This window comes from Trinickia terrae (assembly GCF_005144415.1).
GTDB lineage: Bacteria > Pseudomonadota > Gammaproteobacteria > Burkholderiales > Burkholderiaceae > Trinickia_A > Trinickia_A terrae.
The window spans coordinates 170285-227705 of the sequence record NZ_SWJE01000007.1 but is presented as its reverse complement, the minus strand read 5'-3'; the positions used below and the strand labels follow the sequence as shown (position 1 = coordinate 227705).

Here is a 57421-nt window from a genome sequence, read left to right as displayed (position 1 = left end):
ATCAGGTTACGGCCAATTCCGCGGCCCTGCTGCTCGGGCGCCACAATCACCATTCCGATCGTCGCCCCGTCCGCTCCGAATTTCCAGCATAGTGCAGTGCCAATCAGACTGCCGCTCTCCTCGGCGACAAAACCCAGGCCGGCGTCGGCGGCGAACTGCCAGTCTTCCAGCCGGTGTGGCCAGCGTATCGACGTCGACAGTGCGTGAGCGGCACGAACGTCGGTGGATGTAAAGGGGCGGTAAGCAGGCTGCGTCGGAACGTTCTTCTGCTTCGTGGCGGGTAATTCGAACACTCGAGGCTCCTGTTGGCATATTCGCCGTTCAGTGTTGCACCCTCGTGGCCGTATGCACAGGACATCAACTCGGCAACGCCCTGGCATGCCTCTGATCGATCGCACGCGGTGCTTCTTGCCTGCGCGCAAACCATGCAACGCATCGTACGCAGGACCACGAGGACGAGAAAATCCGCCGTAGCGGCCTACGGCGGTTAGCTGCACCTCATCTCAGCGGCGCGCCGCGCGGCGGCGACGATCTGCGTGCGCTCGAGCATGGGCACATTGCCAATGGCAGATTGGTCCGCCGGATTATGCATGGTCACCGTGCTGGCGCTGTCGCTATGAATCCAGCGGCCGTTCACGTAGCAGCGCGACTCGAACACGACCGGATGTCCGGGCAACGTGTCGTCTGCTCCTCCTTGAACGATATGGAGCCCATTCTGCCCTGGCGGCGCGTGTGGATTTTTTGGTTTTGAGGCCGCGATCTTGAGGTTCTTTTTGAACTTGCGAGCATTGACGCGAACAATTCGCCCACCCATCAATGGGCGGCACGTTTTAGAGATTGAGATAGACGGCGAGTCCACGCAGCCCGGCTCACCCGAAGGTCTGCAATGGGTTCCGACGCTTCGTGACCGGCGATTCGCCACGGCAAAAAAACGTTAGGCCCGCCGCACCGAAACAGAAGAAACGCGCACCATAGGGCCTCAAAACCAAAAATTCCGTGTCGCATCGCCAAGTAAAGTGACCGCTATAGATGCTTAGAAAAAGGAGGAGATCGCAATGCTGCTCGGTCATCCCGTGCTATTCAAGTCGCACTGCTATATCGACGGCCGCTGGGTGCATAGCGATGACGCGTCGAGCGTCGCGGTCGTCAACCCCGCCGATCAAACGTTGCTCGGCCATGTGCCGATGCTCACGCAATCGCAAATCGAGCACGCCGTCGCGCAAGCCCACCGCGCGTTCGACGCGTGGCGCTGGACGCCCGTCAACCGGCGGGCAGCAACGCTCTCGCGTTGGCACGAACTCGTGCTGTGCCACCGTGACGATCTCGCCGCAATCCTCTCGCTCGAACAAGGCAAACCACTCAAGGAAGCGCGCGGCGAAATCGAGTATGCGGCAAGCTTCATTGAGTGGTTCGCTCACGAGGCGAAGAGGCTTGTCGGGCGGAACATCCCAACGCATATCGATGGCGCGCACCCCGGCACGGTAATCGAGCCCGTCGGCGTCGCGGCGTTGATCACGCCATGGAATTTCCCAGTGGCGATGATCACGCGAAAGGCCGCGGCGGCACTTGGCGCGGGCTGCACGGTTGTCGTGAAGCCCGCGCACGAAACACCGTTCTCTGCGCTTGCGCTGGCGCAACTCGCCGAGGAAGCGGGATTCCCGCGCGGCGTGTTCAACGTCGTGATCGGTGCTCCGCAAATGGCGATGGAAACCCTGGTCGGCGATCCACGCGTGCGCTCGGTCAGCTTCACTGGCTCTACGCGCGTCGGGGCGCTCGTCACGCGTGTTGCAGCTCACGCTGGCATAAAGAAGGTCGCGCTCGAGCTCGGCGGTAACGCACCGTTCATCGTCGCGGCGGACGCCGATCTCGATCAGGCCGTCCAGGTGGCCATTGCCGCGAAATTCCAGACCTCGGGCCAGGACTGCTGCGCGGCGAATCGCATCTTCGTCGCGCGGCCCTTATATGACGCGTTTGTCGCGCTCTACAGCGACGCGGTGCGCGAACTGAAAGTAGGCCCGCCTTTCGAGCCTGGCGTCGAAGTCGGGCCGCTCATGCACCAGGCCGCATTCGATGCGACTGCCGAGCGTGTGGCCGATGCGCGCGCAGCGGGAGCACGCATAACGGCTGGTGGCGTGCCACATGCGCTCGGGGGCTGGTTCTTCGAGCCGACCGTCATCGCCGATGCGGCACCCGGCATGCGAATCTATGACGAAGAAAACTTCGCACCGATTTCGGCCGTCTCCTCATTCGACACGATCGATGAGGTGGTGCGGAATGCGAACGACACCGAGTACGGGCTCGCGGCCTACGTCTGCGCGACGAACGTCAACACGATCTTCCAGCTGATCCGGCGCCTCGACTTCGCAATGGTGTCGGTCAACGGCGCGAAGTTCACGGGCGCGCCGATTCCGTTCGGCGGAATGAAGCAATCGGGGCTCGGCCGCGAAGGCGGCGCCGAGGGCTTCGAGCCGTTCGTCGAAACCAAATACTTCTGCCTCGGCCAGCTCGGCTTGCCGGAGACCGCCGCCTAGACGCAAGCGCAAGCCGCAGCGGCGGCGTGACTCAACTCAAGGAGCAACCCATGACTCAACTCGACAACCTCTTCAGCGCCGATCGCGCGCACTTCATGCACCCGTCGACCCACGCGCACGACCACGCGAGCGGCGCGCTGCCGGGCCGCATCGTGACGGGCGCGAAAGGCATCCGCATCGAAGACCACGAGGGTCGCACGTTCATCGATGCCTTCGCGGGCCTCTACTGCGTGAACATCGGCTATGGCCGCACAGAAGTGGCCGACGCGATCTACGAGCAAGCGAAGAAGCTCGCGTATTACCACACGTACGTGGGTCATTCGACCGATACGATCATCGAACTTTCGTCGCGCATCATCGACTGGGCGCCTGAGGGGATGAAGAAGGTCTACTACGGCCTGTCCGGCTCGGACGCGAACGAAACGCAGGTCAAGCTCGTCTGGTATTACAACAACGTGCTCGGGCGCAAGAACAAGAAGAAAATCATTTCGCGCGAGCGCGGCTATCACGGCTCGGGCCTCGTCACGGGCAGCCTCACGGGCCTGCCGAGCTTTCACCAGTACTTCGACTTGCCGGTCGAGCGCGTCAAGCATACGATCTGCCCGCATTGGTATCGCAATGCGCCGACGGGCATGAACGAAGCGCAGTTCGTCGCGTATTGCGTCGACGAACTCGAAAAGCTGATCGCACGCGAAGGCGCCGACACGATCGCGGCGTTCATCGGCGAGCCGGTGATGGGCACGGGCGGCATCCTGCCGCCGCCGGCGGGCTATTGGCCCGCGATCCAGCAGGTGCTCAAGAAGCACGACATCCTCTTGATCTGCGACGAAGTGGTGTGCGGCTTTGGCCGGCTCGGCTCGAAGATGGGCGCGCAGCACTACGGGATCGAGCCCGACCTCATCACGATCGCGAAGGGGCTGACGAGCGCGTATGCGCCGCTCTCCGGCGTGATCGTGAGCGAGCGCGTATGGGACGTGATCGACAAGGCATCGCAGGAGTTCGGCGCGATGGGCCACGGCTGGACCTACTCGGGCCACCCGATCTGCGCGGCGGCGGCACTCGCGAATCTCGACATCCTCGAGCGCGAGAAGATTCCGCAAAACGCGGCGGATACCGGCGCTTACTTGCTCGCGCAACTGCATGCGGCGTTCGACGAGCATCCGCTCGTCGGCGAGGTGCGCGGAGCGGGGATGCTCGCGGCGCTCGAGTTCATGGCCAACAAGGACGAGCGACGTCCGTTCGACGCGGCGCTCAAGGTCGGGCCGCGCGTCTCGGCGGCGGCGCTGCAGCGCGGGCTGATTGCGCGCGCGATGCCGCACGGCGACATCCTCGGCTTTGCGCCGCCGCTCGTCGCGACGCGCGCCGATGTCGACCAAATCGTCCGGCTGACGATCGAGGCAGTCAATGAAGTGGCGGCGCAGCTCGAAGGGGCGACGACGTCAGCCTAAAACCTCTGGCTGGGCATGCGCGTCGCGTCCAAACGCGAAGCGGCCCGCGTGCCCCAGGGGTAGACCGAATCTGGCACCCAAAGTGTAGGTGGCAGTCGGTAAATCGCGCAAAACACACTCGACCTACGGACTGGGAGTACACCCAAGAGCACGAGTTTGCCCACGTACGAACTCGCTAGGTTGCAACTTTATTGGTCAGCGAACATTTCCAGTTCGCAGCTTTACTGTCACGAACCACACGACGTTCGGTCATTGGCAGGGAAGTCGCCTCTGTCCCGTCACCCAAGCGAGGAAACGGTCCCTACACCGCTCCGCCCGACTTTGCCTCGCTGGTCGCCCGTGCGCCTGACGTGTCACGGTATTCGAAACTGGCCCGAGCGACCTCTGCCGTTTCGTCGTGAATCTCGCACCAACGGCGCACCTCGCGCCTCCACGATTACGTGCACTTTCCTTGCAGCCAAGGGCCTTGACGGACTACACAACCAGACACCCCTGTCTCGCCGCGACGGACACCGTTGCTTCCATCCCTGCCGTAAATCTCAGGTAGTCGGCCTCGATCCCGTCAGAAAAGATCACGCCGTTTTCGGGCATGCGCGAGCGAAGACGCAGCGGCTGCCCTGCGCTCACGTGGCCAAATACCAGTTCGGTCCTCGATACCCGGCTCGGAAACGGCTCCCGCACGGCGAAAGTGAGTTCGGGACTATCCCAGGGCTGCGGCTGATACTGGACGTTTCCAGCCCTTCCCCCCATTGCATGTGCGACGCCGAACGCTCCCGTCACGACGCTCTTGAGCCAGGCCGTCGAACCGAGCCCCGTGGAGACGATGATGCCAGATGACGACTGCGATTCGCGCCGCTTGCCCAACTCGATCTCGTAGAGTGCCGAAGCATGCGTGCGCGGGCCGATGAAAAGGTCATTGACGGCACGCAGCACCTGTCCGTCCGAGAGCCTCGCCTCCGCCATCGTGACCGCCTTCATCGGACGGCGGCCGTGAGCGACGTCAGTGAGTACCGCCCCAAGCTCCCGCGGCTCGAACGGAAGCAAGATGCCGTCCCACCTCGAAGGCTCGGGGTTCAGCCCGATCAGCGGCTGACCATCGAGGTACTTCATCGAGTTCGCGACCAACCCGTCCTGTCCCAGCGCCACGACGATATCGTCGGACGCGAAGATGAAATTCAGCAGGTAGTTCCGGTCAACCAACTGGTAACGCCCCCAGTCCTCGAGCGCGCGCACGGTAAGGTCCATGCTGCGCGCGTACGCTGCATTCTCGGCGAGGTAGTCCGAGAAATCGGCGCCAAGGTGCTCAATGTAGAACTTCGCCTGCGCCAGCGTGTGATGCCGCGCAATCAGGTCCTCGAGCCGCGTGCGGCGCGTCACCAGCACGACCTTGCGGGCCTCGGCGTTCATGACGCTGCCCTCGCCCCCGCGCCCATGAGTCCCTGAAGCAGCTCCGGCGACACGTTGAGCTGCCCGATGCGCTCTGCCCGTTCCGCGATCCCGCCAAAGGCCTGGGCGATCAACTGGCCCGGCTGCATGCCGGCCGCGGCGAGTGCGTTGACGACACGCGGATCGGCCTTCTCGAGCGCCTGCATCACCGCCGCCACCCTGTGCGCCTCGGCCTCCGCGAGGGTACGGCTGTTGTGTGCCTGTCCCGCCACGAATGCCTTGCCTTTTTCCTCGAGTTCGATGTCGGACGCCATCTGCTCACCACGCAACTCGTTTTCCTTGCGCATCAGCGTGGCCTTCGCTTCCATCTGCGTCTCGCGGATTTGCCGCTTCTTCTGCTCGACCGCGATGTCGGTATCCAGTTCGTTCTGCCGGATTGCGCGCTCGTTTTCCACGGCCGACATGCGCCGCAGATAGACGGCGTCGTCGGCCGCCTTGAGGTTGGACTCGCGTGCCTCCGCTTCCAGCGCCCGGGCAATGTCCGGGGTCGGCTTCACGGCCATCACCGAGACGCCCAGAATCTCCAGACCCAGCGCCTCGATTTCGGGCTGGTTGGCGAGTTCCATCTGCGCCGTGCGGGCAATCGACGCCGAGGCGCGCAGCGCCTCCTTCAATTCCAGCGCCTGCACGGCCTGCTGCACGATCACCTCGACCTGCATCGCGACACGTTCCCCGAGCCGCTTCGGATCTTCGGAGACATACGACCGGCCGTCCTTACCCAGCGAGAAATCCATCATCGCTGCGGTACGGTGCGGGTCGCTGATGCGGTAGGTCACTTGACCCTGCACGGTCACGCTCTGGAAATCCGCGGTGACCAGTTCGAGGATGAAAGGGCGATCCTGGCTTGCGACCGGAACGGACACCAGCGTCGTCGCCGGGGCGTAGTAGAAGAACGACAGCCCGGCGCCTTCGCGCACCACCCTTCCGGCTTGGAACTGCATCAGGTGAACGGTCGGCTGCGACTTGATGAATCGAATCCCGAACATGATGATGGCCTCTCTTTTGAGTTGTACAGTACAACTTGTTTGAGTTGCACAATACAACCTAGAATGAGGGTCGTCAAGTTTTCTGGTTCGCCATGACACAAAAGACTTCTGCCTCCCGACGACACGTCCGTCAGGGCTCCGAGTTTTCTCTGCCGTACACGACGGTCGACGTCGTGATCTTCACGGTGCTCGATAACGCACTGCAGGTTCTGCTCGTGCAGCGGCCAGTCGGTGCCGGCGAACCGTATCCGGGGTGCTGGGCGCTACCGGGCGGCTTTGTCGACGTAGCGGCCGACGCGACGCTCGAAGACTGCGCGCGCCGCAAACTGCTCGAGAAGACCGGCGTGAAGAGTCCGTATCTGGAGCAGCTCGGCAGTTGGGGCAGCGCGACGCGCGACCCGCGCGGATGGTCAGCCACACATGTCTCGTTCGCGCTGATTTCCGCTCAGAATGGGGTTCTCATCAGAGGCGCGAATGCCGCCGAAGTGGCGTGGTTCGAGGTCGATGCGGTGACTCAGAACCGCGGACTCGCGTTCGATCACGACGACATCCTTGAGGCAGCGGTTGAGCGGCTGCGCAGCAAGGTCGAATACACGTCCCTGCCGGCTTTCCTGCTGCCGGAGCCATTTACGCTGCCACAGTTGCAGCGGGCGTATGAGATCGTGCTTGGCCGACCGGTGGACAAAAGCGGTTTCCGCACGCGCATGCTTGCCGCGGGATTCCTCAAGGAAGCTGGCTACGTCGCTGGGGAATCGAATCGGCCGGCGCTGGGATATCGGCTCGTAGACCGGCATGCGCCCGTGGTGTTCCCGCGAACTTTCAGTCCACGCGGTGGCAACTGACGGATCGGGTTAGGTAGTCGCATTTGGGTACTTCTTATCTTTCATCCCCGCAGCGCTTTCGCTCTCACCGTGTCACTTCGCCTAGCGCCTAGGGCGGATCTCGAAGTCGAACTCTCATGCCCCCGCGGGAGCTCGCCGGCCGCAGTTCGGCCTTTATCGTCATTCAAGTACCGGCTTTGATCAGGCAGCTATATGTCGCTTTCCGGGCCCTCGCATGTCGGCGGTCAAGAGTGATCGGTCTCACCAAAACTGAACACGTACTTGCGACCGTTCTCGGTCATTCGGCATGCCGGTCGCCAGATGGCGGCTTTTCGGCATGTTGCTACAACCTTTCTCCTTAGTCGCGAGATGCCAACTGCAAAGACGATTCGCAATTTAGCTGTGAGCGCGACCGACTTCACAGGGCGCGAGCGGGTCAGTGTAAAGGGGGATGCTACCGGCTCGACTCCTGCACGGAAGTGCACTTTACGTCGTTTCTCACCCTGCGAGTTGCCGGGCCTCAGTTTTGAAACCGCCCAGCATGCCTGCGCCGCGCCGTGCAGGCTCCAATGGGGCTTGGCGCCTACGCCGCTGACTGCGCGGTATACCCACGGTGCATCAAACACCTACGATGCCTGTCCGCAGGTTGTCCACAGCTTTGCCAACAAAATGTGGGGACAAGTGATGGCGCCGAGAGCGACGGCGGACCATCACCGCGCCTGCTATTGCGCCCGCTCGGCTTTACGTTGTGCGGCTTGCTCTTCGGCGTGCTTCTTTGCCATGTGGTGTCCCACAATGCAGCCGCCGCCAGCATCTTGAATCGATGATTCTTCATGGAATGAAAGTCTTGGCGGGTACCGTCACGGACTTCGCTACATTCCGCCAAATCTCCACGCCCTGCCAATACCGCCTGCCACCCATTCCAGATTCCAGATTAAGGAAACCACGAGGCAAACTCAGCCGGAGTCCACATGGTGAAAAATCCGTGACGGACTTTATTCTCCCGGATCAAACCGATCTACCCCCAAATTCTCCCCGTCAAATTACTTGACACCTAAAATATCAATGACTAAATTAAGCTCAACACCACGCGAGGAGCAAACATGCGCATCGTCTGCATCGGAGGCGGCCCGGCCGGGTTGTACTTTGGCCTGTTGATGAAGCTGCAAAACCCAGCACACGAGGTCTCGGTCGTCGAACGCAACCGCCCCTACGACACGTTCGGCTGGGGCGTCGTGTTCTCGGACCAGACGCTCGGCAACCTGCGCGCCGCCGACGCCAAGAGCGCCGAGATGATTCTCGACGCGTTCAACCACTGGGACGACATCGAGATCCACTTCCGCGGCAGCAAGGTGCGCTCGTCGGGCCACGGCTTCTGCGGCATTGGCCGCAAGCGTCTTTTGAACATCCTGCAGGCGCGCTGCGAAGAAGTCGGCGTCAAGCTCGTCTTCGAAACCAACGTGACGGACGACGACGCCTACGGCGCCGATCTGATCGTCGCCTGCGACGGCGCCAATAGCGCGGTCCGCCAGAAATACGCGGCGACGTACCAGCCCGACATCGACATGCGCGACTGCCGCTTCGTCTGGCTCGGCACCAACAAGTTGTTCGACGCCTTCACGTTCGCCTTCGAAAAGACCGAATGGGGCTGGTTCCAGGCGCACGCCTACCGCTTCGACGACAACACCTCGACCTTCATCGTCGAAACGCCCGAGCGCGTGTGGCGCGCCGCCGGCCTCGACGAGATGAGCAAGGAAGAAAGCATCGCGTTCTGCGAGCGCCTGTTCGCGAAGTACCTCGACGGCCATCCGCTGATGTCGAACGCATCGCACCTGCGCGGCTCGTCGCAATGGATTCGCTTTCCGCGCGTCGTCAACCGGCAGTGGGTGCATCGCAAGCCGCGAGCAGACGGCGGCACGACGCCCGTCGTCCTGATGGGCGACGCCGCGCATACCGCGCATTTCTCGATCGGCTCCGGCACCAAGCTCGCACTCGAAGACGCGATCGAGCTCGCGACGAGCATCGCCGCGCATCCGCGCGATCTCGACGCCGCGCTCGATCACTACACGGACGTGCGCAGCGTCGACGTGCTGCGCATCCAGAACGCCGCGCGCAATTCGACGGAATGGTTCGAGCATGTCGATCGCTATGTGTCGTTCGAGCCGGAGCAATTCGCCTACTCGCTGCTGACGCGCTCGCAGCGCATCTCGCACGAGAACCTGCGCACGCGCGACGCGCGCTATCTGTCGTCGTTCGAAAACTGGCTGGCGTCGCGCGCCGATGGCCGGGCACGCGACACAAACCAACGCACAAAATCGATTCCGCCGATGTTCACGCCGTTCACGCTGCGCGGCGTGACGTTGAAGAACCGCGTCGTCGTCTCGCCGATGGCGCAGTATTCGGCGGTCGACGGCGTTGCCGGCGACTATCACCTGATGCATCTCGGCGCGCGCGCGATGGGCGGCGCCGCGCTCGTGATGACGGAGATGACCTGCGTGTCGCCCGAAGCGCGCATTACGCCGGGATGTCCGGGCATGTACACGCCGGAGCATCTGCGGGCGTGGCGCCGAATCGTCGATTTCGTGCACGCGAACTCGGACGCGAAGATCGGCATGCAGCTCGGCCACGCGGGCGCGAAAGCGTCGACGCGCGTGAGCTGGGAAGGCATCGACCAGCCGCTGCCCGATGGCAACTGGTCGCTCGTGTCGGCGTCCCCGCAGCAATATCTGAAGGGCGTCAGCCAATGGTCGCGCGAAGCGGGCCGCGAGGAACTGCGCGAAATCCAGCAGCAGTTCGTGCGCGCGGCGCAAATGGCTGAAGAAGCGGGCTTCGATTGGCTCGAATTGCACTGCGCGCACGGCTATTTCCTGTCGAGCTTCCTGTCGCCGCTCACGAACCATCGCACCGACGAATACGGCGGCTCGCTCGCGAATCGCCTGCGCTATCCGCTGGAAGTGTTTGCCGCGATCCGTGAAGTGTGGCCCGCGCACAAACCGATTTCCGTGCGTATTTCTGCGCATGATTGGGTCGAGGGCGGCAATACGCCAGACGATGCCGTCGAGATCGCGCGTGCGTTCAAGGCGGCAGGTGCGGACATGATCGACGTCTCTTCGGGCCAGGTCAGCAAGGAAGAAAAGCCCGTGTACGGCCGCATGTTCCAGACGCCGTTCTCGGACCGCATCCGCAACGAGGCCGGTATCTCGACGATCGCCGTCGGCGCGATTTCGGAGGCCGATCACGTCAACAGCATCATCGCCGCGGGCCGCGCCGACTTGTGCGCGATCGCGCGCCCGCATCTCGCGAACCCAGCATGGACACTCACCGAAGCCGCCAAGATCGGCTACCTCGATGTGACGTGGCCGAAGCAGTACACCGCGGCGAAGTCGCAGCTCGAGCGCAATCTCGAACGCGAGCGCGCGATGGCCGGGCAGAACGCGCGCGCTACGCCGGCCGAGCGTTTGCAGCGCGCGGAGGAGCTGGTATGAGCGCGCATTCGCTCGCCAACAAGCACGCGGTCGTCACGGGCGGCGGCAGCGGCATCGGTGCGGCGACGGCCGAAGCACTGTTGCGCGCGGGCGCCCGCGTCACGCTGATGGGCCGCGACGCCGCCCGGCTCGAATGGCAACGTACGCGTCTTGCCGAGCTCGGCGAAGTCGGCTGCGTGAGCGTCGATGTCACGCAAGCGGAGTCGGTGACGCAAGCCTTTGCCGCCGCGACGAAAGCCTTCGACGCCGTCGACGTGCTCGTCAACAACGCGGGCCAGGCTCAGGCCGCGCCGTTCGCGAAGACCGACATGGCGCTATGGCAGCGCATGCTCGACGTCAACCTGACCGGCGTCTTCCTCTGCACGCAGGCCGTGCTGCCCGCGATGATCGCGCGCCGTGACGGCCGCATCGTCAACGTTGCGAGCACGGCGGGGCAGATCGGCTATCCATACGTCGCCGCGTATTGCGCGGCCAAGCATGGCGTGATCGGCCTGACGCGCTCGCTCGCGCTCGAAGTCGCGACCAAAGGCGTGACCGTCAACGCGGTTTGTCCCGGCTACACGGAGACCGATTTGCTGCGCGAATCGCTTGATCAAATCATTGCAAAGACGGGCCGCAGCGAAGCCGAAGCACGGGCGTCCCTCGTGCAAGGCAATCCGCAGCAGCGCTTCGTCACGCCCGGCGAAGTCGCGCATGCGGTGCTCTGGCTCTGCCAGCCCGAAGCCGGCTCGATGACGGGCCAATCGATATCCGTTTCAGGCGGAGAAGTCACGTGACCACGAACAAATCCGCCGCCAGAAAGAAGGCAACTGCCATGCCGCCGAACGACACCCGCAAAGGCACGCCGAAGCCCGCCGAGAACGTCGTCGATCTCGAGATGAGCACAGGCGCCGACAGTCACATGGGCCTGCGCCTCTGGCTGCGCATGCTGACGACGACCAACCTCGTGCAAGCCGAGCTGCGCCGCCGCCTGCGCGCCGAATTCGATACGACGCTGCCCCGCTTCGACCTGATGGCGCAGCTCGAGCGCCATCCCGAAGGCCTGAAGATGAGCGAGATCTCGCGCCGCCTGATGGTGACGGGCGGCAACGTGACAGGCATCACCGATCAACTGGAGAAAGAAGGACTCGTCGCGCGCGATGCCGATCCGAACGACCGCCGCGCGTTCAGCGTGCGCTTGACGCCCGCGGGCCGCGAGCTGTTCGACCGGATGGCCGTGGCGCACGAGCAATGGGTCGTCGAATTGTTCGGCGGCCTGGGCCTCGACGAGAAATCGAGGATGCATCAGCGCCTCGGCAAGCTGAAGCAGCATCTGATCGACAACCTGAAGAGCTGATACCCATGACAACATCCACCGCAGACGGCCTGTTCGCGGGCAATCGCACGACGCTCGCGCAATACGAGGCGCGCCACTTCGGCTGGTCGGTGAGCGAGCACGTCGCGACGATCACGCTCAATCGCCCCGAGCGCAAGAATCCGCTGACCTTCGAATCGTATGCCGAGCTGCGCGACCTGTTTCGCCAGCTTCCCTACGCGACCGACATCAAGGCCGTCGTGATCCACGGCGCCGGCGAGAACTTCTGCTCGGGCGGCGACGTGCACGAAATCATCGGCCCGCTGATCGGCTTGGCCGTCCCCGAGCTGCTGATGTTCACACGCATGACGGGCGATCTCGTCAAGGCGATGCGGCATTGTCCGCAGCCGGTGATCGCGGCGGTGGACGGTGTCTGCGCGGGCGCGGGCGCGATCATCGCGATGGCGTCGGACATGCGCTATGGCACCGCGCGCAGCAAGCTCGCGTTCCTCTTCACGCGCGTCGGCCTCGCCGGCTGCGACATGGGCGCATGCTCGATCCTGCCGCGCATCATCGGCCAGGGGCGCGCCTCCGAATTGCTCTTCACGGGCCGCTCGGCGAGCGGCGAGGAAGGCTATGCGTGGGGGTTCTACAACCGCTTGTGCGAGCCTTCCGAATTGGTTGCGGACGCAACCAGGCTCGCGGCGGAGATCGCCGGCGGCCCGACCTTCGCACACGGCATCACGAAGAAGATGCTGCATCAGGAATGGAACATGGGCGTCGACGAAGCGATCGAGTCCGAAGCGCAAGCGCAGGCGATCTGCATGGCCACGCGCGATTTCGATCGTGCGTATCGCGCATTCGCGGCGAAAACCCGCCCTGTCTTCGAAGGAGATTGACCGTGGGCGTCTACGACCATGCTTCGAACGCGCTCGACTGGCCGTTCTTCGAGGACCACCACCGCGCGCTGGCCGCGGATCTCGACGCCTGGGCCGCGCAGCATCTCGCGCACGTATCGCACGATGCAGCTTCCGTCGACGACACCTGCCGCCGCCTCGTACGCGAGCTCGGCGCGGCCGGATGGCTGCGCTACGGCGTCGGCGGCACGGCCTACGGCGGGCATGGCGACACGATCGATACGCGCGCCGTCTGCCTCTTGCGCGAAACGCTCGCGAAGCACTCGGGCCTCGCCGACTTCGCGCTCGCGATGCAAGGGCTCGGCTCCGGCGCGATCTCGCTCGCGGGCACCGACGAGCAAAAGCGCCGCTATCTGCCGCGCGTCGCGAACGGCACCGCGCTTGCCGCCTTCGCGCTCTCCGAACCCGAAGCGGGCTCCGACGTCGCCGCGATGGCGCTCGCCGCACGCGAAGATGGCGACCACTACATCCTCGACGGCGAAAAGACCTGGATCTCGAACGGCGGCATCGCCGATTTCTACGTCGTCTTCGCGCGCACCGGCGAAGCGCCCGGCGCGCGCGGCATCACGGCATTCGTCGTCGATGCCGACACGCCCGGCCTCACGATCACCGAGCGCATCGACGTGATCGCGCCACATCCGCTCGCGCGCCTGAAGTTCGCGGGCGCGCGCGCGCCGAAGAGCCAGATGCTCGGCGCGCCCGCCGAAGGCTTCAAGATCGCGATGCGCACGCTCGACATCTTCCGCACGTCGGTGGCGGCAGCGTCGCTCGGCTTCGCGCGGCGCGCGATGCACGAAGCGCTCGCGCGCGCTTCGACGCGCCGCATGTTCGGCCAGACGCTCGGCGATTTTCAACTGACCCAGGCCAGGCTCGCGCAAATGGCGCTCACGATCGACAGCGCCGCGCTGCTCGTCTACCGCGCCGCCTGGCTGCGCGACCAGGGCAAGAACGTGACGCGCGAGGCCGCGATGGCGAAGTGGCACGCGAGCGAAGGCGCGCAGCAGGTGATCGACGCAGCTGTGCAGATCTGGGGCGGCAAAGGCGTGCAAAGCGGCGTGGCGGTCGAGCAGCTCTATCGCGAGATCCGCGCGCTGCGTATCTACGAAGGCGCGACCGAGGTGCAGCAGTTGATCGTCGGCCGCGATCTGCTCAAGGCCTATCGGGCCTCCGCTCAGGAGACCGCGCAATGAACGGCGCCGCGCGCGAAGCCACCTTCGAGTGGCCGGTCCGCATCCGCTTCGCGCATTGCGATCCGGCGGGCATCGTGTTCTTTCCGCAATACCTCGTGCTGACCAACTGCCTGGTCGAAGACTGGTTCACCGAAAGGCTCGGCATCGACTACGCGCACATGATCGGCGTACGCCGCGTCGGCCTGCCGATCGTCAAGCTCGAATGCGAGTTCTCGCGGCCGAGCCGGATGGGCGAGACGATCACGCTCGCACTGACCGTGACGACGCTCGGACGACGCTCGATCGGTCTCGACATCGTCGGCAGCCACGGCGACGAAATCCGCTTTCATGCAACGCAAGTGCTCGTGACGACGTCGCTCGAAACCGGCGCGTCGATCGACATCCCCGTCGATATCCGCGAAGCGCTCACGCATTTCGTGGCCCCCTCGATTCTCTCGGAGGAAAAATCCTCATGAAAAAAGCGCTCTTGCCGCAAGGCTGGATCAAGCCGCGCGGCTATGCCAACGGCGTCGCCGCGCGCGGCACGCAGGTGTTCATCGCGGGACAGATCGGCTGGGACGAAACCGAGCAGTTCCAGTCGGACGAGTTCGCCGCGCAGGCGCAGCAGGCGTTGAAGAACATCGTCGCCGTGCTCGCCGCCGCAGGTGGCCGCCCCGAGCACATCGTCCGCATGACCTGGTACGTGACCGACAAGCGCGAATACCTCGCGGCGCTCAAGGACATCGGCCGCGCGTTTCGCGAGCTGATCGGCGACTACGACATCGCGATGAGCGCGGTACAGGTCGTGGCGCTGATCGAGGACCGCGCGAAAGTCGAAATCGAAGCGACCGCGGTGATCCCGGACTAATGCGGAGGCTAGAGCCATGGAACCGTCTGCCCATGCCGATACGTTTGCCCGCGACCACCTGCCGTCGCAGGACCAATGGCCGGTGCTGCTGCTCGACAACCCCGACGTCGCTTACCCATCCCGCATAAATTGCGCAACCGAGCTGCTCGACCGCGCGATCGAAGCAGGCCACGGCGAGCGCGTCGCCATCTGGTCGGATGTCGACGGCGAACCGCATGCCACGACCTACGGTGAGCTGCTCGCGCTCGTCAACCGCACCGCTCACGTGCTCGTCGACGAGATGGGCCTGCAGCCCGGCAACCGCGTGCTGCTGCGCGGCCCGAACACCCTGCAGATGGCAGTGGCGTTTCTCGCAAGCCTGAAGGCGGGTCTCGTCGTAGTGCCGACGATGCCGCTATTGCGTGCGAAGGAGCTCAAGCAGATCGTCGACAAGGCCCGGATCAGCGCCGCCCTCTGCGACGCGCGCCTGATCGACGAATTGGCGAAATGCCAGGAATCCGGCAACGAATTCTTCTGCGCCGATCTCGCGCAAATCCGCCAATTCCACTGCGACACGCCCGATTCGCTCGATACGCTCGCCGCCGCCAAATCCGACGTTTTCCAGGCCTGCGATACCGCCGCCGACGATGTCTGCCTGATCGCCTTCACGAGCGGCACGACGGGCGCGCCGAAGGGCTGCATGCACTTTCATCGCGACGTGCTCGCGATGTGCGACCTGTTCCCGCGCCACGTGCTGAAGCCTGGCCCCGACGACGTGTTCTGCGGCACGCCGCCGCTCGCCTTCACGTTCGGGCTGGGCGGCCTGCTCTGCTTTCCGCTGCGCGTGGGCGCGGCGACCGTGCTGATCGAAAAGCTCACGCCGGAAACGCTGCTGCAGCTCGTCGAGCGCTTTCGCGCGACGATCATGTTCACTGCGCCGACGTTCTACCGGCAGATGGCGCCGCTCGCCGGGCGCTTCGATATCTCGAGTCTCGCGAAGACGGTGTCGGCCGGCGAGGCGCTACCCGACTCGACACGCCAGCTATGGCGCGACGCGACGGGCATCGACATGATCGACGGCATTGGCGGCACCGAGATGATCCACATCTTCATCTCGTCGGCAGGCGCGGACGTGCGCCGCGGCGCGATCGGCCGCGCTGTGCCCGGCTACACGATCCAGGCTGTCGACGACGCGATGCAGCCGGTGCCGCCGGGCACGGTCGGCAAGCTCGCGGTGCGCGGCCCGACCGGCTGCCGCTATCTCGCCGACGAGCGCCAGCTGAAGTTCGTGCGCGACGGCTGGAACCTGCCCGGCGATGCGGTCTATCTCGACGAAGACGGCTACGTCTTCTATCAGGCGCGCGCCGACGACATGATCGTCTCGGCGGGCTACAACATCTCCGGGCCGGAAGTCGAAAGCGTGCTGATGAAGCACGAAGCAGTGGCGGAATGCGGCGTGATCGGCGCGCCGGATGAGGAGCGCGGGCAGATCGTGAAGGCGTTTGTCGTGGTCAAGCCGGGCTATACGGCCGACGATGCGCTCGTGGCCGAGCTGCAAGCGTTCGTGAAGCAGACGGTCGCGCCGTACAAGTATCCGCGCGTGATTCACTTTCTCGACGCGCTGCCGCGTACGGAGACGGGAAAGCTGAAACGGTTTGCGCTGCGGTCGATGTGAAGCGCGGGCGGGCGACCCCGGCGCGCGCCGCCGGCCGGACCGCACCGTCTTTGTGCGCATAAAGTGTGCATACGCCCACCGCCGCGCAGCACGGCTTGACCGCGCTTCTCCGTCCGCTACATCTGCTTGAACAAGCCGACATACGCGCGGCTCACCGGCAGCACGTCCGTGTGATTGCGTAGATGGATACGCAGCCGCCCCAGCAGATCGCGCTCGACACGATCGATCGCCGCGTACGACACGATGACGCTGCGATGCACCTGCGCAAACTTCGCGGCATCCAGCCGCTGCATCAGCTCTTTCAACGGCGTGCGGATGATGTGCCGGCGCTCCGCCGTGACCACTTCGGTGTATTTGTCCGTCGCCTGGAAGTACAGCACGTCGTCGATCGAAACCAGATGCGTCGTGTCTTTCAGGCCGACCGTCAGCCATTGGATCGGTGCGGTGTCCTTCCCCGCCGCGGCATCCGCAGTCGATATGGGCTGCGCAACCGCCCCCCCACGTTGCAGCCTGGCGATACAGCGCAACAGCCGCTCGTCGTTCAGCGGCTTGAGCAGGTAATCGACCGCCGAGGTTTCGAAGGCTTGCACCGCGTATTCGTCGTACGCCGTCACGAACACCACGCGCACCGAAGGCGCCAGCCGCGCGATTTCGAGGCCGTCGACACCGGGCATGCGAATGTCGAGAAAAGCGAAATCGGGCTGCTTCGCATTCAATTCCGCGAGCGCTTCGACGCCGTTGCGCGGCATCGCGACGATTTCCAGCTCGGGCCAGAACTTCGCGAGCCGCGAGGCAAGCTCGGCGGCAAGGTTTGGTTCGTCGTCGGCGATCAGGGCGGTAGGCATGTCGGCGGATCGAAGTCAGCGGATCGGAATGCGCAAAGTCGCGGTGACGCCCCGCGCGGCGTTCGTTGCCATCATGCCGCCCGTGCCGGCAGATGCGGCGCCGCGACCGGCGGCCGTTGCGTCTGCGTCCGACGACGCCCCACCTGCATCGGGCGCCGCATCGAGCAACGCGCCGCCATGAGCGCCGGTATTACCCACGACCGTCAAACTGCCCGCCTCGCCGTACAAACTATTGAGCCGCGCACGCACGTTCGAGAGCCCCACCCCGCCATGCAGGCCCTTGCCATGGCCCAGCCCCATGCCGGTATCGATCACGCTCAGCTCGAGCATTTCACCATCGCGCCTGGCCCTCACCAGGATCTCGCCACCGTCGATCGCCGGCTCGATGCCGTGCAGCAGCGCATTTTCGACGAGCGGCTGCAGCAGCAACGGCGGCAAGGCAAGCTGGCGCAGCGCGCCGGGCACGGCAATTCTATAGCGCAGCCGGTCGCCGAGCCGCATCGACGCGATATGCAGCAGCGCATCGACGAGCTCCAGCTCCTCCCCCAGCAGCGACACCGGCTTGCGCGTACGCCCGAGGCTTGCGCGCAGATAGCGGTTCAGGCTGTCGAGCATCGCCGACGCGCGCGCCGGGTCGCGCTCGATCAGGCTTTGCACGTTCGCGAGCGTGTTGAACAGGAAATGCGGCTCGATTTGCGCCTGCAAGAGCGCGAGCCGCGCGGCCGTTTCCGATTGGCGCAGTTCGGCGGCCTCGCGGCGCTCGGTTTCCAGCGCCGCGCGCATCTGCGCGGACTGGACGAAAAGAGAAAACATCACGATGGCGACGCCCGCCACCAGAAAGGTCGGCGCGTAGTAGAGCCAGGTTGCGAGGCTCGCGTGCTGGAGCAGGCTTGGTACATGGCCGACGGTCCTCGCCGCCAGCTCGACGCCGATCACGACGGCAAGCGGCCCGACGATCAGCACCCGCAGCACGATCGGAATTCGTCTCCCGGCGATCCGGTTCGCCAGCCCACCGATCAGATATGCGCTGAATCCGATCCCATTGCCGAGGACGAAATACGGCAGGATCGGATCGTGAGGAGCACGCGTCCAGAAGCCGGTGGCGATCAGGCTATTGAACACCACGAGCCAAACGAGATGCATATACCTGCTCCGGCCCCCGGTTTTGCTGAACGGCGTCGACGCGAACTTGCTTTGCATGGTTTGAAAAGGGCCAGGCACACCCCGGCCGATCGGACGATGTCTGCACTGTAAATGCGGCGCGGCGCTTTCGGGAAGCCGCGCGACGAAGTGCACGCCGGGCCGATCAGCCGCGCGGAGGGGGGATGGCTGGAGTCCCCAGGTTTCCCGCCCCGCCCGTCAGGAAGCCTCTTTTGAGGGATGCCCCCCTTCGGCGAGTCTGGCGGGCAGTGACAAACCGGGGACGCTCGGCTCAATCGCCCTCGCGCTTCGTCGGCGAAACGGACCATTCATCCAGGCGCGACGCACCTCGTCGCAAACACCCGCCGCCCTCCCCACGCGCCGCTACAGTCACGCTCAAGCAAGGTCCCGCGCCATCCGGAGCGGGCACTAACTTACCGGCAAGAGGTGCTTCCATGCGGCACATCCCCTCGTACACGCTCGCCATCCTGGCCGCCGTGATCTATGTCGGCGTCCAGCGCTGCTACCCGCGCACGGTCCGCGCCGAGCGCATGATCGTCTTTCCGCTGCTGCTGGTCCTGTTCGGCGCAAACAGTCTGCACACGCTGTTTCCCTACAGCGCCCCGGAATACACCGCGGCTGCCGTGTTGGCCGGCGCGACCGGTACGCTGCTGGGCTGGATGCACGCAGCGCACTGGGAGGTGCAATTCGACACCGCGACGCGGCGCGTGCGCGTGCCCGGCGACCCAAGCCTGCTCGGGATTCTGCTCGTGACCTCGAGCTCACATTTCGTCATCCACTATGCGATCGAATCGCATCAGCCGTGGGCCACGAGCGGCGTGTTCGAGCTGTTATCGTTCGGTGCGTGGGGCCTGCTCGCGGGGATGCCACTGGGACGCTCGGCGAACGTGGTGTTTCGCGTCTTCCGGATGGAAAGCGAGCGCAGGTCGACGCCGACGCTGGGGTGAGCCGGTCGTCTTGTTCTCCAGGAAAAAGGGCAAAGCATAGTTGGAGACGAAACATCGACGGGATGCGCGCTGAGGCTTGGGTTTGCTCAGTCCGCAGGCGCTTGAGGGAACGGACGAGCCGCTCGGTCATGGTCAGGGAGAAAAATGACAGCAAGGACGCACCGAAAAAAGCCGTCTTAACCGTATCCGTCAACGGTCAATTTCTGGACACGTGCAAAATTTGCACGGTGGAGACGTGAAAGGTCGCCGGAGCTGTTAACATTTCAGTCGATTTTTCAATGCCGCGTAGCGAGTTGCCATACAGCAAACATGATCTTTCGGCTGGTGGACCGCTGCAGGATTTCCCATGTAAGGAACGGATACCGGCAACTTGGAAGAGCATGAGGAGCCGCTGATCCTGTATGACACTGCCTTGACCAGAATGGAGGCGCAATAAGTGGCAATTATTGAGGGCTTTCGGGTCCAAAATTTTCGTGCCTTGCGAGACGTGTCGCTAGGCAAGCTTTCCGGCCAGACTGCAGGCGACCCATTGACGCCGTTCACCGTGGTGATTGGTAAAAACGGAGTAGGTAAAAGCTCCCTATTCGATGCTTTTGGTTTCGTTGCGGATTGCCTCGGAACAGATGTCGAGACCGCATGCGACATGAAACAGCGAGGCGGTTTTGAGCGCCTGCGTTCAACAGGCATCCATGAGCCTATCCGCTTCGAGATTTACTATCGTGAAGCCCCCAATGAACGGCCGATTACCTACGAGTTGTCAATTAACCTAGATGGGTCTGGCCGGCCCTATGTCGAGTCCGAAGTGCTCAAGCAGCGACGCAAGGGACAGAAGCATGGTCGACCTTATCCGTTTCTGCGACTCGATCGCGGCAAAGGCTTGGTCTGGGCTGGAGAAGAAGCGGTCGAAATTGAAGGTGAGGAGGATCGCACGCAAGCGTCCGTTGAGTTAACTGATCCACGCCAGTTGGGCATCGCCACGCTAGGCACGCTCAAGGAACATCCACGGATCAAGCGGTTCCGTGATTTTTTGAAGGGCTGGTATCTCTCGTATTTTTATCCAGACGCTGCGCGCAGTCTGCCCACTGCTGGACCACAACGGCACTTGAACGTGCACGGTGACAACATCGGCAACGTTGTGCAATTCATGGAGCGCGAGCACAAGGACCGTTTCCAGAGCATCCTGACTCGGATTGCCAGCAAGATTCCTGGGATAGCCAAGATCGACACAGAGGTAACGGCCGACAAACGTGTATTGTTGCGCTTCAATGATGGTGCATTCGCTGATCCATTTTTTGCCCAGCAGATGTCGGATGGCACACTGAAGGTGTTCGCCTACTTGTTGCTTCTGGAGGATCCAGATCCACCACCCTTTATTTGTATCGAAGAGCCCGAGAACGGCCTTTACCACAAGCTGCTGGAGTCGTTGGCGCAAGAGTTCCGTACCCATGCCACGGGCAAAAGGAATGCCCCTCAGATTTTTGTGACGACGCACCAGCCATACTTCGTGGACGCATTGTCACCGGAAGAGGTATGGATTCTGGAAAAAGGGGAAGACGGATTCTCAACCATTCGACGGGTTTCCGAACTGGACGTCGTCAAGAACCTTGTGGATGAGGGGCTACCGCTCGGCGGGCTTTGGTACAGCGACTATCTCGATGCGAGGTGAGAATGCACATCGAGATATTGGTGGAAGACAGCTCCGGAGAGAAGCTGCTGATAGAGTTGCTGCCCAGAATTCTTGGTGAGCATGGCAACCCACATACCTGGCGAGTTCATGCTTACAAGGGCATCGGTCGGATTCCCAAACACCTCAATGCGGGCACCGACCCCGCGAAGCGAATTCTGCTGGACCAATTGCCACGACTGTTACAAGGCTACGGTAAAACACCGGGCATTGACGCAGTGGTAGTTATGCTCGATACCGATAAGCGCAATTGCGCGGAGTTCCTGAATGAACTCAAGGCGTTAGCGGCGAACTGCAATCCAGCGCCTCACACGATGTTCCGCTTGGCAATTGAGGAGGTGGAAGCTTGGTATCTAGGGGATCGACAAGCGCTAGAGACAGCCTATCCACGCGCCAAGGCCGATGTCTTGAATCGGTACGTTCAGGACAGCGCCTGCGACACCTGGGAGCTGTTGGCGGATGCGGTCTACCCCGGTGGATTCACCGCTATAAAGAAGGCTGGCTGGCCGTTGCCCGGGCAAATCAAACATGAGTGGGCCGAGAAAATCGGGCCGCTGCTCGATCCTGATCGCAATCAGTCCCCTAGCTTTGGCAAGTTGCGTGATGGCTTACGTCGTCTAGTGGCAGAGGCGGTTTGATGCCCGGTGTCTTCGAACAAGGCATCCAAGCGCCTAAATTACCGCTCTCATTTCGTCATCCTCTATGCGATCGAATCGCATCAGCCGTGGGCCACGAGCGGCGTGTTCGAGCTGTTGTCGTTCGGTGCGTGGGGCCTGCTCGCGGGCATGCCGCTGGGACGCTCGGCGAACGTAGTGTTTCGCGTCTTCCGGATGGAAAGCGAGCGCAGGTCGACGCCGACGCTGGGATGAGCCGGTCGATTCGTTTGCCTTTTTGCGCATCCTCGTCGAGTCGTCGGCTCGACTTTGCAAAAGTTCACAATTTGACAGGCCCAATTGCGTCGGCCAAACAGTTGAGCATTGCGTTAGATCCTTAATGCTGCGCGTTTTCGGAGTATCGATATGGGCTGGCCTTGCAGGGTGCGAAGCCAAGCGCGGCGCGTTTGCATCGGTTCGAAGTCGTTACCCTGTTGAAACCCCTAAAGGATCTGCAATGAAAACATCGTTTGTCTATTTGGCGGCTGCAGCTCTGTTTGCCACGACCGCTGCCTTTGCGCAGGTCCCGGCTAGCGCGCCGTCGGGCTCGACCGCTCTCTGCAAGGACGGCACGTTCTATGCGGGCGCGTCGAAACAGGGCGCGTGTGCCGGCCACAAGGGCATCAAGACCTGGTACGGCGCATCGAATGCAGCGGCGGGAGCTTCGAGCGCCTCCGTGACGGCGCCAGCGGCCGCGGCGGCGAGCGCCAGCAGTGTCAAGCAGGCAGCCGGAGGCGCCGCCCCCGGACAGGTTTGGGTCAATACGAGCACGAAGGTCTACCACTGCCCGTCCGACAAGTACTACGGCAAAACGAAGAACGGCGCCTACATGACGGAAGCGGACGCGAAAGCGAAAGGCTTCCATGCCGACCACGGGAAGGCTTGCCAATAAACGCATAAAAGAAAAAGCGCAGGTCCGGGCTTCACTCCCGGACCTGCGCAATGTTTTTTCGCAGAAGCAATCGCGCTGATATTTATTGGCGCTCAGGCCTGAGACTGATCGGTATCCGCAGCGTCGCCGCTGCTTGCTTCGTCCTCTTTCTTCTCGACGAGCTTCTCCAGTGCGCCGGCTCCTTCGAAACCGGCCACAGCAGCAATGCCTTTTGTCACGAGCGATGCATCCGGATCAAGCTTTTCCGCTCCTTCAACTGCGGCTACGGCCCCCGCGATTTCACCGACCACATTCAAGATTCCCATGGCATCACCTAACGTCTGAAAATTGGGCCGAGGAGAGCGAGTACCTCCGCCTCGGAGGAAAAGATATGCACGTCCGAACAGAGCAAGCGAAGGATCGGATCAGTGACGCGCATGATCGAAGTCAAGTGTAGCAACAACGAATTTGGAGATTTTTAAAAATTGTCAGGCCGGGACGATCGCATTGGTGGCTGCTTCGGTCATGGTCCAGCCGAGGAACGGGTCCATCTCCTACAACAAACTCGGCGTCCCCACCCACATCAACACCGCCTCGACGTCACCGGTGTTTTCCCAGCCATGCGGATCGGTCGAGTCGTGATGCGTTGCGTCCCCCGGACGAAACACAAACTTCTTGCCGTTGAGCGTCAACGTCGGATTCCCCGAGAGCACGTACCAGAACTGCTCCCCGGCGAGCGTCACGACCTCGGCAAATTCGCGCCCAGCCGGAATGCGCACGAGCAGCGCCTCCATCAGCCCATCGTCGACGACCCGCGTGAGCCGCGCAAACAGATTGCCCGTGTCGGCAAAGGCAAAGTACTTCATCTCCTTGCCGCGCAGAACGAAACGCGCATCGCGCGGCACGTCGAGGAAATACTGCAGCGAGACGCCGAGCGCCCGCGCGATGCCGAGCAGCGTCGCCACCGACGGCCGCGCCAGCCCTCGTTCGATCTGCGACAGGAACGGCTTCGAGATGCCCGCGAGCGCGGCGGTTTCGTCGAGCGTCAGCAACAAACGCTTTCTCAGCGCGCGGATCTTGCGGCCGATCGCGTCGAGCGTCGCCGCAGCGTCGCGACGCGCATCGCTGCGCTCGGAAGCCGCGCTCCCGCCGCCCGTATCGGGAACCGTCATGTCGCTCATGAAGGCTCCGTCTCGCGATCGCGCAACGCGCGCGAACCGCTCGCATCGCTAACGTCCGGCGGATTGCTGCCGCCTCCCTCGCCACCCGTGCCTGCCGCGCGGCCCGGCTTCGCGAAACGCCCGGTCGCCCGCATCACCAGGTAGAACGCGACCGGCGTAAACACCAGCCCGAGCACCGTCGCCGAGATCACGCCGCCGAACACGCCGGTGCCGATCGAGTGCCGGCTCTCGGCGCCGCCGCCGCTCGAAAACACGAGCGGCACCACGCCGAGCAGAAATGCCGCCGAGGTCATCACGATCGGCCGGAAGCGCATCGCGCACGCGGCCACGATCGCACGCGCGAGCGGCTCGCCGCGCGCATGGAGATCGCGCGCGAACTGCACGATCAGAATCGCGTTCTTGCCCGACAGCCCGATCACCGTGACCATGCCGATCTTGAAGTAGATGTCGTTCGGCAGCCCGCGCACGAGCATCGCGCCCACCGCGCCGATCATGCCGAGCGGCACCACCGTCAGCACGGAAAGCGGAATCGTCCAGCTCTCGTAGAGCGCGGCGAGCGCCATGAACACGGCGAGGAGCGACAGGCCGATCAGGAGCGGCGTCTGCCGCGCGGCCTCGGTTTCCGCCAGCGATTGATCGGTCCAGTCGTAGGCGACGCCGGCCGGCAGCTTCGCCGCGAGCCGCTCCATCTCGGCCATCGCCGCGCCCGAGCTGTAGCCGCGCGCTGCGCGGCCGCTCACGTCCAGCACCGGGTAGCCGTCGTAGCGCGAGAGGATGGTCGGGCCGCGCGTCCAATGCACGGTCGCGAACGCCGAGAACGGCACCATCGCGCCGAGCGAGTTGCGCACCGACAGCTTCAGCAGGTCGGCCTCGGTCATCCGCGTCGGCGCGTCGGCGGCCACCATCACGCGCTGCATGCGGCCGCCCGCCGGGAAGTCGCCGATATAGGACATGCCGAAGGTGTTGCCGAGCACGTCGTCGATATCGTCGAACGAAACGGCCATCGCATAGGCCTTCGCGCGATCGATGTCGAGCACGACGCGCGGCGCGTCGGGCAGCGTTTCCGAGTGGACGTCGGCGAGCACGGGGTCGTTCTTCGCCATCTCGAACAGCTGCTCGCGCGCCTTCTCCAATGCGTCCATGCCGATGCCGCCGCGGTCCTCGAGATGGAACATGAAGCCCTCCGAGCGTCCGAGCCCCGGCACGGCCGGCGGCAGTTGCGCGACGACGTCGCCGTCGTCGATCTTCGCGAACGCTTCGTTGAGCGTATCGCGCAGCGTCATCGCATCGGCGTCGCGCCTGGCCCAGTCCTTCAGCTCGACGAACGCCATGCCGACGTTCTGTCCGCTGCCGTCGAAGCTCCAGCCGATCACGCTCGTCACGTTCGCCACGGCCGGCTGCCGGTGCAGGATCGTCTCGACCTTCTTGATCGCGTCGAACGTGCGCTGCTGCGTTGCGCCCGGCGGCATCTGCACCATCACCTGCAGCTCGCCGCTGTCCTCGGTCGGCAGGAAGCCGCTCGGCAGCTGGATATAGAGCAGCGCGCACGCGCCGATCAGCGCGAGATGCACCGCGAGCACGGGACCTGAGCGCCGCAGCAGGCGCGCGACGAGATCGCGATAGCGTCCCGATGTGCGCTCGACATTCAAGGCGAACCATGCGCCGAGACGCCCGCCCTCCGCACCGTGCGCCGGCGCCTTCAGCAAGTTTGCGCACAGCGCGGGCGTCAGCGACAGCGCCATGAACGCCGACACCAGGATCGCCGCGATCATCGCAATCGAGAACTGCCGGTAGATGCCGCCGACGCTGCCGGTAAAGAACGCCATCGGCACGAACACCGCCGTGAGCACGGCCGTCACGCCGACGATCGCGCCGCCGATCTGCTTCATGGCCTTGCGCGTGGCGTCGCGCGGAGCTAAGCCCTCCTCATGCATGATGCGGTCGATGTTCTCGACGACGACGATCGCATCGTCGACGAGAATGCCGATCGCGAGCACGAGCCCGAACAGCGTGAAGACGTTGATCGACAAGCCGGCCGCGTACATCGCGAGAAACGCGCCCATCAGCGCGACCGGAATCACGACGGTGGGCACGAGCGTATAGCGCAAATCGCGCAGGAACAGCCAGATCACGCAGAACACGAGGACGACCGCTTCGAGCAGCGTGATGAACACTTCGCGAATGGCGATGCGCACGAAATGCGCGTTATCGAACGGAATCGAAACGGCGATGCCGGGCGGCAGCGTCTTTTGCAGCTCGGCGATCCGCGCGCGAATCGCATTCGACGTTTCCAGCGCATTGCCGTGCGGCGCGAGCTGGATGCCGACGGTCGCCGCCGATTTGCCGTTCAGGCGCGACCAGAACGAGTAGTTGTCGCTGCCGATCTCGACGCGCGCGACGTCGCGCAGCCTGACCGTGGAGCCGTCGGGCCGCGCCTTGAGCACGATCGCGCCGAACTCGGCCGGCGTATGCAATTGCCCGCGCACGTTGACGGTCGCATTGAGCCCCTGCCCCTGCACGAACGGCGCGTCGCCGAGCGAGCCCGCCGTGACCGGCGAGTTCTGCGACTTGATCGCCGCGGTGACGTCGGCGGGCGCGAGGCTGTACTCGCGCAGCTTCATCGGATCGAGCCAGACCCGCATCGCCTCGTCCGCGTCCCACAGCTCCGCGGCGCCGACGCCCGGCGCGCGCTTGAGCTCGCCGAGCAAATAGCGGTTCAGGTAGTCGGAAAGCTCGGTCGAGTTGCGCTTGCCGTCGGTCGACGTCAGCGCGACGAGCATCAGGAACGTGTTCGCCGCCTTGAACACGCTGATGCCCTGCTGCACGACCTGCTGCGGCAGGCGCGACTCGATCTGCTTCATGCGGTTCTGCACGTCGACCATCGCGATGTCCGGATTCGTGCTGGGCGCGAACGTGATGTCGATTTCGAGTTCGCCGAGGTTGTCGCTCGTGGTCTCGTAATACTGGAGGCCGTCGGCGCCGTCGAGGCTTTCCTCGATCAGGCTCGCGACGTTGTTGTCGACCTCCTCGACCGTCGCGCCCGGATACGTCGCGCTGATGATGACGCGCGGCGGCGCGAGCCGCGGATATTGCGCGACCGGCAATTGCGGCACGGCCAGCGCGCCCGCGATGACGATGGCGAGCGCAACGATCCAAGCGAAGACCGGACGGTCGATGAAGAATGACGGCACAAGTCAAATGGGTTCGATCATGCGAATTCCTCGCGCGCGTCGGGCGCCGGCGCCTGCATCGACGCGGCAAGCAGCGAGCGCGTATACGGATGCGCCGGCGCACGCAGGACTTCGAGCGTATCGCCCGCTTCGACGATGCGCCCCGACTTCATGACGATCACGCGATGAGCCATCGCGCGCATCACGGCAAGATCGTGGGTGATGAACAAATAGCTGAGCCCGTACTTCTTCTGCAAGCGCGTGAGCAGGTTAAGCACCTGCTGCTGGACAGAAACGTCCAGTGCGCTCGTCGGTTCGTCGAGCACGAGCAGCTCCGGCTCGACGGCGAGCGCGCGCGCGATCGCGATGCGCTGGCGCTGGCCGCCCGAGAACTCATGAGGATAGCGTACGAGCGCATCGGCCGGCAAACCGACCTCCTCGAGCAGCGCAGCCGCCCGCTCGCGCCGCGCTTTCGGCTCGACATCCGGACGATGCACGCGCATCCCTTCGCAGACGATCTGCTCCACCGTCATGCGCGGCGACAGCGAGCCGAACGGGTCCTGGAACACGACCTGCATTTGCGCACAGAGCTCGCGGCGCGCTTCAAAGGTGCGCAATGCCGACAACGGCGTGCCGTCGATCGCGATCTCGCCAACGGCTGCGTGCTGCAAACCGAGCACGGTCGACGCGAGCGTCGATTTCCCCGACCCCGATTCGCCGACGATGCCGAGCGTCTCGCCGCTCCGCAAGGTCAGGTCGACCTCCTGCAGCGCGCGGAACTTCGCGCTGCCGAACAGCGACTTCAAGCCCTTGGCGCTCGTCCGGTAGTCGACTGAAAGGTGCTTGATCTCGAGCACGTTGGCCGCATCGGCAGGCACGCCGTCGACGCAGCGGCGCGGCTCGCTATCGAGCAAACGCCGCGTATACGGATGCTGCGGATTCGCAAACAGCGCTTCCGTCGTATTGGTTTCGACGAGCACGCCCTTCTCCATCACGGCGACGCGCTGCGCGAAACGCTGCACGAGGTTCAGGTCGTGCGTGATGAGGAGCACCGCCATCCCGCGCTCCATCGCCTCCTGTTCCTGCAGGCCGATCAGCAAGTCGACGATCTGCTGGCGCACGGTCACGTCGAGCGCCGTGGTCGGCTCGTCGGCGAGCAGCAGACGCGGCCGGCATGCAAGCGCCATCGCGATCATCGCGCGCTGGCGCTGGCCGCCCGAGAGCTGGTGCGGAAAGCTGTCGATGCGGCGCTCCGGCTCGGGAATGCCGGTGCGCCGCAACAGCTCGATGCCGCGCTCGCGCGCCGCGTTCGGGCGCAGGCCCTCGTGCAGCCGCAGGCTTTCGGCGATCTGCTTGCCGACCGTGTAGAGCGGATTGAGCGCGGTCATCGGCTCCTGGAACACCATCGCGATGTCGGCGCCGCGGATGCCGCGCATCTGCTGCTCCGTCTTGCGCAACAGGTCTTCGCCGTCGAACAGCATCCGCCCGCTCAGCTTCGCGTGCTGCACGAGCCCGAGGATCGACAGCGCCGTGACGCTCTTGCCCGAGCCCGATTCGCCGACGAGCGCCACGCGCTCGCCGCGCGCAATCGCAAGGTTCAGGTCGCGCACACAAGGCCTGTCGCCGAATGCGACCGAAAAATTCTGAATATCCAAGAGCGGCTTGTTCATCACTTGCCCCCTCCGAATGCCGAGCCGCGCGTGCGCGTATCGAGCGCGTTGCGCAAGGCGTCGCCCATGAAGGTCAAGAGAAGCAGCGTGACGACGAGCGCCGCGAACGCCGAAATCGAAATCCACCACGCGTCGAGGTTGTTCTTGCCCTCCTGCAAAAGCTCACCGAGACTCGGCGTCGGCGGCGGCACGCCGAGGCCGAGGAAGTCGAGACTCGTCAGCGACAGGATCGCCGCGCTCATGCGAAACGGCAGGAACGTGATGACGGGCGTAAGGCTGTTGGGCAGCACGTGGCGCCAGATGATCTCCCAGTTCGAGAGGCCCATCGTGCGCGCGGCCTTCACGTAGTCGAGCGAGCGGTTGCGCAGGAACTCGGCGCGCACGTAGTCGGAGAGCACGAGCCAGCCGAACATCGAGAGCAGGATGAACAGCAGCCACAGCGTCGGTTCGAAGATCGACGCGAAGATGATCAGCAGATAGAGGTCCGGCATCGAGCTCCAGATCTCGATCAGGCGTTGGCCGATCAAGTCGGTGCGTCCGCCGTAGAAGCCTTGCAGCGCCCCCGTCAGCACGCCGAACACGACGCCCGAGAGCGTCAGCGCAACCGCCATCAGCACCGACACGCGAAAGCCGTACAAGAGGCGCGAGAGCACGTCGCGGCCGAACTGGTCGGTGCCGAGCCAGTTCTGCGGCGACGGCGGCGCCGGAAACGGCCGCGACGCGAAGTAGTCGATCGTGTCGTAGTAGTTGTGGTTCGGCGGATAGATCGCGAAGTTGCCGTTCGTCGTGATCCGCGAGCGGATGTACGGGTCGAGGTAGTTGGCCTTCGCCGGGAAGTCGCCGCCGAAAGTCGCCTCCGGGTACTCCTTCACGATCGGAAAGTAGTAGTGGCCTTCGTAGCGCACGACGAGCGGCTTGTCGTTGCAGATCGCTTCGCCGAGCAGGCTGACGACGAACAGCGTGACGAAGATCACCAGGCTCCAATAGCCAAGCCGCTGGCTCTTGAAGCGCAGCCACGTGCGCCGCCACGGCGAGATCGACGCCACCGGCGCGGCGGCGGCCACGTTAGCGGCCCATGCGGTCGAATTGGATGCGGGGGTCGACGAGGACATAGCAGACGTCAGCAATGAGTTTGGTTACGAGGCCGATCAGGGTGAACAGGAACAGCGAGCCGAGCACCACGGGGTAGTCGCGGCGGATCACCGAGTCGTACGAGAGCTGACCCATCCCGTCGAGCGAGAACAGCGTTTCGATCAGCAGGTTGCCGTTCAGGAATGCGCCGACGAACGCGGCGGGCAGCCCCGTCAGCAAAGGAATCGCGGCGTTGCGCAGCACGTGCTTCCAGAGCACGTCGCGCTCGGGGGCGCCTTTCGCGCGCGCGGTCAGCACGTATTGCCGGCCGATCTCTTCGAGGAAGGTGTTCTTCGTGAGGATCGTGACGATCGCGAAGTTGCCGACCACCGAGGCCGTCACCGGCAGGACCATGTGCCAGAGGTAGTCGAGCACCTTGCCGATTGCCGAGAGGTCGTCGAAGTTGTCGGACGTGAGCCCGCGCATCGGGAACACCTGCCAGAACGTGCCGCCGCCGAACAGCATCAGGAGCAGCACGCCGAGCACGAAGCCGGGAATCGCGTAGCCGACGAGCACGAGCACGCTCGTCGCGGTATCGAAGCGCGAGCCGTTGCGCACCGCTTTCGCGATGCCGAGCGGCACTGAGACCGCGTAGGTGAGGAACACGGTCCACAGCCCGAGCGAAATCGACACCGGCAGCTTCGACTTGATCACACCCCACACGCTTTCGTGCTGGAAGTACGACTGCCCGAGATCGAACATGACGTAGCTCTTGAGCATCAGCAAGTAGCGCGTGAGCGGCGGCTTGTCGAAGCCGAACTGCTTCTTGATCTGCTCGATCTGCTGCGGATCGACGCCCTGGCTGCCGTGATAGCCGCCGCCACCGCTGCCGCCGCCATCGCCGCCGCGGGCGCTGCCGTGACGCAGCTGCGTCACCATCTGCTCGACCGGGCCGCCCGGCACGAACTGCGTGACGACGAAAGTCAGCGTGACGACGCCGATCAGAGTCGGCACCATCAGCAGCAATCGTCTGAGTATGTAGGCCAGCATGGTGCTTCTCTCCTCACTATTCTGCTCATTGCGCCGTATTCGCCGGCGCGGCGGCCGAGACGTTCTGCACGCCCTGCTGCTTGCGGTACCAGTACTGGATGATCCAGTCTTCGTATAGGTACGATTCCGGGATCGTCTTCGGATAGCCGAGCGTCGTCTTGTAGCCGATGCGCGCGTTCGGCATGTAGTACTGCGGCACGACGTAGTTCTCGTTGATCAGCACCCGGTCGAGCGCGCGCGTGGCTGCTTCGAGATCGTCCAGCGTGGTCGCGGAGAGCGCCGCGTGCACGAGCGCGTCGACGGCCGGCGACTCGATGCCGGGATAGTTCTCCGAGCCCACCTCGCCCGCCGCCTTGCTGCCGAAGCGTCGCTGCAGCTCGACGCCGGGAATCGTCACCGGCGGGTAGATGTAGGTGGTCATGTCGAACTGGAAGCTGTCGAGCCGCTTCTGGTAGAGCGCGCTGTCGATCTCGCGCATGTGCGCGTCGATGCCGAGCGTCTGCAGCGCCTGCGTGTAGGGAATCAGCAGGCGGTCGAAGCCGGGCTCGTCGTCCATGATCTCGATCGTCATCGGCGTGCCGTTGGCGTCGCGCAGCGCACCGTCGCGGTAGTGCCAGCCGGCTTCGGCCAGCAACTCGCGCGCTTTGCGCAGATTGCCGCGCAACGAGTTCGGCGGCAGCGTATTGGGCTGCTGCGTCATCGGTCCGAATACCTCGGGCGGCAGCTCTTTCCTGAACGGCTCGAGCAGCGCCAGCTCCTTCTCGTTCGGCATGCCGGTCGCGCCGAACGGGCTGTCCTGGAAGAAGCTGTTCAGGCGCACATACTGGCCGTAGAACATCATCCGGTTCATCCAGTCGTAGTCGAACGCGAGCCCGAGTGCCTGGCGCACGCGCGGGTCCTTGAACTTGTCCTTGCGCGTGTTGACCATGAAGCCCTGCATCTGCGCGGGGCCGTCCGGGAACAGGCCCTTCGCGAGCAGCCCCGAATTGAAGTTCTTGCCGATGTACTTGCGTGCCCACTGCGTCGCGCTGTATTCGACGTCGACATCGTCGTTCGCGGCCTTGAAGGCTTCAAGCTTCGTGTACTGGTCGAGATAGAGGCGGAACGTGATGCGCTTGAAATTGAACGCACCCGCGCGCGAGGGCAGGTTCGCCGCCCAATAGCCGGAGCGGCGGCGGTAGGTGACCTGCTTGTCGTTCTTGCGCGGTTCGACGAGGTACGGGCCGCTCGCGATGGGCGGCACGGTGGCGAGCTGGTCGAACGGCACGTGCTTGCCGCCGGGCAGAAGGCCCCACTTGGGCGAGAACACCGGCAGGTCGCCCGCGATCAGCGGCGAGCCGCGGCCCGAGTCGTTGAAATCGAAGCGCACCGTCAGGCGGTCGATCACGGTCGCGCTCTTGATCACCGCGAACTGCGACGAAAGCATCGGCGACGCCTGCTGGCTCTTCAGCGTATCGAGCGAGTATTTGACGTCGGCGGCGGTGACGGGGTCGCCGTTCGAGAAGCGCGCAGCCGGATTGATGTGAAACATCGCCGAGCGGCCGTCCGGGGCCACGTCGACATCATCCGCGAGCAGCGGATATTCGGAGGCGAGCTCGTCCCAGCTGCGCTGCATCAGCGTGTCGAACATCAGGTTGCGGATGTCCGGCGCGGGCAGGCCGCGCACGATGAACGGGTTCAGCGAGTCGTAGCTTTGCGACTGGTCGTAGTTCTGGAAATTGAGCTCGCCGTTCTTCGGCGCGCTGGGGTCCGCGTAATCGAAGTGCGTGAATCCGGGCGGATATTTGGGTTCGCCGAATTGCGCGATCGCGGGTTTCGCGGCGGCCGGCAGAGCGTGGACGGCCCCCATCGCCGTCACCGCCGCTGCGCAGCACGCCGCGAAAACCGGCCGCAGCGAACCGTGCTGTCGCGCCATGCCGCGCAGCCGCCGAAACTTCACAAGTTTCATCATCTAGTTGAGCGAAAACGCGTGCCGGTTTGCAACCGGCGCGCTGTTCATCGAATCGACGCCAGGACAGCGGAATGCCATCGGCGGCGCAATGTGGCGGATGGAGAGCCCGTCCGCGCCAGCTTACTTCGATGCGGCCAGCACCCACAAGCGAGCGAGGTCCGCCGAGCCGTCGGTCCCCTTGACGGCGTGGAAGGCCTGCACCGCTTTCGCCTTCTGGCCCGCGACGTAGTACGCCACGCCGAGGTGCAGCTGCGCCTCGTCCGGATGATCGAGGCCGCCCTTGGCGATGGCGGCTCCCATCATCGCGAGGCCATCGGTAGCCTTGCCCGCGTAGACGAGGTTGAGGCCGGCGTCGATCGGCGCGACCGGGTTGGCCGGATCGGCCGGCGCCGCAGCGCGCTTCGCGGCGAGCGCCTGCAGGCGCTTCTCGCGATCCGCGCCCGCGTCATGGCCCAGCACGCCGCTCGCGAAGCCCTGGTCGATCACCTGCTTGGCCTCGGCGGTGCTGTTCGCGACGATCGCCAGCTGCGTCATTTCCATATAGTCGTCAGGCGAGCTCAGCGCGCCGGTGGCGCGGCGCAGGCGGTAGGCGTCGATGTCGAGGCGCGACGAATAGCCCGGCTTGCTGCGGATCGCCGCGAAGAGATCGTCCCAGTACGACTGCTTCGGGTGGAACGCCACGAGCTTTTCGAGCGCGCCGCGATAGGTGGCGCTGTCGCTCACGCGCTGCGAGCAGGTGCCGAGCAGTTGCAGCTGCGACTCGTCGGGCACGCGCCCGCCCTTCACCTGCGCATCGACGCCCGCCTTCAGCAGCGTAACCACGTTGGCGCAATCGTTCGACAAGTAGTACGACTGCACGAGCAGCGTGCGCATGTCGGGATCGCCGCCGCCGGCCTTCAGGTAGCGCTGCGCGACGGCAATGGCCTTCGCGTAGTTCTTTTCCTGGAAGTAGATGCCCGCGAGCGCGGCCGTCGTGCGCTGTTCGTCCTCGCCCTTCAACTGGCCGGAGTTCAGCAGCGTTTCGTAGGCCTGCGCCGCGGTGAGCGCGTCGCCCGCCGCCATCGCCGCCGCGCCGCGCATTTCCTCGACCATGTAGGTCTCGTACGGCGTCTTGTTCGGCACGGCCGCGGCCTGGGCGATCTTGCCGAGCGCGTCCTTGTACTTGTGCGCGCGGTACAGCGTCTGCGCGTCGTTCAGCGGCTTGGCGACGTCGGGCCGCAACGTGTCCGCGTACGAAGCCGACGGCAGCACTGCCGCCGCCATGAGCCCCCCGAAAGCGGCCGCCAGCGCGGCGCGCTTCATCCGATGCTGGATCTTTCGCATTGCGACTTCCTTATTGCATGTACTGCTCGTTGCCGATCAGGCCGATCTTCGTGGCGCCTTCGCGCTGCGCCGTGGCCATCACCAGGGCGACGTCCTTGTACGGCGCGAGCTTGTTCGGACGCAGATGGATCTCGGCCTGCACCGGCTCGGCCGCGACCTGCGCGAACTTCGCTTCGAGCGCGGCCTGGCCCGGAATCGGCGTGCCGTTCCAGGTCATCGCGCCGTCGAAGTCGATGTCGATCTGCACCACCTCCGGCTGCACCGGCGGCGGCGGCGGATTGCCGACCGGCAGGTTCATCTTCACCGCGTGCATCTGAATCGGGATCGTGATGATCAGCATGATGAGCAGCACCAGCATCACGTCGATCAGAGGCGTGGTGTTGATGTCGACCATCACTTCCGGTTCACCGCCGCTCTTGCCCGAAGAGACATTCATTCCCATATTTACCCCCCGCGCGCAGGCGGCTCAGTGATGAACGAAACCTTGGCGATGCCCGCGCGCTCGCACGCGGTGATCACGCGGCCGATGAATTCATAGCGCGTGCTCTGGTCGCCGCGCACGTGAACCTCCGGCTGCGGCGTCTGCACCGATACGGTTTTAAGCTTTGTCAGCAGCGTCTCTCCATCCACATGCGTTTCGTTCCAGAAGAAATCGCCATCGCGATTTACCGCGATCTCGATGCTCTTGGGCGTCGTCTGCAGCGGCTGAATGGTTTCCTTCGGCAGCTGCAGCGGCACCGTGTGGGTAACGACGGGAATCGTGATCAGGAAGATGATCAGCAACACCAGCATCACGTCGACGAGCGGCGTGGTGTTGATGTTGGACATGACTTCGTCTTCATCCCCGTCTTGTCCAACGCTCATTGCCATGGCCGATTACCCCGCGTGCGTTGCGAGAGGCTTGGCGACAGCCGCGCCGCCGTTGCGCGCCGGGCGCCTGTTGCCGGCGAGCAGGACCGTGTGCAGTTGCGCGCCGAACGCGCGCACACGCTCCATCACCGACTTGTTGCGGCGGACCAGGAAGTTGTAGCCGAGCACCGCCGGCACCGCGACCGCGAGACCGATGGCCGTCATGATCAGCGCTTCGCCGACGGGGCCGGCGACCTTGTCGATCGATGCCTGACCCGCGATGCCGATCGCCGTCAACGCGTGATAGATGCCCCAGACGGTGCCGAACAGGCCGACGAACGGCGCGGTCGAGCCCACGGTCCCGAGGAACGCGAGGCCGTCTTGCAGACGGTTCGACACGTTGGTGATCGCGCGCTCGACCGAGGCGTCGATCCAGGTGTTGCGGTCGACGGCTTCGAGCAGCGCTTCGTCGTGATGCTCGCCCGCTTCGATCGCGGTCTCGGCGATGAAGCGGAACGGCGACGCCTCGTCGAGCGTCTTCGCGCCTTCGGCGAGCGTCGGCGCGGTCCACAGCTGCGCGTCGGCAGCCGTCGCGCGGCGGTTGGCGCGGAACTGTTCGAGGAACTTGGTGATCATGATGTACCAGCTGCCCATCGACATGATGACCAAGAGGATCAGCACGAAGCGGGCGACGAAGTCGCCGTTCTTCCAGAGGGCGCCGAGACCGTACGGGTTGTCGACGGTTTCGGAGGCGGCCGGGGCGGGCGGCGGCACGGGCTGGTCGGCCGAAGGCGCCGCGGTTTGCGCAGCCGCCGTGGCCGGCGCCGAAGCGGCGGCCGTGGCGTCGCTCGCTTGCGCGCGCGCCACTTGCGGCACGACCAGGGAACCCACCGACGAGACGCCGATCACCATGCTTGCCGCGAGAGCGGCGAGAGTACGCTTATTCATGTCTGCTCCAGTTCATCCGTGAACTTTTAAAACAACAACAATCGATCAAAAAAGCAGTGCGTTCAGTTCAAGTTGAAAGAGAACGGAACCTGTACGCGGACAGCTTGCCCCTGGGAAATGCAATTGAACTGCTTGACCGCGTTGAACGCCGCACGATCGAGATCGGGATCGGCGGACTGCGCGACGCGCTCATTCGTAACGTGGCCTTGCGGGTCGACTACGAATTCGATCAGGACATCACCGGTGATGTTGTTCTCCTGAGCTTCCTTCGGATACCTCACTTGCGAGCGCACCTGGTCCGAGTTCGGACACACGACACCGACCGCGGTGCTCACCGGCTTGGGCGGAGCCGGCGGCGCTTGCACCGGAGGCGCCTGCACCGGCGCAGACTGAACCGGCGCGGCCTGGTGCGTGATGGTCGGCTGCGGCGGAGCCTGCACCTGGACCTCCGGCGGCGGCACGAACGGCGGAGGTGGCGGCGCGAACTTCGGCGGCGGCAGCTGCACGGTCGGCAGCGGCGGCGGAGGCGGCGGCTTCACCGGATCGATGATCTTGGTTTCGATGGGGTGTTGAATGACCTGCACCACCTTGGTGGCGAGACCGTTGAGCAGCGCGTAGACCAGCACTACGTGCAGCAAGATGACGATGGCGATGCCACCGAAGCGGCGTACCGGGTTCTGCTGCTTCTTCCCGAACTCGCGCGGGCGTCCCAATGACGCGACTCGCGCATTTGCCACCGGAAAATGTCCTTCCACTTTCGTACCCAACTTTGACTCCTCCCGGGCCCGTCCAGAACACGGGCCGCCGCTCCCGCTGACGCTCCGGCCAAGGAGAGGAAGCGGCGGACCCACCTGCTAACCACATAACGACAAACTGCTCACTGCTCGATGCATCAGAACTTGTACGTCGCGCCGATCTGGGCAAAACGGCCCACATACGTGTAGAGCGATTGGTCGTAGCCGTTCTGATCCAACGTGTTGGCGGCGAAGACCGGGTCGTACGGAGGCGTGCGGTTGAAGATGTTGTCGATGCCGCCGTAGATCGTCCAGTTCTTGAAGCCCGTGTACGTCACCATCAGGTTGAACTGGCTGTATGAGCCAACCTTGGCCGGCGCGGGCGCCGGCAGCAGGTTCTGCGCGTACGGACCCGTGAACTCCCAGGTCAGCGCCGTGCTGAACTTGTGGTATGCCCAGCTCAGCGTGGTGTTGCCCTTCCAGCGCGGGAAGCTGCCGCCGAACGGCTGCGAGAGCGTGAAGTTGTTGCCCGCGCCGTCGACCGGACCGCTCGGCAGGCCGAGCTTGAAGTTCTTCACGTAGGCCCAGTCACCCGACAGCGCGAACACGCCGTAGAAGCGCGTCGGCAGCGCCTGGCGGAAGTTGGCCTCGAAGCCGTTCGTGTCCAGGTAGCCGAGGTTCTGGTACGGGATCACCTTGTACAGCAGGTTGCCGTTCGCATCGGTCACGACTTGCGACGGCGTCGTGGCCTGACCGATCACGTTGTCGATGCGGATCTTGTACCAGTCGAGGCCGAAGTCCGTGGTGCGGGTCGGCGATGCCTGGAAGCCAATGTTGAAGTTGCGCGTGCGCTCGGGCGCCAGGTTCGGGTTGCCCGCGGTGATCGACGTGTAGGTCGCGCCGGTGGCCGGATCGACCTGGATGCCCAGCGTGCGCGAGGTGCTGTTCTCGACGAACGTCGGAGCGCGGAAGCCGCGGTTGTACGAGGTGTACATCGTCAACTGCTGGATTGGCTGATAGCGCAGCGCGAAGCGCGGCGAGAACACGCCGCCGACATCGCTGTAGTGGTCGTAACGGCCCGACTGGCTGAACGTCAGGTTGTGGATGATCGGAATGTCGGCCTGGTAGTACACAGCGGCGATGTTGCGCTGGCCCTGCACCGTCTCCAGATCCGGGTTGACGACCGTGCCCGTCAAATATTCGGCGCCCGGTGTCAGCGATTCGCTTTGGTGCAGGAACTGCGCGCCGAAGCCGAGGCCCACGTCACCCGCTGGCAGATGGAACAGCGTCGGCGTCGAAATCGTCGCGTCGACCGTCTCGAGCTTCGAGATGCCCAGGTTGTTCGCGTCCTGGTAGAGGCCGTTGAACGCGTTCGGCGTCGCTGCGGGATTCGCGAAGTTGAGCGTGCCGTTCTGGAAGATGTTGTTCAGCACGTTCGCGTTCAGCTGGTTCGTGAACGTGTTGGACACCGTGCTTTGCGAGTGGCTGGCCGAAGTCGCCCAGTCCCATTCGCCGTTCGGCAGGTTGAACGCCCCCTTCACGCCGGTCGATACGCGGTAGTAGTTCGCGTAGGTCTTTTCCGCCACGGCGTTCGGGAACGCGTAAGTGAGCGGCGTCGCGACGCCGAAGGGGTTGTACTGGTTGCTCGCCGGCACCGTGTTGTTGAACGGGCTCAGCAGGCCCGTCGACGGATTGAGCACGAGCGCCGGCGTCTGCGGATTGCCGATGATGTTGTTCCACAGGCCGTTGTTCGTCGTCGTCGTGTTGTAGCTTTCGAGGACGTCCGCAAACGCGGTGGTGGTGTCGTTGATCTTGAAGTCAGCGTGGATCTTCGCGTTCAGACGCTCCGTCATCGGCGTGATCGACGTGCTCTCGGCCGTGTTGTAGCTGCAGACCGTGCCGCCTAGACCCGCGGCGGCGCCGAGGAAGTTCGAGCTGGCGGGATGCACCGAGCCGCCGAACGGGCAGCCGGCCAGCGCCTGCGCCGCGCCGTTCGTCGTCCAGTACGAAGGCGCGAGCATCGACAGGCCGCCCGGCTGGTTCGTGAAGTCCTGGTTCTTGGTCGAATCGCGGTCGGCCAGCGTGGAGCCGTTGTCCTTGTAGAAGCTGGCCGTGGCCGTCACGTTGAAGCGGTCGGCATTGAGGTCGCCGAAGCCGGCCAGGATGCCGAATTTCGCCGTGCCGTTGCCGCCGCCCTCGGCGATCGTGCTGCCGTAGCTGCCGTCGAGCTGCAGGCCCTGGTAGTCGTGCTTCGTGATGATGTTGACGACGCCCGCGATGGCGTCCGAGCCGTATTGCGACACGGCGCCGGTCTTCACGATTTCGATGCGGTCGATCGAGTTGAGCGGCAGCGTGTTCAGGTCGAAGAACGAATCGACGGCGTTCGAGAAGAACGCGAATGGCGCCACGCGCTGGCCGTCCACCAGCACCAGCGTGTACTTTTCGCTGAGGCCGCGCAGCGCGATGCCTGCCGCGCCTGCCGCGAAGTTGCCGGACTGGCCTTCGCTCCAGCTGTTGGCCGAGTTGGCCGCGGTGTCGCGCAGGAAGTTGGCGACGGTCGTCGCGCCGCTATCCTGGATTTCCTTTGCCGTGACCGTCTGAACCTGGTTGAAGCCGACCTTGTCGGCGCTGCGGATCAGCGAACCGGTCACCTCGAAGCGCTTGAGCTGGGCGACGCCGTTGTTCACCGTGCCGGACGGGGAGGACGCGGACCCGTTCTGCGTTGTCGTGGAAGCCGCCGGTGCGGCGCCCGTCTCCGCCGGGCTCGCCGCGGCGGCCTGCGCCGCGGCCGCTGGGGTCGTTGCAGCGGGCGTTGAATCGTTTGCGGGAGCGGGCTGGCTCTGCGCAAATGCGGAAGTGCCGAGCGCCGCCGACAACGCTAGTTCAGCCCAAAGTATCTTTCTTATGGCTGATGCCAAAGTCCTCTGTTTCATCGTACCCCTTCTCTCTTGTCAAAAGGCCAACCCGTTGCGCGACAAGACGTGTTGCGCCCGCGCGCTTCTTCGTGCGACGTCAGGCGCCGCGCTTTTTTCAATTGCGCCGCATGGGTAATGCGGCGCAATTGAAGCAACAACGACTCGTATGCAAATCGCCTATACGAAGCTATCTCGAACTTAAAATAGGAATACTAAAAAATTACAAATCTTTTAATTTGGCTCTAAAACCAGTTTCTAAGTGTTTTCCCTTAAAGCAGCCGGCAGAAGGCAGCAAAAGTCCCTGCGATCGACTATCCGCATTTCGAACACCGCTGATTCGGAATCCTTACAACAAGATACGGACGCGTCCCGCAGGAACGCGCCGGCTACAGCTACATCATGAAGCTCAAAACAACCGCGGCGTGCCGACCCAAACCACCAGGCTCTCTTCGTTCGCGGCATTCACCCAACCATGCGGGACGGTGGACTCGTAATGCGCACTGTCACCGGCATGCAACACAAACGTCGTACCTTCTAACGTCAGGGAGATCTGGCCATGAAGCACATACAAGAACTCTTCTCCTGCATGCGTCGTCATTTCCGACGGCGCCTGTCCGGCCGGCATCCTGACCAGGATCGCCTCCAGTTGCCTGTCGCCCGAGACATTGGTCAAGCGGGCAAACAGATTCGCTGAATCGGCGAACCCGAAAAATTTCAACTCGTCGCTTCGGCAAACCGACTTTGCTTCGGTTGGCGTATCGACGAAGTACTGCACCGTCACCCCCAGCGCTCTAGCAATGCCCGCCAGCGATGTGATGGAGGGCGTTGCACGACCGCGTTCAACTTGCGACAGGAACGGCTTTGAAATACCAGCGGCCGTTGCCGTCTCATCGAGCGTGCGCTGAAGCCTCTTGCGCAGCGCCCGGATTTTCCCGCCTAACACCAGCGAGGCAGTCGCCTTGTCTTCAGGTTGCGGAACCATATCAGGACAGAATCCGACAGTCAAAATTTGTTTGATATAAGTAAATTATGTTTTCTATAGCCGATTCTTGAGCGTACCGGACGGGTGTCGACCGTGAGCTGTCCTCTGTTTTGAAGGTGCGGTGAGCGCTTAATAAATTGGTGCAAAGCGCACCAAAACGAAACGCCATTTGCGCCGCAACAATTTCAATAAGATTCATTTCTGCCGCCAGAATATTGGCTTGCAGCGAACGCCTCATGCCGGAGCACGGGCTTTCTCGCCGCACCGCATCAGTGCGGCAGTCTATGCTCGATGCATGCAGCGAGCCTATGCAACCGGTGCCGCAAGCCTCGGCGACGCGAAGATAGCAGGTCAAAAATCGGCATCAAACTTTGTTTGATTGATTTTAGTGGTTTGGAGGAGACTGCCTAATTAGAGCGATTATTCGAATTACAGATTAATCGCATCGCCTTTCAATATTCATACGCAGCTTTTAATCGCCTCCGCAATACGCCTCGAGCCGATAGCCGTCGGGGTCGATGACGAATGCGGCGTAGTAGCTCGCGTGGTACTCCGGACGCAATCCCGGCTTGCCGTTGTCGCGTCCTCCCGTGCGCAACGCCCCCTTATGGAAGTCATCGACATTCTTGCGGCTCGCAGCGGAAAAGCAGAAATGCAGGCCCGAGCGCATGTCGGCCGGAACCGGGTGCTCGCTCGGCGAGATCCAGAGCCCGACTTCGTCGAGCCCGTAGCCCAGCATGCCGGGCGCATCGTGCAGGCAGCGGTAGCCGAGCGGAGCCAGCGCCGCATCGTAGAACGCCTTGGATTTCGCGAGGTCTCGAACACCGATGGAAATGTGGTCGAACATGTTCACTCCCTCCTTGCCTTGAAGAAGGCGGATGATCCGAAAAACGGCGATTCGATTGTGGGCCGCATGCGGCATCGATGCTTGGGGAAAATTGCTCCGGCAACGCTATACTTTCGCCCCCTCCATCGCCTCGCTCGTCATGAAGAAGTTTTTCGCCAGCCTGCTCATCGCATTCGCCGCACACGCAACAGCCGCGCCGTCTTGTACGCAGTTCGTGCCCAACGGCCAGTTTCCAGTCCTGACCAATGCCAAGCTCGCGCCGAAGACGCGCATGCTCTGCTATTCGGATTTCGCACTGTTTCACTCGGGCGTTTCGCACGGACCGCTATGGTCGGCCGAGTATTTGACGCGCGCCAATCTCGACGCGGCGAAAGAGCAGGTTCGCACCGACAAGTTCTACGAAGAGCCGGCCTTGCCGCCCGGCGAAGGCGCGACGCTCGCCGACTATCGCAGGAGCGGCTTCGACCGCGGCCATATGAGCCCCGCCGGCGACCGCTGGAACGACAAGGCAATGGCCGAGTCCTTTACGCTCGCCAACGTCGTGCCTCAGAATCGCGTCAACAACCAGCGCCTGTGGTCGCGCATCGAAACCGCGGTACGCAAGATCGCGCTGAAGTACGGCGAAGCATATGTCGTGACCGGACCGCTCTACACGGGTGGCCAATTGCAGACCATCGGCGCCACGCGCATCTTCGTGCCAACGCAATTGTTCAAGGTGGTCTACGTGCCGTCGAAGAACATGGCGTTCGCCGTGGTGACCGAGAACGTCGATACCAGCCGCTACGACACGAAGACCGTCCACGAACTCGAGGCGATGAGCGGCATTCGCTTCCCCGGAATTCCCGAATCACTGAAGGACCAACGCATCGGAGGGCTGAAAGGTGTTTGACGCATACGCAAACGACGACGACGTGCTGAGCATCGAAGGCGACGCGCTGACGATCTCGAACGGCACGGCGCGCATCACGATCTCCGGCACGCTCGACATCGCCAAGGACAAGCGCGGCCTCAAGGCGGCGCTCGCCTTGCAGCAAGCGATCGGCAGCGTGGTGGCCGCGCTGCAGGCGGCGGAGCTGCCGGAGAAGGTGAAGGACGAGCCGCCCGAGCCGACGGGGAAGACGGACAATCCTTTTGTCTGAGCTTGCCTGAGCGCCTGCCGCCAAGGTGCGCATAGTGATAGTGTGACGAGGCCTTGCAAGCATCGGTTTGCAAGGCCTTTGTCACAAGGAGGCAGGAATGAAACTGTATTACGCCACCGGCGCGTGCTCGCTGTCGCCGCGCATCGTGCTGCAGGAAGCAGAAATTCCGTTCACGGCCGTCAAGGTCGATGTCTCGACTCACACGCTGCAAGACGGCGCCGACTACTACACCGTCAATCCCAAAGGCTACGTGCCGGTGCTCGAATTCGACAACGGCGAGCGCCTCACCGAAGGCCCGGCGATCGTCCAATACATCGCCGACCAAGTCCCCGAGAAGAAGCTCGCGCCGGCCAACGGCACGATGGCACGCTATCGCCTGCAGGAAGCGCTGAACTTCGTGACCTCGGAGATTCACAAGTCGTACTCGCCGCTCTTCCGGCCGGAGATCGACGAGACCACCAAGGCCTTCTACCGCACTCGCCTGCGCACACGCTACGAGCTGCTCGACCGCCAGCTCGCGGGCAAGACGTACTGGTTCGGCGATACGTTCAGCGTCGCCGATGCGTACCTCTTCACGGTGACGAGCTGGGCGCCGCACGTGAAGGTGGACTTGAGCGGACTTGCAGCGCTCGATGCCTACATGCAGCGCGTTCGCGCGAGGCCTGCGGTGCAGGCTGCATTGAAGGCCGAGGGCCTCACGGCCTGACGCTCGAGTTTCGCCACAGCGTTCGTGTTACGCGCGATTCCGGCCCTCGCGGCCGGGATCGTCAATTCTCATCGATCTTCGGTATTGCCGGGGTTCGACGGCCCAGGCCTGCTCGATGACGGATCACTCGACACCGACGCAGCATGTGCCGGAGCTGGGCGAGGCGTCTGCGTCGCTTCGCCCTCGATGTCTTCACGAAGCCTATTGAGCCTCATTGCTTCGTCCACGTGCGTGCTGGGCCGAAATAGCTTCTGTGCATAACCGCTGAAGCCGCTTCGCTGGGTGCCCGTGCTAGCCGCTCGCGCTTCCGCTTGTTTTTTTTCGTTGTGCTCGCGCCACTTGCCGTCATCGCGCAATTGCGTCCGGAGGCCCGCTGGGCGCTTTTCGGTGTGAGCCAACGCGGCCGCATTGATTTGCCGCGTATTGCCGATAATTGCTGCGAAAGCGTCGAGCAACGGACGCCCTTCTCCGCAAAACCATTCGGCGCGCTCATCCACCGTCTTCAACGTTTGCAGGTGATCCCGTGCTTCGTTGATCTTCGACCTGCCTATCAATCCACTGAGATCGATCTCCTCGTTGAGCGCGGGCGCCGTCTGGAACGGCGTGGCGCCTTTTGCCGTCGAGCCGGGCCCATGGCTTTCGACGCGCTTCGCAACCTCGCCGATCCGGGAGAACGTCGGAGATGCGTAGTAACGGTGGAATTCGCCGGCTTCCGGTACTGGCGTCCGCGCCAGATTATTGCCTGCAGTCCCTTTCGCGTCCAGGAATGCCTGATAGCGCTCTACCGTATCGACGATCGTGCTCTGGGAGCCGAAATAGCCGTTACGCACGTGCGGGTTTGTGTCTAAGAGTTGCTTGAGCTTGGCCCCATCCGTCTTGGCTTCGGTCAGCAGCGCATCCAGCTTCGGGTGCTGCAGCATCAGATAGCTGAGATCGGAACCCATGATTTCGCTTTGGAAGCTCTGGGTGCTGTCGGTGAACGACACGCTCGGCTTGAATGTGCCGACATGGGTAGGCACCACGCCGGACAAGTTCGTGCCGCTATTCCGGCTATTCAGTACGCGAACGTACTGCAAGTTCAGTTTCCCCGTGTCGAGACCCATTTTGTGCGCGGCGCTGGTCGGCAGTCCCTCGGTCTGAGGCGCCTGGCGGAACTTGACCACGACAGTGCCGGCGTCGGTGTTGTCCAGCACCACCCCCTGGAGTTGCCGAGTCAATGCCGCAAGGTCGAGCTTTTCGAAATCGGAGGAATGGCCGTCGTTCACTCGCTTGGCCGCCTCGATAACGGCTGCTGCAAGCGAAGCGCCGACGAGCGGCGCGCCGCCCTGGACATTGAACGTGAACTGCCAGAACTTGGCCTGCCGGCTCGGATTGATCTGATCGGTCGCGTTCTGGAACTTGGCTTGGGCATTGAGCACCACCGTGCCGGCCTGATTCGCTATCGAGATCGGGCCGAGCGACTTGTCCTTGCTGGCCAATATGCTGCCGAGCGCGTTGGTGGACGCGCCGCCGGAAATCTGCGCCGTCACCTCGGCATCCCAGCGCGCCCAGAGCGCGGTTTCCTTGAGCGGTCCGTTCTTTTGCACATCGTATTTCTTGAGCGGCAGATAAATACGATCGAGCATCGTACGCGTCTCATCATATTTGGCATCGGCGTTGAGGATCGCGTCCTCGTGTGCGGGAGTGGCCTGCAAGCGAGCGGCCTGTGCGGGATTGGCCCGCTCGGCCAGCTCGTGCTTGGCGAGGCCGATATGCGTGCCGACGCAACCCAGCGCGAGGCTGATGCTCGCGTGACTGCCCGCAATGAACTCCGCGGGGTTCTTGAGCGCGCGCTTCTCGTCATACGCTCCGTTCCAGACCTGCTTGTTGATTTCCTGGAATGCCTTGAGGCGCTCGCCATCCAACTGGCGGCGCTGTTCGGCGGGCATGTTCCCGTCGCCTTTTGCGAGCAGCGGCGCCGCATGCTTGATGAGGGCGCGGTAATGGTCCCCGAGCTCCTTCGCCAGATCCGCCGCCTCGTCGAGGTGCTCCGGCTTGGGGTCGGCGATCACATGATGAAACTGCTCGGGCACGTCCGCCACGTCGCCATAGTGGTGGCTCTGTGTGTTCGAGAACTGGGCGCTCGGCGTGTTTCCGTTGTGGCCGTCCAGCTTTCCCCGTACCTGGTTATAGAGATGCAGCCCTGGCGCAGGGGAATCCGGATCGCACAGCCTGTCGATCTCTTTGTGGATACCGAGGGTTGCCTTGAGGTCCTTGTGATGCGCAGGGTCCAGCAGCTGGTGCGGCGCGCTGGCACTCTCGACGAAGAATTGAACCAGGTTGGTCTTGAAGTTGACGTCGAAATTGATCGACCCTTCGGCATTGGGGTTGTCGCTGCTCGACTTGCCGATGTTCGCGTCGGCGCCGGCGGTGTATTGGCGGAATGCGGCAAGGCGGTCCGCATAGGCGACCGAATCCGGCACGTCGCGGCGCGTCGCGATGGGGAAATCGGGCGCTGCCCCGTTTGCGGACGGCTGCGTACTCCGGTCCTCCAGCACCTGGTCGATCGACGGGTACGCCGCCTTGACCAAGCTTTGGAAGTCCCCGCCCTTCTCGTCGTCGAGAGCCTTCGCCAGCAACGCCATCTTGAACTGGTTGAGACCCTTCGCGATTTTCTTGTCGTTGAGGTAATACGGGCGCCCGGCCTCCGGGGTGTAATTGCGCCCGCCGGCAAGCTTCGCCGTTGCGTTGTAGATGCGCTCCCCGCCATGCACGAGCTTGCGCATCTTCGGCCCGGCCGAGTTGTTCCATGAACGGTTCGCGTCCATGTTCGAAACCAGCTTGACGAGTTGCTGCAGATCGTCATGTTCGAAGTAGACGCTGCCGCCGCTCACGCCTGCCTGTCCCGACACCTGCGCGGCCCACTTGTGGATCTTGCCGCCGAAGCCCCCCTTGGCCAGGATGCCGAACGACTCCCAGAAGTCGATATCGCGATCGTCGTCCGCGGAGATCGTTCTGCCGCCGCTCACGCCGACCTGAACGTTCGCCACGGCAGGATGAAGCGGCGACCAGCCGAGGCTCGCGCCCATGCTCGTGGAAGCGTTCGGGCCCGAGATGCCGTGGCTGATGCCGGCCGCCGCGCGTTCGAGGTTTTTGACTTCCCGCTTGGCGTATTCGTCGCCGATGTCGTTGGCGGCCGCGCTCAAATGGGTTCGCTTCATCTCCGTCATCAGGCCGGATACGAGGTACCAGGTCGCGGCTTCCTTGCGCGGCCCGTCGCCGCTCACTCGCGGCCGGTCGAGATACTTCGCGAGCGTTCGCGCGGTTTTCGAAGCGCGCGCGAAGTTGTCGCGCAAGGCGAGGCCGAGCTCGTCGGGACTCAGCTTGCTGTCGTCCGCGGCAAGCTTGGACACGTTGTTCAATTCCGCGACCAGCTGGTTGCGGAGCGCCTGGCTCCTGGGATGCGCGGCGACAACGCCGCTCGGCAACTTGGGCAGTGCGTCGATCAGGGCGCTGGCGGTCTCGCGCATGCGCGGCTTGTCGAGCTCGCCGGAATAGGGATTGATGACCGGTCCGCTGGGCGGATGAGCGGCCGTGGTGGAGCCGGATGGCCCGACGACCGGGCGCGGGGGAGTCTCGAGCGTCGTCAGATCATTCGCCCCAGCGCGTTGCAACCCGTTAGCCGACGTTTCGCCGATGGCATGAGACGTTCCCTGAGCGTTGGCCGAGTGCTCAGAAGCCGCAGCGTAAAGCTCTTGGTCAGGATCCTCTTCGATCGTGGTGAGAGCCCGCTTTGCGCTCCTGAAGCTCGTTTCGCCCTTTGTCGATATGACGTCGGCCGCATGCGACCCGCCACGCCCAAGCGCCCCGAGCGAGGTGGACTGGCCGGTCTTCGTCGCCTGTTGCGGCTGCCACTTCGCTGTTTGGCGCAACTCTTCAGGGCTGCGCCGCACCTCGACGATCGCATCGGGATTTTCGCGAAGGTACGCATCGATGGCTGGGTCCCCTTCCGTAAAGATAGGGCGGCCCAGTACATCGTGCGATGCGGGCTGGCCGGTCTTTGCCGCCTGTTGCGGCTTCGGCTGCTCACTTTGGCGCTTGTCGATGGAAGTGCCCGCCCGTTTATTCTCGGCGTCGGATGTCTTTCCGCCCTCCCCCGACACGACAGCGGCCGCATGCGACCCGAGCGATGTGGACGGAGCGGTCTTCGGCGCCTGTTGCGGCTGCCGCTCCGCTCTTCTGGCCAACTCGTTCTGAACGGCAAGCCTCCCCGATCCGCTCAAATGCGGCATCTTCGAAGCGAGCTCCAGCTCGCCCTTGCTCATGCCTCTTACGGCCCTGACTTGATTCGGTTTCGGTTGCGACTTCGAGTTCGTCGAGAAGCCACCCGTCAAGTTCTGCAGCACGCCCCCGACCGCAGGTGCCTGGCGTGTGCGAACAGCCTGTTTCGGCTGCTGCCCGACGTTACCGTCCTCGGTGCGCGTCGAGCTGCTGCTCGAAGGTCCGGTAATTTTTGAAAAGAAGGATGGCATCGCGAGCACCCGCGGTCTGAAAGTCACGAAAATTTAATGAACGGTTCAATCCTAGGCCTCGATCCGTCTGATCAATTTCGCGCCGCGAACAATCATCACCAAATGCGAAGATGCCTTTTGGCTACACCCCGCCTTTTCGGCTACACCCCGTCACGGACGCCGCAGCGGGGCTCGTCAATCCCGGGCCGCCAGTTCCGCGCACTGCCCTGCCTCCCAGCCGCCGCCCAGCGCGCGATAGAGCGCGACCGCCGCGAGCGCGTGCTCGCGCTTGGCCTGGTTCAGCGACTCCGAATCGCGCAGATAGGCCTCCTGCGCCGTCAGCACATCCAGAAAGTTTGCTGCACCGCCGCGATACAGCTCGTCCGAAAGATGCAAGGCCTGATTCGACGCATCCAGCGCGCCGCCCAGACGCACGACTTGATCCGAACTGCTCACGATGTCGCTGCGCGTATCCTCGACTTCCTTGAGCGCCTGCAGCATCGTCTGCCGCAACGCCAACTGCGACTCGCGCATCCTGCTTTCGCTTTCGCCGATATTCGCGGTGATCCGCCCTGCGTTGAAGATCGGGCTCGTCGCGTTCAGCGCCGCGCTGAACAGGTTGTCGGTCAGCGTCGGCAAGCCGAGATAGGACGACGCCAGCAAGCCGTCCGCGAGATTCAGCCGGAACTGCGGATAACGCTGCGCCCTCGATACGCCGACTTCGTCGGCACGCTGCTCGACCAGCGCGTACGCCTCGCGCACATCGGGGCGGCGCAGCAACGCGTCGGAAGGCAGCACTTGCGGCACGCTTTGCGCAGGCACCGGGATAGGCTGCGCCGCGCCGGGCAGCAGACCGTTGACGCTTTCCGGCGTGCGGCCCGAATAGACCGCGATCAGGCTCAACTGATGCTCGACGTCGGACCGCACGCGAGGAATCTGCGCTTGCAGATCGCTCAACTGATTCTGCGCGCGAGCGACATCGAGCTGCGTCGACAAGCCGAAATGCAGCCGCTCCTGTGTCAGCTTGAGCGCCCTCGCCCGAATCTGCTCGTTCTCGTCGAGGATCTGCAATTCGGCCTGCGCCCAGCGCAGATCGATGTAGGCCGCTGCTGTGTTGGCCGCCAGCGCGAGACGCAACGCATTGAGCGCTTCCTGGCGTCCGCCCGTTTGCGCCTCGGCCGCAAGCACCGTCAGGCGCTGGCCGCCGAATACGTCAGGCGTCCAGCTCGCCGCGACGCCGAAGCCGGCCTGCCGCACGTAACCGAGCGGCGGCGGCGTGTTGATGCGCTCGTCCGAAGCGGTGGCGGTGGCGTCGAGCTCGGGCAGCAGCGCCGCGCGGCGCTGCACCGTGATCGACTGCGCCTGCTTCACGCGCTCGACAGCCGCTTGCACGTCGAGATTGTCCTGCAGCACCGACTCCACGAGCTGATGCATGACCGGATCGCCGAATTGCCGCCACCAGGCATCGGCATTCGCGGTGTCTTGCGGCGCGGCGACATCCCACGTTTGCGGCGCAACGGTGCTGACCGTTTGCGAAAGCGTGTCATGCGCAGCGGGGGGCACGGCGCAGGCCGCGAGACTCAACGCCGCGACTACGCCGGCAATCGCATTGGCAGGGTTCGAATTCATGTCATGGACCTCGATGGACATCAGTGCGCGTCAGGCGGTGGAGCCGTGTTGATGCCGAACGGTCGCGACAGCAGCACGCTCCCGAGCGCCACCACGAAACACAGCGCCAAGGCAAAGAAGGTGTCGGAAAACGTCAGCACGAGCGCTTCGCGCAACAGCAGTGCATGCAGCGTGCCGAGCCCCGCGCCGGCGGCGTTGAGCACGTCGCCGCCCACTGCGGCGAGATGCGCCGTCTGCGCTTGGAGAATCGATTCGACGACGGGCCGTCCCGCATTCAGGTGCTCGTCGAGCCGCTCGTAATGCAAGTTCAGCCGATCGTTGAGCATCGTGCTTGCCACCGCGATGCCGATCGCGCCGCCGAGATTGCGCATGAGGTTGAACAAGCCGCTCGCCGACTTCAGCCGCGACGGCGGCAGCGAACCCAGCGCCATCGTGACGATGGGCGGAATGCAGAACTGCTGGCCGAAGCCGCGCAGCGCCTGCGGAATCAGCAATTGCTGCCAGCCCCATTGATTCGTGAGCGGCACGTAGAGATAGCAGCCGAGGCCGAACATCACGAGGCCGATCACGAGCAGCCAGCGCATGTTGAGCACGCGCGTGAGCAGCGAGTAGAAGACGAGCCCGAGCAACTGGAAACAGCCGACCGACAGCAGGGCCAGGCCGATCTGCAACGAATCGAAGCCGCGCACGCGCGCGAGGAACAGCGGCGTGAGGAACACCGCGCAGAAGATGCCGATGCCGGTGATGAACGACAGCAGGCTGCCGACGCCGAAGTTGCGAATCATGAGCGCCCTCAGGTCGACGATCGGCTCCTTGGCGGTCAGCGCATGGACGATGAACAGGAATCCGCAAATCGCGGAGATCCAGGCGCAGGCGACGATCACGTCGTCGCTGAACCAGTTCTTGCGCGGGCCCTCTTCGAGCACGTACTCGAGGCAGCCGAGAAAGCCGCAGCTCAGCGCGATGCCGAGATAGTCGCCCTTCTTCAGCAGCGAATGATCGGCTCTGTCGAAATCGACATAGCGCGGCACCAGAACCGTCACCGCGATGCCCGGCACGAGGTTCAGATAGAACAGCCAGTGCCATGACCATTGCGACGTGATCCAGCCGCCGATCACGGGGCCGAGCGTCGGCGCGAGCGTCGCGAGCGCGCTGATCGTCGTCGAGGCGATCAGGCGCTGCTTCGGCGGGAACAGCACGAACGCGGTGGTGAATACCGTCGGGATCATCGCGGCGCCGAGCGCGCCTTGCAGGCCGCGGAACAGGATCATCGAATTGATGTCCCATGCGAGGCCGCAGAGCATGCTCGTGATCGTGAAGCCCAATGCGGAGGCCGCGAAAACCCAGCGCGTCGAAAACACGCGCGTGAGCCATCCGGTCATCGGGATCACGAGGATCTCGGCGATCAGGTAGGACGTCTGCACCCACGACAGCTCGTCCTGGCTCGCGGACAAGCCACCGCCGATGTCGCGAAGGGACGACGCCACGATCTGGATGTCGAGCGTCGCCATGAAGAACCCGAGGCACATCAACGAGAACGCGAAGACTTTGGTGCGCGTCGGCAGATCGGCGGGGTTCATGACGGCGGGTTTTGCCGTGCTCATGATCGAAGTCGCGGACGAGGCCATTTACGCGTTGCCTTGCGCGCTGCCGGAATCGACGTGCACCTTGACCGTCGCCGACAGGCCCGGGCGCAGCACGCCTTGCATGTTCTTCGGCACGTCGAGCCGGATGCGCACCGGCACGCGCTGCACGATCTTCGTGAAGTTGCCGGTGGCGTTTTCCGCAGGCAGGACGCTGAACGTCGCGCCCGTCGCGGGCGCGAGGCTTTCGACCACGCCGTGAATCGCGCCGCTCGACGCGTCGAGCTCGACCTCCGCCGAGTCGCCCACGCGCATCTTCTTCAACTGGTCCTCCTTGAAGTTCGCATCGATCCAGAGCCCGTTCGACGGCACGATTGTCAGCAGCGCAGCGCCGGTATTCGCCAGCAGCCCGACGCGCGCGGTGCGATTGCCGACATAGCCGTCGACCGGCGAGCGGATCGTCGTGTATTCGACGTTCAGCTCGGCGACGCGCTCGGCCGCTCGAGCCGTGGCGACGCGCGCCTGGGCATCGTTGATCTGCGCGTCGAGCACCGCGAGCTGGCGCTGGGCGGCGGCCAATGCGGCACTGCTGCCGTCGACGGCGGCCCGGGCCTTCGAGAGATCCGCATCCGCGCGCTCGACGACCTGATTCGACACGGCTTGGTCCTTCACGAGCTCGCGATAGCGCTGCTCGTCGGACGCGCTGCGTGTGAGCTCCGCCTTCGACGAGCGCACGTCGGCCGATTGCACGTCGATCGTCGCTAGCTGCAGCGCCCGTTTCGCCTGCAATTCGACGACCGACGCCTTCGCGCCGGCCACATCCGCTTGCGCCTGCGCAAGGCGCGCATCGTAGTCGCGCGCATCGAGCCGGATCAGCACTTGATTGGCGCTGACATGCTGGTTGTCCTTCACGAGAACGTCCGCTACGAACCCGCTCACTCTCGGCGCCATGACAGTCACGTCGCCACCTACGTACGCGTCATCGGTCGATTCGACGAAGCGGCCGACGAAGAACCAATACGACGCCGCTGCCGCCAGCACGGCGAGCACGGAAAACACGGCGAGCAGCATCCAGGGGATGCGGCGCGCCTCCTGGCGGGGTTGGGCGGCGCCTGCCGGCGCAACGGTGGACGGGGTTGTGGACATGATTTATGTGCGTACGCACTCCATGTGATTGAAATAAAGCGCGACTCGGCGCGCTTATCCAAACTGCGATGCTTTGAAACGATCCGGCTACTCGCTCGTCAACGCGAACAGCTCCTGCCGCAGCAATGCCGCGCGTTGCGCGCCGAAGCGCTCCTCGAACTCTTCCTGCGCCGCGTGCCAGGGAATTTTTGCGCTGGCGAGCTTTTGCACGCCGAGCTCGGTGAGCCGGATCGATAGCGCTCGGCGGTCCCGCTCGGAAGGCGCGCTCGACAGCAGGCCGTCGCGTTGCAGAGGCTGAATCGCCCTCACCAGCGTCGTGCGATCCATCACCATCGAGTCGGCCAGTTGCGACGCCGTTTGCGGCGACGTGCGCCGAAGCCGCAGCAGGATCGAGAATTGCGTGATCGTCAAACCGACCTGAGCCAAATGCCTGTCGTAGATATGGGAAACGTATCTCGCAGCTTGGCGAATCGCGAAACAATCGTCTTCGATGGGGATCTGCATTTTCTGCTGCGAAGATCAGTGGTGCATATACACATAATCAAGAAAAAATATGCGGCCCTGAACAAGCATCGAGGACCGCATTGGTCTGTACAAACTTACTACGCCGTCATGCTGAAGAGCTCCGCGCGCAACGACTTCGCGCGCGAGCGGCCGAATTTCTTCTCGAACTCGTCTTGTGCCGCGCGCCACGCAACGACCGCCTCGTCGAAGACCTTTTCGCCTTCAGGCGACAAGCTGAGCAAGAACGTACGGCTATCCTGCTCCGAGGGCTGCGCCACGACGTAGCCGTCGCGCTGCATCGGCTTCAGTGCGCGAACGAGCGTAGTGCGATCCATCACCATGCCGTCGGCCAACTCCAGCATGGTGGACTCCGGCTTGCGGGCGAGCTTGGCCATGATCGTGAACTGAGCCGCCGTCATGCCGACTTGCCCCAGATGCCGTTCGTAGATTTGCGTGACGAAACGCGCCGCCTGACGCAGCGCGAAGCAATTGCATTCGTCGTAGGAGAGTGGTCTGTTCATGAAAGGCAGTCTATATGTGCGTACACACATAGTCAAGGACGAGATAGCCGCCAGCGACCTTCAACGGCGCGGACGCCCGGCGCAATCCGGTGCCGCGAGCGCCCCGAGCATCGCCACATCGACGATCTCGATCTCCGCGTAGCGCAGCCTCAGCGCACCCTGGATTTCGAATTGCTTGAGGATCTGATTGATCGTCTGGCGCGACAGCGCGAGCATCATCGCGAGATCTTCCTGCGGCACCTTGAGCACGCATCGCACCGCGCCGGCATCGCCATATCCGCCCGCCATCAGCAGGAGCCGCCGCGCCACGCGTTGCGGCGCGGGCAGCAGCGCCGTTTCCTCGATCAAGTCGAACGTGAGACGCAATTTCTGGGTGAGCAGCAAACCGAACGCATGCCAATACGCAGGCTTGCGCTCGAGCAACGCGGCGAGCGCGGCGCGCGGCACTCGGAACAGCACGGAATCGCGCTCTGCATACGCATCGTGCGTGCGCGGCCGTCCGTCGAACAGCGCGATCTCGCCGAACCAGTTCACGGGCTCGATGAGCGCGAGCAGCGCCTCCTTGCCCGCGAAGCTCGCCGCGCCGATCCGGATCGCCCCTTCCAACACGCAATAGAGGCCGTCGTCGGCATCGCCGCGGCTGAACAGCCGCGCGCCGGCAGGCAGCCGCTCGACGCGCCCATGCTCGACGAGCGCCGTGCGCAAGTCCTCGGGGCTCGCGCGAAACCACGCGCTCGCCGCCAGCGCGGCGGCAAGCGCCGCACGATCACGGTCGGCAGGCAGGTTGGCGGACGGCGATGTCATACGATAGGGAGGAGGATTGTCGGCTACCCGAATGTGTCGGTAAGCGATTGAGCGCGATTATGAGGGCTTTCGAGGAGAGGGAGACATCCATGAGAACACTGACAGACCAGCTCACCCAATATGCGGCCTACCATCGCGACCGGCGCAACATCGCCACGCATTTCGCCGGCATTCCGATGATCGTCGCCGCGCTCGCCGTGCTGCTCAGCCGGCCGGCTTCGGACTTCGGCGTGCTGCCGTTCGCGGTGTCGCCGGCCTGGCTTCTGTTCGTTGCCACGACCGTCTACTACCTCGTGCTCGACGTGCCGCTCGGCCTGATGATGGCGGCCGTCTCCGCGCTATGCCTGTGGTTCGGACATCGGCTGGCGCAAGCGCCGCTCGGCGCGTGGCTCGGCGCGGGCGTCGGGCTCTTCGTCGTCGGGTGGATCTTCCAGTTCGTCGGACATGCGGCGTACGAGCACCGCAAGCCGGCCTTCGTAGACGACGTGATCGGCCTGCTGATCGGGCCGCTCTTCGTGCTCGCCGAAGCACTGTTCGGCTTCGGCTGGCGGCCGGCGCTGCGCGAGGCGATCGAGCGCCAGGCCGGGCCGACGCGCATCAACCCCGCGCATCCGAAGCCGCATCACCAGGGCTGAAAAGGCGTGCTTCAGCGCCCCGCCGCACGCAGCAGCGACACGCTGTGCAGCCCCGTCAACGCCACGGCGATCCAGATCGGCACATATGTCGCGAGTTGCTGCAACGACAACGTCTCGCCGAGCACGGTGACCGCGATCACGACGATCAGCACCGGCTCGACGTAGCCGAGAATCCCGAACAGCGCCATCGGCAGCAGGCGGCTTGCGCCCAGGTAGCAACTGAGCGCAACCGTGCTCAAGATGCCGAGTCCCGGCAGCAGCGCGCCCCACAGCGCGACACGGCCGAACGCCGCGCCTGCGCTGCCGCTCGTCGCCACCCAGAGCGCGGCCACGGGAAAGAGCAGCAGCATTTCGACCGCGAACAGCGCGAGCGAATCGGCGTGGATCTTGCGTCGCAGGACGAAATACGGCGGATAGCCGAGCGCGACGAGCAGCGTCGGCCAGGAAAACGCGTGCGTCACCAACAGCTCGTGCGCGACGCCGAGCGCCGCGCAGGCGACCGCGAGCCACTGCGCCGGATCGAGCCGCTCGCGATAGTGGAAGCGCGCAACCAGCACCATCGTGAGCGGCAGCAGGAAATAGCCGAGCGACACTTCGAGCATCCGCCCGTGCAGCGGCGCCCACAGGAACACCCACAGCTGCAGGCCGAGCAAGCCGGCGGCGGCGAGCGCCGCGAGCGCGATGCCCGGCTCGGCGAAGGCTCGCACGACCAGTTGCCTGAGCTCGGGAACGCGGCCGCGCAACGCCACCAGCAGCAACGCGCCGGGCACGGTCCAGACGATCCGCCATGCAAAGATGTCGAGGCCGGTCAGCGGCGCGAGCAGCTTGGTGTAGGCCGACATCAGCGCAAAAAGGGCCGACGCACCCACTGAAAGGGCGATGCCTCGTCCTGCATCGGGATACTTCATCGCGCGCGCTGCGCGGTGGAGAAATGCGCTTTAAATATCTTTGCCATCGAATTGCGGTAAAGCGATGCGACTCGGCGCGCACCCTTGAAAACAGACAATCCCATCAGTGCTGCTCGAAGCGCTCGTAGCGCTTGTCCGTATAGCGCTCCTCGCCGGCAAGATCGGTCACGCGCGCCGCGGGCGGGCCGCGCCGCATCCATTCGAGCATCAGGTCGACCTGGTTGGCCGGGCCCTGGAGAATCGCCTCGACCGAGCCGTCGTCGAGATTCGCGACCCAGCCCTTGATACCAAGCGAGTGCGCCTTGCGCACCGTGGCGTGTCGAAACCCCACACCCTGGACGACGCCACGCACGCGGACATAATAAGTTTCAATTCTTGTGTTTAAATCGGGGCTAGTCATACCTGCATCTCCTGCGTCTTCATTCCGCCACGCATTTTAGTCGCACGGCGCTAGCCGTGCCGGCCGCAACCCCGGACGCACAGGCGGGCCAGCGGGAACACATGGCGCCATCGATCACGGGGAAGCGCCATCTAGACGGCGAACACGAATAAAGCAGTCTGTCCAGCAGTCGAGTCAAGAAGCAGCTGAATAATCAAAAGTCATTTCGACGAGCACTTAAGGAAATCAGCGCGGCGGTCGCTATCCGTTAACGCATGTTTTTATCGATCGCGCGAAGGGGACTGCACGGTGGCTGGACAAGACCACGCGGTAGGTGTCAATCGCATCCGCAAGATCAAAAGCTGGTTCGACGAACACAACACGACCATTCTGACCGTCGGCTTGTGCGCCCTTGCCGTCGGCATGGTCGCGTTTTCCGCCAGTCAGATTTTCGCCGCGCGCGAGGTCGACGACGCGCAGCTCGCGCAGGTGCTGCACGTTCGTGACGACGTCGAAGGACTCGATTCACTCTACACGGAAGCGGATGCCGATTTTCTGCGGCTGCTCGACAACCCGTCGTCGCACGCGGTTCCGTGGAACGTGACGCGCATCGAGCGCGCGCGGCACTACTTCGGCGAGCTCGAAGACGCCTTCGTCAACGACCCGCAACGCTCGCGCGACGTCGAAGCGCTGCGCCGGACCACGAGCGAATGGCAGCGCGAGCTTGCCCAGACGGAGCTCACCGCGCGCACCGACAACGAAACTGTCTCGATCCAGCGGCAGGCGCTCGGCACGATCAACGAAACGCGGCACCGCCTCGCAGTCGGCGTCGAATCGCTCGATCCCGCTCGCGAACTCTCGACCAGCGCCCGTGCGAGCATTTCGGCGCGGCGCCTCGCCTCCGAGCGCGTCGCGTTCGCCGCCGCCGCTGCCGCGGCGTTCGCGCTGCTCGTCTACGGCTTTCTCACGAACCATCGCCTTGCGCTCGAGCGCGCGCGCGTGCGCATCGCCGCGGAAGAAGGCGAGGCGCGCTTTCGCGAGTACTTCGAAGAGCACCCGCTGCCGATGCTGATCTACGACGTCGGCACGCGGAAGGTGACGGCGGTCAACGAAGCCGCGGTGCGCCTTTACGGCTATTCGCGCGACGAATTCGAAGGCCTCGCCATCGCCAGGCTGCGGCCCGCCGACGAAGCGGCCGAGTTCCTCGCGCGCTTCACGGAACTCGCGGCGAAGACCGGCATGGTCAAGGGCTCGTCCGGCGTGCGCCGTCACATGAGAAAGGACGGTACGCACTTTTTCGTCGAGCCGACCTATCACTTTCTCAATCACGCCAATCGCCGCGCGTGCTTTGTCGTCGCCGTCGACGTCACCGAAAAAGAGCTCGCCAAGGAAGCGCTCCAGCAATCGAAGCAAATGCTCGAAGCGGTGATCGACAGCGTGCCGCAACGCATCTTCTGGAAAGACACCCGCTCGCAATATCTCGGCTGCAACCGCGCGTTCGCGGAC

General features: G+C 63.9%; 50 protein-coding genes and 1 pseudogene (2 of these 51 cut by a window edge). 21 read left to right on the top strand and 30 right to left on the bottom strand.

What is annotated here, in order from left to right:
* Together FAZ69_RS14965 and FAZ69_RS14960 are read right to left on the bottom strand one after the other, a co-directional pair.
* Positions 1-293 carry the beginning of a GNAT family N-acetyltransferase gene (locus tag FAZ69_RS14965; RefSeq protein WP_240702235.1) on the bottom strand. 610 nt of this gene lie to the left of the window's left edge, so the window shows 293 of its 903 coding nt (coding positions 1-293); its start codon is at positions 291-293; the stop codon falls past the left edge of the window.
* A 215-nt stretch (positions 294-508) separates the two neighbouring features.
* Positions 509-676: pseudogene (locus FAZ69_RS14960) on the bottom strand (NAD-dependent succinate-semialdehyde dehydrogenase); the annotation flags it as partial.
* A 379-nt stretch (positions 677-1055) separates the two neighbouring features.
* Between FAZ69_RS14960 and FAZ69_RS14955 the strand changes: the two are divergent.
* Together FAZ69_RS14955 and FAZ69_RS14950 are read left to right on the top strand one after the other, a co-directional pair.
* Entirely contained in the window at positions 1056-2531 is a 1476-nt protein-coding gene (locus FAZ69_RS14955) for an NAD-dependent succinate-semialdehyde dehydrogenase (protein WP_136895793.1), read from the top strand.
* A 50-nt stretch (positions 2532-2581) separates the two neighbouring features.
* On the top strand, positions 2582-3979 hold the full coding sequence (locus FAZ69_RS14950) for an aspartate aminotransferase family protein (RefSeq protein WP_136895792.1): 1398 nt from the start codon (positions 2582-2584) through the stop codon (positions 3977-3979).
* A gap of 474 nt (positions 3980-4453) precedes the next feature.
* On the opposite strand, the gene FAZ69_RS14945 is transcribed toward FAZ69_RS14950, so the two are convergent.
* A complete protein-coding gene (locus tag FAZ69_RS14945) occupies positions 4454-5386 on the bottom strand; it encodes a diacylglycerol kinase catalytic domain-containing protein (protein ID WP_136895790.1) in 933 nt (310 codons plus the stop codon).
* Complete coding sequence (locus FAZ69_RS14940; RefSeq protein ID WP_136895788.1) at positions 5383-6411, bottom strand: SPFH domain-containing protein; 1029 nt, start codon at positions 6409-6411, stop codon at positions 5383-5385. Before FAZ69_RS14940 ends, FAZ69_RS14945 begins: the two co-directional genes overlap by 4 nt.
* Before the next feature lie 92 nt (positions 6412-6503).
* Here FAZ69_RS14940 and FAZ69_RS14935 point away from each other — a divergent pair, with 92 nt between their 5' ends.
* The 9 genes from FAZ69_RS14935 (at position 6504) to FAZ69_RS14895 (ending at position 16619) form a co-directional block, all read left to right on the top strand.
* Complete coding sequence (locus FAZ69_RS14935) at positions 6504-7253, top strand: NUDIX hydrolase (RefSeq protein ID WP_136895786.1); 750 nt, start codon at positions 6504-6506, stop codon at positions 7251-7253.
* Between the two features lie 1082 nt (positions 7254-8335).
* Entirely contained in the window at positions 8336-10717 is a 2382-nt protein-coding gene (locus tag FAZ69_RS14930; RefSeq protein ID WP_136895784.1) for a bifunctional salicylyl-CoA 5-hydroxylase/oxidoreductase, read from the top strand.
* Positions 10714-11493, top strand: a complete 780-nt coding sequence (locus FAZ69_RS14925; RefSeq protein WP_136895782.1) for an SDR family NAD(P)-dependent oxidoreductase — start codon at positions 10714-10716, stop codon at positions 11491-11493. Before FAZ69_RS14930 ends, FAZ69_RS14925 begins: the two co-directional genes overlap by 4 nt.
* A gap of 38 nt (positions 11494-11531) precedes the next feature.
* Positions 11532-12053: a MarR family winged helix-turn-helix transcriptional regulator gene (locus FAZ69_RS14920; protein ID WP_136895878.1), complete on the top strand. Its 522-nt coding sequence runs from the start codon at positions 11532-11534 to the stop codon at positions 12051-12053.
* Positions 12054-12058: 5 nt separating this feature from the next.
* Positions 12059-12910 (top strand): enoyl-CoA hydratase family protein, encoded by an 852-nt coding sequence (locus tag FAZ69_RS14915; protein ID WP_136895780.1) that lies wholly within the window; start codon positions 12059-12061, stop codon positions 12908-12910.
* A gap of 2 nt (positions 12911-12912) precedes the next feature.
* A complete protein-coding gene (locus FAZ69_RS14910) occupies positions 12913-14118 on the top strand; it encodes an acyl-CoA dehydrogenase family protein (RefSeq protein WP_240702234.1) in 1206 nt (401 codons plus the stop codon).
* Positions 14115-14573, top strand: a complete 459-nt coding sequence (locus tag FAZ69_RS14905) for an acyl-CoA thioesterase (protein WP_136895776.1) — start codon at positions 14115-14117, stop codon at positions 14571-14573. The genes FAZ69_RS14910 and FAZ69_RS14905 overlap by 4 nt, the downstream gene beginning before the upstream one ends.
* A complete protein-coding gene (locus tag FAZ69_RS14900; RefSeq protein WP_136895774.1) occupies positions 14570-14965 on the top strand; it encodes a RidA family protein in 396 nt (131 codons plus the stop codon). The genes FAZ69_RS14905 and FAZ69_RS14900 overlap by 4 nt, the downstream gene beginning before the upstream one ends.
* Positions 14966-14981: 16 nt before the next feature.
* Positions 14982-16619, top strand: a complete 1638-nt coding sequence (locus FAZ69_RS14895) for an AMP-binding protein (RefSeq protein ID WP_136895772.1) — start codon at positions 14982-14984, stop codon at positions 16617-16619.
* A 116-nt stretch (positions 16620-16735) separates the two neighbouring features.
* Here the strand turns inward: FAZ69_RS14895 and FAZ69_RS14890 are convergent, their stop codons facing one another.
* Together FAZ69_RS14890 and FAZ69_RS14885 are read right to left on the bottom strand one after the other, a co-directional pair.
* Positions 16736-17464 carry a LytR/AlgR family response regulator transcription factor gene (locus tag FAZ69_RS14890; RefSeq protein WP_136895770.1) on the bottom strand — a complete coding sequence of 243 codons (729 nt, stop codon included), beginning with the start codon at positions 17462-17464 and terminating at the stop codon, positions 16736-16738.
* Between the two features lie 15 nt (positions 17465-17479).
* On the bottom strand, positions 17480-18607 hold the full coding sequence (locus FAZ69_RS14885) for a sensor histidine kinase (RefSeq protein WP_169708653.1): 1128 nt from the start codon (positions 18605-18607) through the stop codon (positions 17480-17482).
* Positions 18608-19059: 452 nt separating this feature from the next.
* On the opposite strand from FAZ69_RS14885, the gene FAZ69_RS14880 reads away from it, so the two are divergent.
* From FAZ69_RS14880 to FAZ69_RS14860, 5 genes are all read left to right on the top strand, one after another.
* The gene (locus tag FAZ69_RS14880; RefSeq protein WP_136895766.1) at positions 19060-19572 is read left to right on the top strand and encodes a hypothetical protein; all 513 of its coding nucleotides are present in this window, start codon (positions 19060-19062) and stop codon (positions 19570-19572) included.
* 436 nt (positions 19573-20008) lie between these two features.
* A complete protein-coding gene (locus tag FAZ69_RS14875; protein WP_136895764.1) occupies positions 20009-21238 on the top strand; it encodes an AAA family ATPase in 1230 nt (409 codons plus the stop codon).
* 2 nt (positions 21239-21240) lie between these two features.
* Positions 21241-21894, top strand: coding sequence for a DUF4276 family protein (locus tag FAZ69_RS14870; protein WP_136895762.1), 654 nt, complete (start codon positions 21241-21243; stop codon positions 21892-21894).
* Between the two features lie 6 nt (positions 21895-21900).
* Positions 21901-22125, top strand: coding sequence for a hypothetical protein (locus tag FAZ69_RS14865; protein ID WP_136895759.1), 225 nt, complete (start codon positions 21901-21903; stop codon positions 22123-22125).
* Positions 22126-22366: 241 nt separating this feature from the next.
* Positions 22367-22801 carry a DUF3761 domain-containing protein gene (locus tag FAZ69_RS14860; RefSeq protein WP_136895757.1) on the top strand — a complete coding sequence of 145 codons (435 nt, stop codon included), beginning with the start codon at positions 22367-22369 and terminating at the stop codon, positions 22799-22801.
* A 92-nt stretch (positions 22802-22893) separates the two neighbouring features.
* On the opposite strand, the gene FAZ69_RS14855 is transcribed toward FAZ69_RS14860, so the two are convergent.
* The 15 genes from FAZ69_RS14855 to FAZ69_RS14785 form a co-directional block, all read right to left on the bottom strand.
* A complete protein-coding gene (locus FAZ69_RS14855; RefSeq protein ID WP_136895755.1) occupies positions 22894-23106 on the bottom strand; it encodes a hypothetical protein in 213 nt (70 codons plus the stop codon).
* Between the two features lie 228 nt (positions 23107-23334).
* Complete coding sequence (locus FAZ69_RS14850) at positions 23335-23952, bottom strand: helix-turn-helix domain-containing protein (protein ID WP_136895876.1); 618 nt, start codon at positions 23950-23952, stop codon at positions 23335-23337.
* 5 nt (positions 23953-23957) lie between these two features.
* Positions 23958-27152, bottom strand: coding sequence for a multidrug efflux RND transporter permease subunit (locus tag FAZ69_RS14845; protein WP_136895753.1), 3195 nt, complete (start codon positions 27150-27152; stop codon positions 23958-23960).
* 17 nt (positions 27153-27169) lie between these two features.
* On the bottom strand, positions 27170-28801 hold the full coding sequence (locus tag FAZ69_RS14840; RefSeq protein WP_136895750.1) for an ABC transporter ATP-binding protein: 1632 nt from the start codon (positions 28799-28801) through the stop codon (positions 27170-27172).
* A complete protein-coding gene (locus FAZ69_RS14835; protein ID WP_136895748.1) occupies positions 28801-29913 on the bottom strand; it encodes an ABC transporter permease in 1113 nt (370 codons plus the stop codon). Before FAZ69_RS14835 ends, FAZ69_RS14840 begins: the two co-directional genes overlap by 1 nt.
* Entirely contained in the window at positions 29867-30922 is a 1056-nt protein-coding gene (locus tag FAZ69_RS14830; protein ID WP_136895746.1) for a microcin C ABC transporter permease YejB, read from the bottom strand. The genes FAZ69_RS14835 and FAZ69_RS14830 overlap by 47 nt, the downstream gene beginning before the upstream one ends.
* Positions 30923-30947: 25 nt before the next feature.
* Positions 30948-32870 carry an extracellular solute-binding protein gene (locus FAZ69_RS14825; protein ID WP_136895874.1) on the bottom strand — a complete coding sequence of 641 codons (1923 nt, stop codon included), beginning with the start codon at positions 32868-32870 and terminating at the stop codon, positions 30948-30950.
* 123 nt (positions 32871-32993) lie between these two features.
* Positions 32994-34196, bottom strand: coding sequence for a tetratricopeptide repeat protein (locus tag FAZ69_RS14820; protein ID WP_136895744.1), 1203 nt, complete (start codon positions 34194-34196; stop codon positions 32994-32996).
* A 10-nt stretch (positions 34197-34206) separates the two neighbouring features.
* Entirely contained in the window at positions 34207-34638 is a 432-nt protein-coding gene (locus FAZ69_RS14815; RefSeq protein ID WP_136895742.1) for an ExbD/TolR family protein, read from the bottom strand.
* A 2-nt stretch (positions 34639-34640) separates the two neighbouring features.
* The gene (locus FAZ69_RS14810) at positions 34641-35066 is read right to left on the bottom strand and encodes an ExbD/TolR family protein (protein ID WP_136895740.1); all 426 of its coding nucleotides are present in this window, start codon (positions 35064-35066) and stop codon (positions 34641-34643) included.
* A gap of 6 nt (positions 35067-35072) precedes the next feature.
* On the bottom strand, positions 35073-35993 hold the full coding sequence (locus tag FAZ69_RS14805) for a MotA/TolQ/ExbB proton channel family protein (protein ID WP_136895738.1): 921 nt from the start codon (positions 35991-35993) through the stop codon (positions 35073-35075).
* A gap of 62 nt (positions 35994-36055) precedes the next feature.
* Positions 36056-36760, bottom strand: a complete 705-nt coding sequence (locus tag FAZ69_RS14800) for an energy transducer TonB (protein ID WP_136895736.1) — start codon at positions 36758-36760, stop codon at positions 36056-36058.
* A gap of 125 nt (positions 36761-36885) precedes the next feature.
* Positions 36886-39660: a TonB-dependent receptor gene (locus FAZ69_RS14795; protein ID WP_136895734.1), complete on the bottom strand. Its 2775-nt coding sequence runs from the start codon at positions 39658-39660 to the stop codon at positions 36886-36888.
* A 388-nt stretch (positions 39661-40048) separates the two neighbouring features.
* Complete coding sequence (locus FAZ69_RS14790) at positions 40049-40624, bottom strand: helix-turn-helix domain-containing protein (RefSeq protein WP_136895732.1); 576 nt, start codon at positions 40622-40624, stop codon at positions 40049-40051.
* A 472-nt stretch (positions 40625-41096) separates the two neighbouring features.
* Positions 41097-41471, bottom strand: a complete 375-nt coding sequence (locus FAZ69_RS14785) for a VOC family protein (RefSeq protein WP_136895730.1) — start codon at positions 41469-41471, stop codon at positions 41097-41099.
* 139 nt (positions 41472-41610) lie between these two features.
* On the opposite strand from FAZ69_RS14785, the gene FAZ69_RS14780 reads away from it, so the two are divergent.
* The 3 genes from FAZ69_RS14780 to gstA all read left to right on the top strand — a co-directional run bounded on the left by FAZ69_RS14780 (position 41611) and on the right by gstA (position 43316).
* A complete protein-coding gene (locus tag FAZ69_RS14780; RefSeq protein ID WP_136895728.1) occupies positions 41611-42360 on the top strand; it encodes a DNA/RNA non-specific endonuclease in 750 nt (249 codons plus the stop codon).
* On the top strand, positions 42353-42610 hold the full coding sequence (locus FAZ69_RS14775) for a hypothetical protein (protein WP_136895726.1): 258 nt from the start codon (positions 42353-42355) through the stop codon (positions 42608-42610). Before FAZ69_RS14780 ends, FAZ69_RS14775 begins: the two co-directional genes overlap by 8 nt.
* A 97-nt stretch (positions 42611-42707) precedes the next feature.
* Positions 42708-43316, top strand: a complete 609-nt coding sequence (gene gstA, locus FAZ69_RS14770) for a glutathione transferase GstA (RefSeq protein WP_136895724.1) — start codon at positions 42708-42710, stop codon at positions 43314-43316.
* Between the two features lie 68 nt (positions 43317-43384).
* Here gstA and FAZ69_RS14765 read toward each other — a convergent pair whose 3' ends face one another.
* The 7 genes from FAZ69_RS14765 to FAZ69_RS14735 all read right to left on the bottom strand — a co-directional run bounded on the left by FAZ69_RS14765 (position 43385) and on the right by FAZ69_RS14735 (position 53993).
* Complete coding sequence (locus FAZ69_RS14765) at positions 43385-47827, bottom strand: type III effector protein (RefSeq protein WP_136895723.1); 4443 nt, start codon at positions 47825-47827, stop codon at positions 43385-43387.
* 174 nt (positions 47828-48001) lie between these two features.
* Positions 48002-49435: an efflux transporter outer membrane subunit gene (locus tag FAZ69_RS14760; RefSeq protein WP_136895721.1), complete on the bottom strand. Its 1434-nt coding sequence runs from the start codon at positions 49433-49435 to the stop codon at positions 48002-48004.
* Between the two features lie 20 nt (positions 49436-49455).
* Entirely contained in the window at positions 49456-51039 is a 1584-nt protein-coding gene (locus FAZ69_RS14755; RefSeq protein ID WP_206171204.1) for a DHA2 family efflux MFS transporter permease subunit, read from the bottom strand.
* A gap of 24 nt (positions 51040-51063) precedes the next feature.
* Entirely contained in the window at positions 51064-52164 is a 1101-nt protein-coding gene (locus tag FAZ69_RS14750) for an HlyD family secretion protein (protein WP_169708652.1), read from the bottom strand.
* 87 nt (positions 52165-52251) lie between these two features.
* Positions 52252-52668 (bottom strand): MarR family winged helix-turn-helix transcriptional regulator, encoded by a 417-nt coding sequence (locus tag FAZ69_RS14745; protein ID WP_136895719.1) that lies wholly within the window; start codon positions 52666-52668, stop codon positions 52252-52254.
* 98 nt (positions 52669-52766) lie between these two features.
* Positions 52767-53189, bottom strand: coding sequence for a MarR family winged helix-turn-helix transcriptional regulator (locus FAZ69_RS14740; protein WP_136895716.1), 423 nt, complete (start codon positions 53187-53189; stop codon positions 52767-52769).
* A gap of 60 nt (positions 53190-53249) precedes the next feature.
* Complete coding sequence (locus FAZ69_RS14735; protein ID WP_136895715.1) at positions 53250-53993, bottom strand: Crp/Fnr family transcriptional regulator; 744 nt, start codon at positions 53991-53993, stop codon at positions 53250-53252.
* A gap of 89 nt (positions 53994-54082) precedes the next feature.
* Here FAZ69_RS14735 and FAZ69_RS14730 point away from each other — a divergent pair, with 89 nt between their 5' ends.
* On the top strand, positions 54083-54628 hold the full coding sequence (locus tag FAZ69_RS14730; protein WP_136895714.1) for an Mpo1 family 2-hydroxy fatty acid dioxygenase: 546 nt from the start codon (positions 54083-54085) through the stop codon (positions 54626-54628).
* Between the two features lie 11 nt (positions 54629-54639).
* On the opposite strand, the gene rarD is transcribed toward FAZ69_RS14730, so the two are convergent.
* Both rarD and FAZ69_RS14720 read right to left on the bottom strand, forming a co-directional pair.
* Positions 54640-55536, bottom strand: coding sequence for an EamA family transporter RarD (rarD, locus tag FAZ69_RS14725; protein WP_136895712.1), 897 nt, complete (start codon positions 55534-55536; stop codon positions 54640-54642).
* 103 nt (positions 55537-55639) lie between these two features.
* On the bottom strand, positions 55640-55936 hold the full coding sequence (locus tag FAZ69_RS14720; protein WP_136895710.1) for an acylphosphatase: 297 nt from the start codon (positions 55934-55936) through the stop codon (positions 55640-55642).
* Positions 55937-56224: 288 nt separating this feature from the next.
* On the opposite strand from FAZ69_RS14720, the gene FAZ69_RS14715 reads away from it, so the two are divergent.
* Positions 56225-57421: the beginning of a sensor domain-containing protein gene (locus tag FAZ69_RS14715; protein ID WP_136895708.1), read on the top strand. Its footprint extends 1956 nt past the window's final position; only the first 1197 of its 3153 coding nucleotides appear in the window; its start codon is at positions 56225-56227; the stop codon falls past the right edge of the window.

Excerpts from the sequence above, each read along its gene's own strand:
- FAZ69_RS14750 (WP_169708652.1), bottom strand. The coding sequence starts at position 52,164 with ATGTCCACAACCCCGTCCACCGTTGCGCCGGCAGGCGCCGCCCAACCC.
- FAZ69_RS14825 (WP_136895874.1), bottom strand. The coding sequence starts at position 32,870 with ATGAAACTTGTGAAGTTTCGGCGGCTGCGCGGCATGGCGCGACAGCAC.
- FAZ69_RS14950 (WP_136895792.1), top strand. The coding sequence starts at position 2,582 with ATGACTCAACTCGACAACCTCTTCAGCGCCGATCGCGCGCACTTCATG.
- FAZ69_RS14735 (WP_136895715.1), bottom strand. The coding sequence starts at position 53,993 with ATGACATCGCCGTCCGCCAACCTGCCTGCCGACCGTGATCGTGCGGCG.
- FAZ69_RS14930 (WP_136895784.1), top strand. The coding sequence starts at position 8,336 with ATGCGCATCGTCTGCATCGGAGGCGGCCCGGCCGGGTTGTACTTTGGC.
- FAZ69_RS14740 (WP_136895716.1), bottom strand. The coding sequence starts at position 53,189 with ATGAACAGACCACTCTCCTACGACGAATGCAATTGCTTCGCGCTGCGT.
- FAZ69_RS14870 (WP_136895762.1), top strand. The coding sequence starts at position 21,241 with ATGCACATCGAGATATTGGTGGAAGACAGCTCCGGAGAGAAGCTGCTG.
- FAZ69_RS14815 (WP_136895742.1), bottom strand. The coding sequence starts at position 34,638 with ATGGGAATGAATGTCTCTTCGGGCAAGAGCGGCGGTGAACCGGAAGTG.
- FAZ69_RS14810 (WP_136895740.1), bottom strand. The coding sequence starts at position 35,066 with ATGGCAATGAGCGTTGGACAAGACGGGGATGAAGACGAAGTCATGTCC.
- FAZ69_RS14880 (WP_136895766.1), top strand. The coding sequence starts at position 19,060 with ATGCGGCACATCCCCTCGTACACGCTCGCCATCCTGGCCGCCGTGATC.
- FAZ69_RS14905 (WP_136895776.1), top strand. The coding sequence starts at position 14,115 with ATGAACGGCGCCGCGCGCGAAGCCACCTTCGAGTGGCCGGTCCGCATC.
- FAZ69_RS14855 (WP_136895755.1), bottom strand. The coding sequence starts at position 23,106 with ATGGGAATCTTGAATGTGGTCGGTGAAATCGCGGGGGCCGTAGCCGCA.
- FAZ69_RS14850 (WP_136895876.1), bottom strand. The coding sequence starts at position 23,952 with ATGACGGTTCCCGATACGGGCGGCGGGAGCGCGGCTTCCGAGCGCAGC.
- FAZ69_RS14820 (WP_136895744.1), bottom strand. The coding sequence starts at position 34,196 with ATGCGAAAGATCCAGCATCGGATGAAGCGCGCCGCGCTGGCGGCCGCT.
- FAZ69_RS14760 (WP_136895721.1), bottom strand. The coding sequence starts at position 49,435 with ATGAATTCGAACCCTGCCAATGCGATTGCCGGCGTAGTCGCGGCGTTG.
- FAZ69_RS14925 (WP_136895782.1), top strand. The coding sequence starts at position 10,714 with ATGAGCGCGCATTCGCTCGCCAACAAGCACGCGGTCGTCACGGGCGGC.
- FAZ69_RS14765 (WP_136895723.1), bottom strand. The coding sequence starts at position 47,827 with ATGCCATCCTTCTTTTCAAAAATTACCGGACCTTCGAGCAGCAGCTCG.
- FAZ69_RS14940 (WP_136895788.1), bottom strand. The coding sequence starts at position 6,411 with ATGTTCGGGATTCGATTCATCAAGTCGCAGCCGACCGTTCACCTGATG.
- FAZ69_RS14900 (WP_136895774.1), top strand. The coding sequence starts at position 14,570 with ATGAAAAAAGCGCTCTTGCCGCAAGGCTGGATCAAGCCGCGCGGCTAT.
- FAZ69_RS14945 (WP_136895790.1), bottom strand. The coding sequence starts at position 5,386 with ATGAACGCCGAGGCCCGCAAGGTCGTGCTGGTGACGCGCCGCACGCGG.
- FAZ69_RS14890 (WP_136895770.1), bottom strand. The coding sequence starts at position 17,464 with ATGCCTACCGCCCTGATCGCCGACGACGAACCAAACCTTGCCGCCGAG.
- FAZ69_RS14780 (WP_136895728.1), top strand. The coding sequence starts at position 41,611 with ATGAAGAAGTTTTTCGCCAGCCTGCTCATCGCATTCGCCGCACACGCA.
- FAZ69_RS14730 (WP_136895714.1), top strand. The coding sequence starts at position 54,083 with ATGAGAACACTGACAGACCAGCTCACCCAATATGCGGCCTACCATCGC.
- FAZ69_RS14720 (WP_136895710.1), bottom strand. The coding sequence starts at position 55,936 with ATGACTAGCCCCGATTTAAACACAAGAATTGAAACTTATTATGTCCGC.
- FAZ69_RS14790 (WP_136895732.1), bottom strand. The coding sequence starts at position 40,624 with ATGGTTCCGCAACCTGAAGACAAGGCGACTGCCTCGCTGGTGTTAGGC.
- FAZ69_RS14830 (WP_136895746.1), bottom strand. The coding sequence starts at position 30,922 with ATGCTGGCCTACATACTCAGACGATTGCTGCTGATGGTGCCGACTCTG.
- FAZ69_RS14895 (WP_136895772.1), top strand. The coding sequence starts at position 14,982 with ATGGAACCGTCTGCCCATGCCGATACGTTTGCCCGCGACCACCTGCCG.
- FAZ69_RS14755 (WP_206171204.1), bottom strand. The coding sequence starts at position 51,039 with ATGAGCACGGCAAAACCCGCCGTCATGAACCCCGCCGATCTGCCGACG.
- FAZ69_RS14840 (WP_136895750.1), bottom strand. The coding sequence starts at position 28,801 with ATGAACAAGCCGCTCTTGGATATTCAGAATTTTTCGGTCGCATTCGGC.
- FAZ69_RS14805 (WP_136895738.1), bottom strand. The coding sequence starts at position 35,993 with ATGAATAAGCGTACTCTCGCCGCTCTCGCGGCAAGCATGGTGATCGGC.
- rarD (WP_136895712.1), bottom strand. The coding sequence starts at position 55,536 with ATGAAGTATCCCGATGCAGGACGAGGCATCGCCCTTTCAGTGGGTGCG.
- FAZ69_RS14955 (WP_136895793.1), top strand. The coding sequence starts at position 1,056 with ATGCTGCTCGGTCATCCCGTGCTATTCAAGTCGCACTGCTATATCGAC.
- FAZ69_RS14885 (WP_169708653.1), bottom strand. The coding sequence starts at position 18,607 with ATGCATCTCGTTTGGCTCGTGGTGTTCAATAGCCTGATCGCCACCGGC.
- FAZ69_RS14860 (WP_136895757.1), top strand. The coding sequence starts at position 22,367 with ATGAAAACATCGTTTGTCTATTTGGCGGCTGCAGCTCTGTTTGCCACG.
- FAZ69_RS14835 (WP_136895748.1), bottom strand. The coding sequence starts at position 29,913 with ATGTCCTCGTCGACCCCCGCATCCAATTCGACCGCATGGGCCGCTAAC.
- FAZ69_RS14795 (WP_136895734.1), bottom strand. The coding sequence starts at position 39,660 with ATGAAACAGAGGACTTTGGCATCAGCCATAAGAAAGATACTTTGGGCT.
- gstA (WP_136895724.1), top strand. The coding sequence starts at position 42,708 with ATGAAACTGTATTACGCCACCGGCGCGTGCTCGCTGTCGCCGCGCATC.
- FAZ69_RS14745 (WP_136895719.1), bottom strand. The coding sequence starts at position 52,668 with ATGCAGATCCCCATCGAAGACGATTGTTTCGCGATTCGCCAAGCTGCG.
- FAZ69_RS14920 (WP_136895878.1), top strand. The coding sequence starts at position 11,532 with ATGCCGCCGAACGACACCCGCAAAGGCACGCCGAAGCCCGCCGAGAAC.
- FAZ69_RS14785 (WP_136895730.1), bottom strand. The coding sequence starts at position 41,471 with ATGTTCGACCACATTTCCATCGGTGTTCGAGACCTCGCGAAATCCAAG.
- FAZ69_RS14915 (WP_136895780.1), top strand. The coding sequence starts at position 12,059 with ATGACAACATCCACCGCAGACGGCCTGTTCGCGGGCAATCGCACGACG.
- FAZ69_RS14935 (WP_136895786.1), top strand. The coding sequence starts at position 6,504 with ATGACACAAAAGACTTCTGCCTCCCGACGACACGTCCGTCAGGGCTCC.